Raw genomic sequence first — 57,671 nt, forward strand, 5'->3', positions numbered from 1 at the left:
CACCGGCAATTCCCCGGTGTCGGGATTTAGCGTGCCCAGCGTCGGCTTCATCAGCGGCAGGGTGAGTGCTACGGAAGGATCAGACTGAAGGCCATTCTCCGTCTGAGTCGTGGTAATAGTTTGATGACTGGCGCTTGAAGGTAGCTCGACCTGCACACGGCCATCATTACCCAGCGTGCCGGAGGCAAGTACCTGACCACCCTCCCCCTTGACCTCAAATGCAGCGCCAGGGCGGCCCTGGATAGCGAGCTTGTTGGCCTGGGTATCGAAACTGATCACGGGCGCAGACGGTTTGGTAGCGCTGACAGCAGCATCTGCGTTTGCGCCACCACCGCCACCACTGCCGCCACTGTGAGTCGCCAACGCCACCACGCCGCCGAGCCCAAGTGCACCAATGAGCCACATGAAGGTGTTGTCACCGTCCTCCACAAGCAGCTCATCTACATTGGAAATCTCTTTTAAAGAAAGTGATGCCTGGCTTGGCTCATAAGTCGCGTGCCAGAATTTCCCTTCGTTTTCCAACACCAACTCATTGTGCAGACCGTCAGCCGCCACAACAAAAAAGCCCTTGAGCACAACCTGCTCACCGGACTTCAACACGATGACCAAATCGTCGCCAGCCCGGGAAGCAGACTTCAGCGTTTCAGGATTCAACGAAATCTTTACGATACTGGGGCTGCCAACGGTGGTGGAATTACCCGTTGCCTGCTCTACCAGTTTTCCAGATTTGATATCTATCAAACTAACCTGCGCCATACGTGCTTTCGCTCCAAATATGAGAAATCCGACTGAGCGCCCTTCAAACAACGTCGAGGGCTAGTCAGCCAAACCAATAACGTCCGGTCACACATGCGGTGTTCGGACATTTACCGGCGCACATACTCGTGAGAAATTTCCCACCAATATGTAGGACATTTCCCAGCAGCATCACCACTGACTCGAGCAGGCGTTTCAGAAAAAAGGAGAGAAAACTCATGACGATCGTTGACGAGCCAGCCAACGCTGGCCCGTTTTTTTGACGTGACTATCGAGCGGAACTGATCAGTTGAGAGGGCTCCCAACCTCCGCCTAGCGCCTTGTATAGCTGGACTTGACTGTCCAGCTTAAGCAGTTGATCGCTCAACAGCCTTTGCTCGGCCGTGAATAACAGTCGCTGGGCATCAAGGAGGGTCAAATGACTGTCAACACCCGTTTCATAGCGCTGCTGCGCCAAATCGAAATAGGCGCGACTATCCATCACCAGATCACGCTGTGCCTGCAACTGCTTGCCAAAGGTGCCCTGCGCCGCCAAGCCATCGGCCACCTCGCGAAACGCGGTCTGGATGCTCTTTTCGTATTGGGCAACGCTGATGTCTTTCTGGATCTCGGCGTAATCCAGGCTAGCGCGCAACCGTCCTCCATTGAAAATCGGCACGTTGATCTGCGGGGCAAAACTCCAACTGCCCTGGCCACCATTGAGCAGGTCACCCAATTCACTGCTGGCCGCCCCAGCCGTCGCAGTTAAGCGGATCGAGGGAAAGAATGCCGCCCGAGCCGCGCCGATGTTGGCATTCGCAGCCAATAACTGGTGCTCGGCCTGCAGGATATCCGGACGGTGGCGCAGCAGATCGGACGGCAGGCCTACGGGAATATCCGCCAGGACGGCGCCGTCCAGCGGCACGCCATTGGGCAGGTCATTCGGCAGGTTGGCACCCAGCAGCAGCCGCAGGGCATTGACGTCCTGGGCAACTTGCCGGGTGTACTGCAGCATTTGCGCCTTGGCCGTGTCGACTTGAGTGCGCGCTTGACGCACATCGAGCTCGGAAGACGTACCTGCCTGATGTGCCTGGCTGGTCAGCGCCAGGCTCGCGCTGTAGCTGTCCAAGGTTTTGGTGGTCAGCTCAAGCAACGCCTGGTCGGTACGCCACGCCAGATACGCACTCGCCACATCGGCGATCAAGCCGATACGGATGCTGTTCTGCGCCTGTGCGGTGGCCAGGTAATTTTCCAGGGCCGCCGCGTTGAGGCTGCTGACGCGTCCAAATACATCCAGCTCATAAGAGGTGATGCCGACATTCAGCCCATATTGACTCTGAATACCGGCGCTCCCCGTACTCGACAGATCAGCCGGCAACCGCTGCCGATTGCCGCTGCCATTCACATCCACAGAGGGAAACAGTGCCGAGCGCTGGATCCGGTATTGCGCACGATAAGCCTGGACATTCAGGGCCGCGACCCGCAGGTCACGATTGTTCTCCAGGGCCACGGCAATCATCCGTCGCAGCCCGTCATCGCGGAAAAAGTCATTCCACAGTACCCGGGGTGCATTGGCCTCGATCAAACCAGGCTGGGCATAGGCAGCGCCTTGCGGCCAGGTGTTCTCGGCAGGCACCTGCAGCCAGGATTTTTTCGGAATCAGGCTGCACCCCGGCACGCCAATTCCGAGGCACACACAGAGCGTCAACGTTTTAAGTCTCATGCTTGCTCTCCCGACGGGGCGTTATCCGGTTGTTTCTTTTTGCTCAACAGGCCGGTGACGAACGTGTAGAACAGGGGCACGAAAAAGATCGCCAGGAAGGTCGCCGCGAGCGTACCGCCCACCACGCCGGTGCCGATGGAGTGCTGGCTGCCGCTGCTCGCGCCGACAGCCCGGGCTAAGGGCAACACGCCCATAATGAATGCAATCGAGGTCATGATGATCGGCCGCAAACGCAGGCGGGCAGCCTCCACGGCGGCTTCGACCAGCGTGCGTCCCTGGTGCTCATAAAGGTCTTTGGCAAACTCCACGATCAAGATCGCGTTCTTCGCTGCCAACCCCATGGTGGTGAGCATCCCGACCTGAAAGAACACGTCGTTGGACAGCCCGCGCAGCAAGGTGGCGCACACAGCGCCAAGAATACCCAGCGGCACCACCAACAGCACCGACACCGGAATCGTCCAGCTCTCATACAGCGCGGCCAGGCACAGGAACACAATCAGCAATGAGAGGACATACAGCATTGGCCCCTGCGCACCCGCGTGTCGCTCCTCATAGGACAAACCGGTGTAGGACATCCCGATGCCCGCAGGCATTTGTGCGGCAATACGTTCAACTGCCAGCATGGCATCACCGGTGCTGTAGCCAGGTGCCGGCGTCCCCAGGAGTTCGATGGCAGAGATACCCCCGTAGCGCTCCAGCTTCGGCGAACCATACACCCACTTGCCCGTGGCGAACGCCGAAAACGGCACCATTTCGCCCTGTGCGTTGCGTACATACCACTTGTCGAAGTCTTCAGGCGCGATGCGTGAGTCCTGGTCGCCCTGCACATACACCCGCTTGACGCGGCCGCCGTCGATGAAGTCATTGACATAGGCCGAGCCCCAGGCGACCGACATCGTCTGGTTGATGTCGGCGATGGACACCTGCAGCGCCCGCGCCTGCTCATCATTGATGATGACCTGGTACTGCGCTTCATCATCCAGGCCGTTAGGCCGGGTCAGCATCAACGTCGGATCTTGTGCCGCCAACCCCAGGAACTGATTACGGGCAGCCATCAGGCCGGCATGCCCGACATTGCCGTTGTCCTGCAGGAACACGTTGAACCCGGTCGAGTTACCCATCTCCAGAATCGCAGGTGGCACCAGTGCAATCACGTTGGCGTCTTTGATTGCGCCGAACTTCGCGTTCAAACGCTTGGCGATAGCAAATACCGATAGCTCAGGCGATGTACGCTCGGCAAACGGCCGCAAGGCCACGAACACGATCCCGCTGCTCTGGCCGCGACCGGCAAAGTTGAAACCGTTCACGGTGAAGGCCGATGAAATACCAACGCCTTCGTCTTCCAACAGGAATTTACGCACCTGCCCCAGGACGTCTTCGGTCCGTTCTGCGCTGGCGTTCTGTGGCAGTTGCACCTGAACCGCCATGATGCCCTGGTCTTCGTCAGGCAAAAATGCCATTGGGATCTTGGTAAACAGCAACCCAGCGCCCACGGTCAATAACAGGTAAATACCCATGAAGCGCCAGCGCCGCGTGAGGATGCCTTTGACGCTGCGCTCATAGCGCAGCGTGTTTTTTTCGAACGTACGGTTGAACCAGCCAAAGAAGCCTTTTTTCTCTTGCGCGCCGGCTTTGTGCGGCTTGAGCAAGGTGGCACACAGCGCAGGGGTAAATATCAGGGCAACCAGCACCGAAAAGCTCATCGCGGCGATGATGGTGATCGAGAATTGCCGATAGATCACGCCCGCCGAACCGCTGAAGAACGCCATCGGCATGAACACCGCCGAGATCACCAGGCCGATACCCACCAGGGCTCCGGAAATCTGGTCCATGGATTTGCGTGTCGCCTCTTTAGGCGACAGCCCCTCCTCGGCCATGATCCGCTCGACGTTCTCCACCACCACGATGGCATCGTCCACCAGCAAACCAATGGCCAGCACCATAGCAAACATGGTCATCACGTTGACGGTGAAACCAAAGGCGAACAACACGCCGAATGTGGCCAGCAGCACCACGGGTACCGCCAACGAAGGAATCAGCGTGGCCCGAACGTTCTGCAAGAACAGGAACATCACCAGAAACACCAGCACGATCGCTTCAAACAGGGTGTAGATCACCGACTTGATCGAGGCTGCCACCACGGGCGAGGTGTCGTAGGGGAATACAATCTCGACCCCTTCCGGCAGGTAAGGCTTGAGCTCATCCGCGGTTTTCTTGACCGCCGCGACCGCATCCAACAGGTTGGCACCGGTGGCAAGGCGCAACGCAAGCCCCGAGGCAGGCTTACCGTTGAACTGGCTGGAAATGGAAAAGTTTTCCGCTTGAAGCCCCACTTCGGCCACATCTTTGATACGCACCTGCGAGCCGTCGGGATTGACCTTGAGCAGGATCTCGCGGAACTCGTCCACGGTGGTCATGCGCGTCTTGCCAATGATCGTGGCCGACAGCTCAATACCTTTACGTGCCGGCAAACCACCGAGCATCCCGGATGACACCTGGACGTTCTGCGCCGAAATCGCGCTCATGACGTCCTGGGGCACCAACTGATAGCTGTTCAACTTGCCGGGGTCGAGCCAGATACGCATGGCGTTCTGTGAACCCAAGACTAAAAAGTCACCGACCCCCTTGGTCCGTGAAATAGGGTCCTGCAGATTGGCGACAATCAGGTTGCCCATGTCGAAGTCCGACATTCGGCCATCGGTCGAGACCAGCCCCAGAATCAACATGAAGTTGACCTGATACTTCACCACCCGAATGCCTTGGCGCTGGACTTCTTCGGGCAACATGGGGGTAGCCAGTTGCAGCTTGTTCTGCACCTGCACCTGTGCGATGTCCGGGTCGGTACCCTGATCGAAGGTGACGATGATCTGCATGCTGCCATCGGTGTTGCTGGATGAGGAGATGTAGCGCAGGCCATCCAAACCATTGAGCTGCTGCTCGATCACCTGCACCACCGTGTCCTGCACGGTCTGTGCCGACGCCCCCGGGTAGGTCACGGTGATCTGCACGGCGGGTGGCGCAATATTCGGGTATTGGTTGACCGGCAGCGAAATTACCGCCAACGCGCCCCCCAACATGAGCATCAAGGCGATAACCCAGGCAAAAATCGGCCTGTCGATAAAGAAACGGGACATGGGTATCAGCTCCCTTCGCCGGTCGTGGCGCTGAAGTCGCTGATCAACTCAACGTTAGTGGCCGGACTGGCCTTGACCTTTGCTCCCGCGCGCAAGCGTTGCACCCCTTCGGTGACCACTTGCTCTCCAGGTTCGATCCCCTTGCCGACCAACCAGGCATTGCCCACGGTGCGCAAGGTTTGCAGCTCACGCAGCTCGACGGTCTCATCCGGCTTGATCACCCAAGCCGTGGCGACGCCCCGGCTGTCGCGAATAATGCCTTGCTGCGGCACCAGTTTGGCCGCCTCGCGCACGCCTTCCTTAAGTTGTGCATGGACGAACATGCCGGGCAGTAATTTACCGTTGGGGTTAGGAAACACCGCGCGCATAGTCACAGAGCCTGTGCCGGGATCAACGCTGACTTCGGAGAACTTCAACGCACCCGGCAATGGGTATGCACTGCCATCATCCAGGGTCAGGGTGACATGTGCCTGCCCCGCGCCCGTGCTCTGCAAGCTGCCGGACTCCAGCGCACGCTCCAGCGCCAACATGCGGGTAATGGGTTGGGTCACATCGACATAGATGGGGTCCAGCTGGTTGACCGTCGCCAGTTCCGTGCCCTGGCCGTTCGTCACCAGTGCACCTTCAGTGATGTTGGAGCGCCCGATCCGCCCGCTGATCGGCGACAGCACCTTGGTGTACTGGACGTTGATGCTGGCGACCTGAACATCGGCCTTGGCCTGCTTCCACGCCGCTTGCGCGTCGTCATGCTGCTGGCGGCTGATGGCTTTGGTTTCCAGCAGGCTCGCGTAGCGTTTGGCCAGGTTTTGCGCGGTGTCCAGGTTGGCCTGCGCGCGGGCCAGGGTGGCCTGATAGGTCGCCGGATCAATCTGGTAGAGCTGCTGCCCTTCCTTGACCTGAGCACCTTCTTCAAACAGACGCTTTTGCAGAATGCCACTGACTTGCGGGCGTACCTGCGCAACGCGATAAGCCGAGGTTCGCCCAGGCAGATCAGTGGTCATGACCAAGGACTCGGCCTTGACCGTATAGACCCCAACCTCCACCGGAGCACTGGCGGTCGAAACCTGTTCGGATTGATTACAGCCCACCAGTAACGCGGTGGTGAGCGGAAGAATATGTACAGCACGCGACGGCCATCTGAGCTTCACCAGAAGTACTCCCCAGGAAGATGAAAAAAAAGATACGTGAACCACGATAAGGTTCAGTGTATCACTATACGATTCACCAAAATCAATCTGTACTTTTCAAAAACCCTTGGCGAACGCTCAAACATCACGCAATCACGTGCGCCAAATGTGGTGATCACCAGGACCAGAGGGCGCTATCGGGTAAGATGGGCGTTCGGCAAAAAGGCGAGCGAATACGACATGAGCGACGAGACACTCAAGCAGGAAAAAAATGGTGGCATTCAGGTCATTGCGCGGGCGGCCGCCATCATGCGTGCACTGGGAAACAACCCGAAGGGCTTGAGCCATGCGGCGATTGCGCAAGCCGTCGACCTGCCGCGCTCAACGGTGCAACGGATCATCACCGCCCTGGAAGAAGAACGCCTGGTTGAGTCGATCGGCCCGCAGGGCGGCTTTCGGCTGGGGACCGCACTGGGCTTGCTAATCAACCAGACCCAGACCGACATCATTTCGTCGGTTCAACCCTATCTGATCGAGCTTGGCCAGTTGTTGAACGAGTCGGTTACGTTGTCGTCCTTGATCGGCGACAAGGTGTATGTGATCGATCGAGTGGTGGCTGAACGGGAATTGCGCATTGTCTTTCCAATCGGTATCAACCCCCCCTCATTTGCAACGTCCAGCGGCAAGATACTCCTGGCCGAACTGTCACCTCAGGACCTCGAAGCGATCCTGCCAAAACAGCTGCCGGCGCTGACAAGCACCACGCTGAACAAAAAGGCCCTGCTGGCAGAATTGGAACAGATCCGTGTCAGCGGCATCGCCCAGGAAACGGAAGAGTACATCGAAGGTATTTGCTCCTACGCGACCATCATCCGCACCTACCTGGGCAATTTCTCAATCACTGTCGTGGCACCCGCCTCGCGGGCAAAGGTTCATGCCGAACGTTTTCAGGCCGCGTTGCTCGAGACCAAAGACGCCATAGAACGTGTGATTGGCCGCCAACACGATTGAGCTACAACACCCGACTTGCCAGCCCGGGCTATCACGGCCGAGCGCTGGAAAAGGCGTTCCGATAAGCAACCGGGCTTGTGCCCAGCAGCCGTCGGAAATGCTCTCGCAACGACGTCGAGGAGCCAAACCCGGTGCGCAGTGCCACCTGCTCCACGGACAAATGGGTGATGCAGGCATAAATCCAGGCCGACGGATGCGCCGGCAGAAGTCAGCACCTAGCCGTTATCGATGAACAGAACGTTGGGGTCGACGGTGACGCGTGGATATCGGCTGGCCAACACCAGCGCTGCGAACCTATGCGTGAATACCCGACGGCAGTGCAAGTCGTCGGGCCATTGCATGGCTTGGCATTCTTGGCTTATTGCTGGCTGGCGATCAGCGTCGCCGCCAGCGAAAAATGGAAACCCACCAAACTGCTGGGCGCCCTTGCATTGGCCTTTATTCCGCTCGGTGGCTTTTTTGCAGCCCGCTTTCTATGGCGGCGCATTGACCAACTCCAACTTGAGCAAAGCCCTAGGAAATTTCCTACATAAGTTGGCTCATCCCCCCATGTATTTTCGCGGTTCCTCCTTTGAGTTATCTCATGGCCGCTCGCATCGATGTGCTCCACTTCGCGAAGCGGCTTTTTTACGCCTCTAACCTGCCTGCAGGAGATCATAGAAAGCCTTGTCAGTTACACCGACGCAATAACCGCATCCCGGTATCGCCGAGAGTCGAATCAATAGCCGGCGATGAGCAGGGGAATTCCCTATTCAACCTGGCCCATTTCTCTCTTAGCGTTACAGCGTTCGCCCCGCCAGCGTTTTCCAAGCAGCCTTACCGGGGGACTTGCTGCTGGTATGGGTGAACTCCATCCATGGTGAAGCACCGTCCCTCAACGCGCAGCAGCAAGATGCCGCTGGCTTGGAGTGATGCGACCCGCCCGAGGACAGGAGACCGCAATGAGCACGCCAATTCCTTGCTACCACTGCACCCTGCCCGTGCCTGCCGGCAGCCCCTATACCGCTGTCGTTCTGGGCACAACCCGCGCGTTCTGTTGCGCGAGTTGTCAGGCCGTGGCCCAAGCCATTGCTGCCAATAATCTGGAGGGTTACTACGGCCACCGTAGTGAAGCCTCGACCAACCCCGAAACGTTGCCAAAGCAGTTGCCGGATGAGCAAGGGCTATACGACCGGGTAGATGTACAGCAACACTTCGTCCAGCATGAGGGCGAGCTGGCCACAACCCTCCTGATGATCGAAGGCATCAACTGCGCCGCTTGCGGCTGGCTGATCGAAAAACACCTGCGCGCTCTGCCGGCGGTGGCTGAAGCACGACTGAACTTGTCCAACCATCGCTTGAATGTGCGTTGGGATGACCAGCAGCTACCCCTGAGCCAGGTGCTTAACGAGATCAGACAGATCGGCTACGCCGCGTACCCCTATCAGGCCGATCATGCGTCCGAACAACTGGCCAGCGAAAATCGCCTGGCCCTGCGTCAGTTGGGGGTTGCCGGGCTGCTATGGTTCCAGGCAATGATGGCGACCATGGCGACCTGGCCGGAATTCAATTTGGATTTGAGCCCCGAGTTGCACACCATCTTGCGCTGGGTAGCGTTGTTTCTCACCACACCCATCGTCTTCTACAGCTGCGCGCCATTCTTCAAAGGCGCCCTGCGTGACCTGCGCACCCGCCACCTGACCATGGACGTCTCGGTGTCCCTGGCGATAGGCATCGCCTATATCGCCGGGATCTGGACCGCGATTACCGGAGTCGGCGAATTGTACTTCGATGCCGTGGGCATGTTCGCCTTGTTCTTGCTCGCCGGACGCTACCTGGAACGCCGAGCCCGCGAGCGTACGGCGGCCGCCACCGCGCGACTGGTGAATCTGCTGCCGGCCTCGTGCCTGCGCCTGGACGCCGACGGCCAGAGCCAACGCATCCTGCTCAGCGAATTGCGCCTGGGCGATAAGGTACTGGTGCATCCCGGCGCCATCCTCCCGGCGGACGGCAAGATCCTCGAAGGCCAGTCGAGCATCGACGAATCCCTGCTCACCGGCGAATACCTGCCGCAACCGCGCAGCCCGGGCGACGTGGTTACCGCCGGCACCCTCAACGTCGATGGCACGCTGACCTTGCAAGTCCTGGCCCTGGGCCAGGACACTCGCCTGTCCGCGATCGTCCACCTGCTGGAGCGAGCCCAGACAGAAAAACCACGCCTGGCCGAAATCGCCGATCGCGCCGCCCAATGGTTCCTGCTGTTCTCGCTGATCGCTGCGGCTGCCATTGGCTTGCTCTGGTGGCAACTGGACGCCTCACGGGCCTTCTGGATCGTCCTGGCAATGCTCGTCGCCACCTGCCCCTGTGCGCTGTCCCTGGCCACACCGACCGCATTGACTGCCGCCACCGGCACCCTGCACAAACTCGGCCTGCTGCTGACTCGCGGCCATGTACTCGAAGGCTTGAATCAGATCGACACGGTGATTTTCGACAAGACCGGCACACTCACCGAGGGCCGCTTGACCTTGCGTGCGATTCACCCCTTGGGCGATCTCGACAGTCAGCAATGCCTGAGCCTGGCCGCAGCCCTGGAGAACCGCTCCGAACACCCCATCGCCCGAGCCTTCGGCCGTGCGGCGCTGGCTGCCGAACACGTGCTGAACATACCTGGGTTGGGTCTGGAGGGCCGGGTGGGCGAGCAACACCTGCGCATCGGCCAGCCAGCGTTCGTGTGTGACCTGAGCGCCTGTGCAGTCCCGCCAATGCCGGATGAAGCCGGCCAATGGCTGCTGCTGGGCGATAGCCAAGGGCCGCTGGCCTGGTTGGTCCTTGACGACCACCTGCGCAGCGACGCCCCCGCGCTGCTTGCCGCCTGCAAGGCGCGTGGCTGGACCACGCTGCTGCTGTCGGGCGACAGCTCGCCAATGGTTGCCAGCGTCGCCACCGAACTGGGTATTGACGAGGCCCGCGGCGGCCTGAGCCCGAATGACAAACTGCAAGTGCTGCAACAATTGCATCGCCAAGGCCGCAAAGTGCTGATGCTCGGCGACGGGGTCAACGATGTTCCGGTGCTGGCCGCTGCGGATATCAGCGTGGCCATGGGCTCGGCCACCGACCTGGCCAAGACCAGCGCCGACGCGGTGCTGCTGTCCAACCGCCTGGATGCGTTGGTGCAAGCCTTCAGCCTGGCACGGCGCACACGTCGGATAATCATTGAGAACCTGCTGTGGGGGGCGCTGTATAACGGCCTCATGCTACCGTTCGCCGCCCTGGGTTGGATCACGCCCATTTGGGCCGCAATCGGCATGTCCATCAGCTCGTTGACGGTAGTACTCAACGCCTTGCGCCTGACCCGGATGCCGCGCCAACGCTCCGCCTCAAACCCATGAAAAGGGCATGGAGCGAGCCTCCCTGCCCTACAGATAATGTGACCTTGATCTGGCTATATTTTTCATGCGTTGAAACGTCGATAGCGCCAGAACTTTTCGATGTGACATTTATAAGAAGACGCAACATCTTCTCTTGCTGCCGTGAGCGTCATTGATGAACAGCTACTTCCAGACACTCGATTTATCCCCCATGTACCGCAACCTGGTCTTTCAGTCGCGCAGTGCGGCGGACTTTCAGGCGTACCTGCGTCAGGCACTCAGCAATCACGTAATGCGCTGGGGGCCTGGTGAAGTGGACTCCGCGCTGTACAGCATCGATACCCGGCACCTGAGGCTGATGATTCTTCGCTATGGGCCGGCCGTTGAGATCCGGCCCGATCCGTGCGATGGTTTCATTCTGGTCCAGGTACCCTTGCGGGGACGCTCGGTCATCAAAAGTGACGGGGCAACCACCTCCATAGGCCCTGGTCAGGTCGCCGTTCTTGCACCGCGACGGGAAATCAGCTTTCGCTGGAGCGAAAACTGCGAGCAACTCATTCTGCGGGTGCCGTCCGCTTTTGCCAGAGATGCTGCTTCGCGGCTTCATACACCGCTTACGGAACTGAACGAGGGGGTAGATCTGGAGCCCGTGGTACTGCTGGACAGTCACGTGGCTGCGCAATGGTGCAGCCTTGTTCAGTCGCTCGTCGACCAGATAAACCCAGGGCACGGCGACGGTTTCGGCCATTGCCACCCCGCCTGGCTGGAGTATCTGGAGATTGGGTTGGCCCTGCTCCTTTTAACCCATACACACAAACAGCCTGACACGCCGGCGAGCCATGCGTCACAGCCTCCGTCAACGAAGCGCTCGGCACTCGACGCGGCGCGCCAGTACAGCCTTGCTCATTTGTGGGCGCCAATCTCACTGCAAGACCTGGCTCGCGCAGCCGGAATCAGTTCACGCACACTGCACACCTTCTGCAAAAAGGAGTTCGGCGTAGGCCCCATGGCCTGGCTACGCAATATCCGCCTGGACGAAGCCCGCCGCAAAATTATCGCCCACTCGCCCAACAGCATTACCGACATCGCGCTGGCGGTTGGTTTCGGGCATCTGGGTCGGTTTTCGGCGTACTACAAGGATAGGTTCGGCGAGCTGCCAAGCACCACGTCGGCATTGCACAAGTGTGCAACGCCTTAGCTTCCACACAAACCACGCCGGAACTTATCAGGCAACGACTGCGACGGCCTCGATCTCGAACAACATGCCATCGAGTGCCAGACGCGGCCCCCCCTCCTCACTATTTATTAATAGGGGATCTGAGCCAAATAAAGCACTTGATGCTGGCTCGCACTCGTATTCAGATGGCGTGGAGCAGTCGCTTGTTTCTACGGCATACTTCATTCGTCGCAGCCGCAATCCCATCCGTGATTGGCGCGAGATGAGGCAGCAGCATGGAGAGTATCTCGTCGTCGGCCTGCTCCGGTGTACCCGATGTAAAAGGTGGGGCTGGATCGTACTCAAGAAACAGCGTCATGCCCTTGGCAACATCTTCGCCAATCAATGTCGCCACGACCTTCAGGCCGAAATCGATACCCGAAGTAATCCCGCCGCCCGTGATCCGATTACCGTCAAAGACGACACGTTCCTTGACCACTATTGCACCCAGCCTGCCAAGCTCATCACGCGCTGACCAATGAGTCGTCGCCTTGACGCCCGTCAGAAGTCCGGCTGCGGCCAGGATCAGTGACCCGGTACACACCGATGTGATGTAGCGGCTGGAACGGCCTTTTTCCCGGATGAAAGACAGTATCTCGGCGTCCCGCATCATGCGACCGGTACCCGCGCCACCCGGTACAAACACGATATCGAGATCGCTGGGGCAGTCGGCCAGTGTGCAATTGGGGTTGATCGACAGGTTTGTGTCGGTTTGTACGGGCTCTAGTGTCTTCCAGACGAGATAGATGTCGGCAAACTTGCTAAATACCGTTTCCGGTCCCAGCAAGTCCAGCAATGTCATATCTGGATAGCACAGCATTGCGATCTTTAGCTTGGTATTCATGAGCCAGCTTTCCTTTAGGTTGGATGTCTTTCGTCATCGATCCAATAGGTAACATCGCCGGTCCTTTGGCACATGGATGATCTGTAAGGGACTTACTTGGTCGTCGATTTGCTTATTTTACGAAGGAGCATGAACACGCCCATGAAGGCACTGATCAAACCGCTTATAAGTCCGGTAATGGCATGCCCTATCGAGTTCTCCAGGGAAGAGAGAGGCAGCGGTGAATTCTGATTCACCAAAAAAGATATGACGGCCGAAATGATTCCGCCGATCAAACCTGCAATAAGCGATTCTTTCAGAATGACGTTCATGAAGGCGTTCCCTTTTACGATTTTCAAGAAGGTAATCATTCACGGGGGCGAGAGGTTCTAAACGTTCGGAACTACTCCTGGCGTGAACAGGCGAACCGTCGCAAAGGGTGACGATCGAACTCGCCGCGCCTCCCAACCATCACCCTCGGCAACCAGGTTCGCTCCGCGATGCGGGCAGCGGTTATAGAGCCCGCTGATCTTCTGGTCATTGACCCGCACCATGATGACTTTGTGGTCGCCAAGCTGGGTGGCGTGATAGTCGCCGGCCTTCGGCACCTGGCTTTCACGGCCCACATGGACCCGGGCCTGTCCGTAGGCTCTCTGCATTTCCAGGGACAAGATCTCGGGGTCGGTATAGACACGCTTGTGAACGTCATCTGGACGTACAAGCTGCCTCAATTCATCCGTGCTGATCATGGAGGGAACCTCTAGTGACTGGCTGATCGAAAGACCGCTTGAAGCACATTGCGGGCTACGATTTTGCCGCCTCCCATAACGATCAAATAGCCAGGAATCGCAAAGCACTATCCGTATTTCGCTGCTGAACAGTAAGGGGCCGGCGAACACACCTTCCGAACTCCAGCATTAAGGACTTTTTTGCCAGCAATCTTAAATCTTCAATGCAAGTGATCGGTGTCGTCATTACGTGTTTTCTCACTTAAGGAGCCTTCGCCGTTGACGCTGACAAATCAAGCGTCACATTCGCACCGTCAGAGCGCTCCGAATCTGCCGAGGGCACTGGCGCTGGCAGATGCACCTGAATGACCAACCAGGCGGCAATGACTGCAGGAATCGCGCAGTAGAAGAAAATCTGCGGCACTGGAATATGCATCGCCAACAACATGGCGCCGAACAGCGGACCCAAGATTGAACCAAAGCGACCAATACCCAGCGCCCAGCCTGCTCCGGTGGCACGTACGTGGGACGGATAGAAGTTGTTGGTAAAAGCGTTGAGCGCCAGTTGACCGCCAATGATGAAAAAACCAGCGACGAAAGCCAAGCCCCACAGGTAACGCGGGTTTTCATGGTGCAGGCCGAGCATAATGGTGCATACCGCACCACTGACAAACACGGCCGAGAACAGACGCACCTTGTGTTGCAAGCGGTCGGCGAGCCAAGCCAGACAGACCGCCCCGAAGGTACCGGCGAACAGGAATACCGAAGTCACCAGGTTTGCCTCACTCAACTTCATGCCACTCTCAAGCAACAGTGAAGGTAACCAACTGATCATGAAATACACCAGAATCAGGCTAACGAAAAACGTCGACCAGATCAGCAGAGTCGGACGCGCATAACCATGCCGAAACAACTCAATCACCGTGAGCCTACTGCCTTGTTCTGGCTCATTTTGCGCAACTGATGCGACAGGAGGCTGCCAGTCCGGCACTAAACGCGCAGTGATTTTGCGTAGACGTATATAAGGTGGCTGGTCACGCAACAGACGTGGCAGCGACTCGGGGAGGTATTTGAGCAGAAAAGGTAACAGCAACACAGGCGCTAACGCTCCGGCAATAAACACCGAATGCCAACCAAAGCTGCTAATGAAGCCAGCGGCGACAAAACCACCCGCCGCACCACCAAAGGAGAACCCACAGGCTGCCATCGTCACCATCATGGTGCGCAGGCGAGGCGGAGAATAATCAGACATCAACGCCATCGCGCAGGGCATCGCCCCGCCCATGCCGATACCACAGATAAAACGTGCGACCATCAGGCTGCTCAGCGAATTGACGAATACCGTCAACGCCGTGAGGGTCGCGTAGATCACCACGCTGGCCAGCAGAATTCGCCGCACGCCAAACCGATCTGCCAGTGGCGTTATCGCTAGCGCCCCCACGGTCAGTCCCAACAAGTTGGCACTGAACACTGGCCCGAACGCCGCTTTCTCCACCCCCCACTCCTGAGCCAACGCCGGTACCACATAAGCCAGCACGTGGGCGTCGTAGCCGTCAGTCACCATCAACAATGTGAGAAGTAAAAGAATCCACCACTGGTAAGACGACACGGGACGGGCGTCGAGCGCCACGCGAAAACTGTCAATCTGATTATGCATTGCCGGTACTCATTTGTTTTTATGGTTATGAGGACAAATCACCAGTCTTGTGCACGTTTTTATCGGGCGTTTTAAACCCAGGCTCTTAGAATGGTCCTCTGATGAACGGTAAGGGGCGACCAAGCGGAATCATGTAGGAAATTTCCGAGCCGACTTCTAGGTGACCCGCATTTACAAGCAGTCCTGGCGCATGGACTGGCGCGATCAAGAAGACGTGGAATACCGAGGTAGCTTGCTGCCAGAGGATATGCCGCGAAAGCCCAGCCCGCAGCGCAGCCCGGGCAACGCCCAGGTTCTGGGAGCTCTGAGCTGTTTGTGGCATCCCGCGTGCTGGTTACTTCCAGTCACCCGGGATGAGCAGTACAGCGCCGTTGAACGCGAGAAAATTTCCTACATGATCTCGCCATTACATTTCATGTTTTTTAAATCTGCGTCACATACCCGCTGAAAGAGTTGAAAAATACGATTCTTCAGCGATGGAAGGTAACGCTGTCGGTGATTGGCGCACGATCAGTAGGTGCCTGATTGCCGGGTGCACTCTCATCCGGGTAACCAAACGACATTCCAAACAGCATTTTCATTTCGTCAGAAATACCGAGCACCTCCCTGATCGCCTTTGCGAAAAAACCGAGGGAGGTTTGCGGGATACCACTTAAGCCCCGAGCAGTAAGCGATAAGAGAAAGGTTTGACCATACATACCAATATCTCCAGCCGTCCGGACACTGTCACCAAAAACCGGCATAAATAAAAAGACCGCCTGGGGTGCGTTGAAAAAGGAAAAATTCAAGGCTGTTGCTTGACGGCGCCCCGCCTCATCCTCGCGCATGATGTTCATCGCCTCGTAATAGGCTTTGCCCTGCGCGTTCTTACGATCCGCATAAATGCTGTAGAAAGCGTCCATATCGAATGAAAAGTCAGGAGTGAATTCGCCAGCTGCATTTTTCGCGTGAAGAACCTGCGACAGCTCTACTAATTTCTGGCCACTGACTATATGCACGTTCCACGGCTGGGTATTGCAGTTGGAAGGCGCACACTGGGCGTCTTTCAGAACTTCTTGAAGGATGTGATCAGGTACAGGGGTGTTTAAAAAACCACGGAAAGACCGTCGGCTACGTGCTGTTTTTTGAAATGCTAAAGTGTCATCCATCAGCGTTGCATCATCCAAACCAGCCATTGCAAGCGTCATAACTTCCTCTTGATCAAATATAAGAATTTCAGGTACCCAGTGGTAAATTGAGCAATGAGCCATTGCGACCACATCCTATCAACGCATAAAGCTCCAACGGACGCAGAGGTGTTTGCAGAACCCCTCGAAGGGGAATGTCATGAGCTTTCGCCCAGAGAATCAGGTTTTGACGCTGTTGAGAATTTACGTCGGCAATCGCAACAACCGATAAGATCGCGCGGTATCGGGTAAACAATTTCAAATTCTCTGCGTCGTTAGGCAGGTCAAATGCGTCATACACCAAGTATTCAAAGTGCTTGCCCGCTTCCAGAGCATCGACCACCTCACTGACGTTGTTGCACAAGCAGAGCAAGAAATACCCCAGATGATTGAGCGTGCGGGCATAGGCAAAAAGCGTGCTGGGATTCTTGCTGACGATAAGAATTCTCCCCGATCCGGTGTGCACTGCTCGCTCCTCGAAAAACGCCAAAGTATCCCGTTGTCGTCGATGGGCCTACAGGATAAATCTCGGCATTTCCTTGGTTTTTCTTGGATTTCAAAAAAGCGTACTACTCACAACAGAAGCAAGATCTTTCTCGATTTCCAGCAAGAAATTTCGCCCCTCTGTTGAGCGCAAAACCTGGAGCTGAGCGCGTACCGGGTCTGCAATAATGGCTCACTACGATAAACAGACTGTTGACGTGAAAAATTCAACCATACTCAACCAGGTCAGTACCGAGTCGCATGGAAATAGCGCGGTGTACTCCTGAATCCCCCTTCTGCATTCCATAAGGCTAAGCAACTGAAAAATGAGAAAAAAAGTACTGATCGTCGATGATCACCCAATGGTCCGTCACGGTATTCGCGTAGCCCTTGAGTCCATCGGATTCGAAATAATAGGCGAGACCTCCGACGGAGCCGACGCCGTCCAACTGATCGAGTCGTTGAAGCCAAACGTGGTAATTCTCGACATTGGCCTCGAAAAAGTGGACGGCCTGACGGTCTTGAAACGTATCGTGCGGGAAAAACTTGAAACCCGCGTGCTCGTCTACACATCACAGACCAAAGACACCTTTGCCAGTCGCTGCTTTCAAGCCGGCGCCAGTGGGTTTGTCAGCAAAAGCGAACCCACAGCCCAATTGCTCAAGGCGATCGAAACAGTCGCCGACGGCTACGTGCTCTTCCCAAGGGATGTCATGCCGTTTTTCTCGGGAACCTCTGCAACAGGGGAAGCTGGGGCCCTGGAAAATCTAACAGATCGAGAAATGCATGTGATGCGGTTGCTGGCTGAAGGGTTTTCCAACCGCGATATTGCGCAGAAACTCAACCTCAGTACCAAAACGATCAGCGGCCATAAAATCAACATTCTCATGAAGTTAAACGTCACCTCGGTAGTGGAGTTGGCTAACATCGCCAAACAACATAACCTCATCTGAGCCTGAGTTCGTGAAGACGATATTTCCCCAAATTAGTGCCCTCCTCTTTGTGCTGATATTCGGGATTTGCAGTCAGGTTCTTGCCGAAACCGGTGACCTTCAGCCTAAGGCGCGACAAGCGCTTAACGCCGTGAAAATCCAGCTCAACGAGCAAGAGCGGGCCTGGCTCAAGCGCAAGCATGCATTGATCGTCGGCGTGAGCATTGAATCCTTGCCGCCCTACCGGATCATCAACGACCACTCGAGTTTTGAAGGACTTACAGCGGATTATCTCGTGGCACTGCAGCGTGAGTTGGGAGTGTCTATCGAGGTCAGGCCGTTCGACTCGAGTGAGGAACTCTTTTGCGCGCTGCGCGAGGGGAAAATCGACCTGGTTGCGTACGCGACAATCCTGAATACCAAGCGTACCGATGCACTTTTGACGCCGCCCTATGCAGTGACACGCCTGACCCTTTTTACCGAAAGTGGCGACCGTAGCGAAAACAACACCCTTGGTTCCGACCTGAAGATCGCTGTGGCCAATGATATTGCTCTTGCACTGTACAAAAGCAGCGGAGGTCAAGGCACATTCACTTCCTACCCTTCATCGTTGGCGGCAATGACGTCAGTGTTGACGGGCACTAATGACGCCTACCTTGGAGATCCTGCCTCCACCTACTCTCTATCCAGCCAGTTGTTCAGCACGAGAGTAGGCGTCAGCCAGCGCACACCGCAGCCAGAGATCAATGTCGGCTTTGCGATTGCCCCAGATAACCAGATGCTGGCTGACCTGTTCGAACGCGCACTAGGCGGGTTAACGCGCTGCCAACTGGCTGACGCCCAATATTTCTGGGGTGATAACCTGCGATGTGATGGGTACGATTTTCGCGCCCGTCTTACCGATTCCGAGCGCACTTGGCTGGACACCTCCCAGACTGTGAAATTGGTAGTAAGCGAGGATTTGGCCCCCTACGCCTTTTTCGACAGCGATGGTCGCTTGAACGGAATTGCCTCTGACTTGCTGGAAATTATTCGCCGCAAGTCAGGCATTCAGTTCCAGATCATCCGTGTGAGCTCATTGGGTGAGGTTGATACCCTGCTGGCGAATGGCAAGGCAGACCTCGGCATTCTCACAGAGGCCAGTCACGCACCTTTGCGGTACCTGCGCAGCCGCCCGGCGGGGGCTAATGCTTACCTTTTTGCCACGCGCAAGGACCACCAGACAGTCCTGAATGACCAAAGCACGGCAACAGTGGCTGTGGCGAAAGGCTATCTTTTGTCCCCGATCCTCGCCCGACAATACCCCCATGTACGTATCCAGGAAACCGACACATTGGGTGAAGCCTTCAAGCTTGCTCGGGATGGCGACGTGGATATCGTCCTCGCTCCCGCGAGCGTCATACGCTACTACCTTTCGTACAAATTCGAGAGCAGCCTGAAAGTTGGAGGCATCGTTAATATCCCCAACGCTAGCGTTGTGTTTGCTACTTCCGAGCATCATCCACAGCTGATCTCTATAGTCGATAGAGTGATGGCTGAAATCCCCCCGCGGGAGTTCGTGCAGATTCACGGTCGCTGGCGTGCCAACTCGGCAACTGATGAAAAATACTGGGAGGGGATAGCTGCCTACATCTGGCGATCGTTTGAAATTCTGGGCGCACTGCTACTGATCGCCGGGTTGTGGATCGTGACGCAGCGCCGCCGCATTCTGCACAAACGCCAGGACTTGAAGCAACGGCAGATATTGCTGGATGAACTGCAGGTAGCCAAGGAAGCGGCTGAGACGGCCAGCCGAAGTAAATCAGTGTTCCTGGCCACCATGAGCCATGAAATTCGCACGCCTCTCAATGCGATCATTGGCATGCTGGAACTGGTGCTTACTCGCAAAAACAAAGCCGAGTTAAACACACAGTCCGTACACATCGCGTACGAGTCAGCTACCGGTTTGCTGGCCCTCATTGGTGACATTCTCGACATATCGCGGATTGAATCTGGAAAAATCAGCTTAGTTCCAGAGCCTAACCGGATCAAAACGCTTCTGGAGTCGACAAGCCATGTGTTCTCAGGCTTGGCGCGGCAGAAGCAGTTACATCTGCGGCTGGATATCGCCCCGCTGTCGGCGGAATTGGTTTGGGTCGACGGGCTAAAAATCAAACAAATCCTGTCCAATCTTTTAAGCAACGCAATCAAATTCACGGAGCGTGGAAGTGTCGAGGTTCGCTGCCAGGTAAAACCGACGAGCGATACACGCCTGCACTTTCAGATCAGCGTTACCGATACCGGCGCAGGCATTCCTGCCGAGCAAATCGATCAAATTTTCAAACCATTCTTTGTGACGAACGCGGCCGTCAGCGACCCTAATGCCGGCGCAGGCCTGGGCCTGGCAATTTGCAAGGAAATCAGCGAATTAATGGGTGCAAGCCTGGAAGCCCAAAGCACCCCGGGGGCCGGGACCCGCATAACGTTCAGTGTCGAACTCGAGCGCGTCAGCTCAGAGCGCGCAGTCTGTGAAGACAATGCCTGCAAGCCCGTGAAAGCCGACAGTGATGAGCCACTGACCGTGTTGATCATCGAAGATCATCTACCTAGCCAGTATTTGCTCTACCAGCAGATCTCCTATCTGGGGCACCACGCGCTGACCGCCAGTAACGGCCTGGAAGGCTTGGCAATGTGGCAAGAGCACGCTGTCGATGTTGTGATCACCGACAGTAACATGCCAGAGCTGAGCGGCCACGAGATGACCAGAAACATCCGCGCAATGGAGCAAGCTCAAGGTATCCGCCCATGTTTGATCATTGGGCTGACGGCCGACGCCCAGCCCGAAGCGCATGAGCGCGCTCTGGCCTCGGGTATGGATCACTCACTGGCCAAGCCGATCACGCTGGCTGTGCTGAACCGCTGGATTCCCATGCTCGACATCGACGCCGAGAACCTCAACCAAGCCTCCTCAGCGATGAACAACATCCGCCAAGACTTGTCCGAGCAGGTGGCCGCGAGTAATACCGATGAATCCCTGGCCTTGAAGCAGGCCCTTGATACAGGGGACCTGGCTCAAATCAAACGCATCTCACACAAGCTCAAGGGCACGGCATACATGCTCAATCACGCAAGGCTGCTCGACCACTGCAATGAGGTCGAAGACATCTGCGCTGAAGGCGTGATATCCGATGAAACCGTCGAGGCTGTGACGGAGCTGATCCAGCTACTGGAAACAATCAGTCAGTCGCTGCGACCGGAATGACCACCCGTCAACCACCAAGAAACATCTCGGTAAAACTCAAGAAAAAGCGCGCCCACACCACAGATGCTTCCTTAGCAATGCCAAAGAGAATTCCCATAAGCTTTGAGGGTATTAACACCAGGCTTGGCCCTCATGCACTACAGCGCTTCAAGCTCGTTTCTATCGAGCTTGCTTCCCCGAACAAAGGAGATTTTACCCAGGCAATCGGACTGCCCTGACGAATTAGCACCACCCGCTCAACTGTCCAGCGCGAAAGATGTGCAACTGGGCCTTTGGCTGCGAGAGTTTCGTGCATATCTACAACCCAAATTCGACCTTTGCACCGGAGAGGTCAATGCCGCGGAAGTGCTGGCGCGCTGGCACCATCCACTGCACGGCGTGCTTGGGCCTGCCCACTTCCTCCCGCTTATCAAGCAGGAGCGCTGGCTCGACGATTTGTTATTTGTACTCCTGGAGCAAGGGCTGGCTTACCAGCTCCAGCTTCACCGCATGGGGCGGTCTCTCAAACTTGCGTTTAACCTGTCACTCAGCCAATTAAATAGCAGCACGTTTGTCGACCGATTGGAAACATGGTTACTCGATCATCCCGTAAGACGTTCGTCACTGACCTTTGAGATTACCGAAGACGGCCCGGTCGACCTTTCCGATGCGCACATCAAGCAGCTCAATCGCCTGAGTCGCCTGGGCGTTCGCCTGTCAATCGATGACTTCGGGACGGGTTATTCATCACTGCTGAGACTGTGCAAGGTGGTGTTCCATGAAATCAAACTGGCCAGAGAATTCATTGGGGCGGTTGATAGTTCAGAGCGCTATCGGGTGGTTGTTCGCAATGCGCTGGCATTAGCTAATGCGTTAGGTATGGAGGCAGTGGTGGAAGGTATTGAGACACCCTCACAACGCAATTGCCTGGTCGAAATGGGCGCTCGGGTGGGCCAGGGTTACTTGTGTGCCAAGCCTATGTCGCTTGAAGAATTTGATAGCTGGAAGATAAAACCGTATCAGCGCTTCCAGAGGCTGATCTGCGACTTGAAGTGATAAATACGAGGGGCGCAGGCAAGTAATCTCCTTCAAACGCCCCTTCCTTCCCATCATGATCCAGCGCCTCCTCAGCTGCGCGAACACACGCAAACTTCCTATTGATCTCACCAATGACTTGGCTGGACTCATCAGCGCAAGAGTAGACCCGGCTGATCTTAATACAAGGATTCTCTATCGAGCGCCCAACCCAAGAACCCCCCCAGTCAAAAGACAAGAAATTTCCGGGCGAAACGCAAGAATAGAGCTCTGACCTCCGCTTTTTAATAAGAAGTATAGTTTGTCCGTGAACTCAACTCATGCGTCACTGCAGATGAGTCACTAACAGTTATTTTTTAAAATATAGAAGAGCCAAAGATGAAATTCAGTAAACTCGTCCTCGCCATTGGCATTGCAACCTCACTCATCAGCGCCGCTCATGCTGCCGCCCCTAAGGATTCAGTATCCAAGAAGATCACGCTGACTGCGCAGATCAATGATGCGATTTTCGTGTCCAAGCCTGATGGTTCGACATGGTATAGCACAGAAGAACTGGATGCAGATGACTACCAGCAGAAAAAATTCAGCAAAACTCTACCAGTACGTGTATGGAGCAAGAACTCCGAATTCAATGTTTCTTTGGCTCAACCACTAAAAATGAGCAACGGAAACTATGAGATGACTAATCCAGAAGTCACCATCGGTAGTGGTCAAGGCGAAGTCCCCGTTTCCTTCGGGAACTCGCAAAAAATCACTCAAATCACCGCTGGCAACGGCGGGTTTGATGAAGTTCACGACCTTAACATTAAAGTCGACGCCCCCGTCCAAAATGGCCAGTTGAGCACCAACGGTAGTTACAGTGGTGATCTGGTAATGGTATTCGAACCCGTTGCAGCCACAGGCCCATAATCCTCTAATTATAACTTACCGCTAGAAAGCCTTGAGATACTCGAGGCTTTCCTTTCCTTGGTGTTCTATTAAGAAATGAAAGGCCTATCTGCTTGTAGGCGCCAGCATTTGGTCACAACATTATTGCTAAGTGCGCTACTTTTAAAATCCGGCTCATCGAGTGCCGAAGTTAAATTCTCCTATGGCATACCTGAAGGCTTCAGCGAAGTCGAAATGGACACTAGCGCAAGCTATGTTGCGACTTACAATGGTCGAACGCTTCCTGGGGTGATGGCCTTTGAACCTTCAGAAAAGACATTAATATTTGACGCGGAAAAATATCATGAGAACGGCATTTCACTACAAGACATCGCTACTATACGACACGTATTGAGCAAACTTGACTACCGCCAGTGCAAAAGTGGCTGTGACCTAAAACTCATGGGCCATTACATCACCGTAGACAAAATCAAGCGTACCGTTGCCATCCGAGATACCCAAGAGGACGTTATTGTTCCACATACTGCGTGGGGATTAGTAAACAACCAATCCGTCGACTTGCGAGCCTCTACCGAAGGCTACCGTGCCATGAATATAAATGGCAATACCTTTTTGGGCATGCCCGGCCAGAGTTTCGGTTATATGAGTTGGTATGCTGGCCGCCAAAGCACCCGAAACTACAGTCGTAGCAGCCAGGACATTTCATCCTTTTATTTTCAGAAAAACTTATCAAATACTTATTTGCGTGCTGGCAAACAGAACAGCCTCGACTACACGTCGGGGTCAGTCAACACTTTATTATCTCCAAGTTTCGATAAATTCATAACCCTGGGTAGCCAAAACCATCTACAAACGAATCGAAATATTAATACGCTGTTGCTTTACTCGACGACAGAGGGCAACTATGAATTCTATCGAAACGGGCGTCTGATCCTCAAACGACCCGCGACTTTAGGACGAAATCAGATAAACCTGGCTGACTTGCCGGGTGGGTACTATTCAGTACAGCTAAAACTGGTGGACCGGAACGGAAATCAGATCAGTGAGGTTACTCAAGAGATAAACAACCTTGATTTTATCGGTAGTGGTGGAAATGCCTGGCATCTGACGGTCGGAGAAGACATGACTGAAGGTGGCAGCTTACTCGAAGGTGGAGTGAGCCGAAACTTGCGTCAGTTTTTTTTGAATGCCTCTGTGATAAGCGGAAACCGACACCGCAATGCCGGCGAAATTAATATCACTCGGCCAAGCCAAGTCGGGGAAACTCAGTTCACGCCAACGGTGGGCCTGCTCAGCGGTGAGCGCGCAACAGGCGGCTACGCCAGTGTTTTCGTCAGTCATGAGAAACTAGGTAATCTTATGGTAAGCCGATACCAGAACAACAATATTTCTCAATTCTATCAAGGGTCCCCAAGCTCGAGTATTAGTTACAGCAATATCCTGGGAGGCATCACGCTGGCTTATAATTACCAGAAATATCTGAGCGGCGAGTCACAACAACTTGAAGCACGGTGGAACTACCGTCCCAATGGCTTATGGTCTACCTTTTCAGTGGGCCTACAAAAAGGTGGTTACCAGCAAAGTAGCAATGACTTCGGCATATACATTAATACGACTTGGGCCCTGGACAACTCCCAAGCCTCCATCAGTTCGACATATTCTGGAGGAAAAACTCAATTAAGTGGAGACTATCGCAAGGACTTTCAAGACACCTATGGCATTACAACTGCCGGCGTGACAGCCAATCACATCAACGATCGCAACAGTATGAATATCTATGGCAGCCGTTCTGGTACCCGTGGCGAAGCCTCTGTCAATATTGGGCACGACAACGACAACAGCAACATTGATGCTAACTACAGGGGTATGTTTGCTGCCAATTCTCAAGGACTCGCTTTTGGCCGTTATAGCGACAGCGGGGCTGCCATGCTGCTTAAAACCCCGGAAGTAAACAATACCGACTATGGCTTTCAAGTTGAGGGCTACCCCGTGGCCGGAAACAGCCTGTATGCGATCCCTCTCGGCAGCTACAGCGACCTTCCGTTTGCCCGAGTCATCAGCGAAAGCCTCGAGATGGACATGAACATCGAAGTGCCGGCGAATATTACTCGCTCACACCCCGGCCAAGTCTACAGTTCAGAGGCGAATGTAAAAATCAGCATGATCTATAGTGGTTTTTTGATTGATGCTGGAGGGAAGCCAATTAGCGGCACAATATTAGAGACCGGCGATACCGTCTACCAGAATGGTTTATTTTCCATTTTCAGCAAGTCGTTGCTGACCAAAATCAGTGTGACGCAGATGGGTCGCCGCTATACCTGCGACCTCACTAAAACCACCGGCAGTTATTACCACTGCCTCTAAATGCAAGCTTTTACTTACAGGTCTTCCCTTGAAAATTCGAACATTACTGACACCATTTTTTGTATTTTTCTATTTCTCCTCAAACCTTGCCTTGGCTGAAGGGGAGTTAATGGTTATGCCTGCCAGCACCAAGGTCTTCAACAGTCACGAGCAGAAAGTCAAACTTCGCAACATGGGTGACAGCACGCTGTATCTTTCCATCAATCTCCAAAAAGTCATAAACCCCGGATTGGTTCCTGAAAAAAAAGTGGCGTTAGCCGAGTTGGCTCATCCTGAACTGATTTCCAGCCCGGACAAATTATCCTTAGGCCCAAATCAAACTCGCGTGGTCACACTGAAATCTCTCGCAGAACCCGATCAAGAGTCGCTCTATCGCCTTTACATCGTGCCAGTACGCTCATTGCGAGTTGACGACGCGCCACAGGACAAGATTACCGCACCGATGTCAGTCTCTATCGGTTACGGGGTGCTTATTCGCCATATGCCCTCCCCCAAAAATCAACACGTGGCCTGGACATACCGTTGCGAAAAGGGTGGCCTTACGCTGGTTAATAGCGGAAATGTACGGCAATTATTCACCCATGTTGTTGTAGGAGAGAGCGCATCAGAGCAAACCATAGCGGTATTTCCTGGTGTACCACGGCACTTCAAAAGCTCTCGAATAAAACTGAGCGTTGAAGATCAGCCACAATCGTTGGTATGCCCATGAAAAAACGTTCACACCTGCAGATACTTGGATTTTTTGCAGCCATATATTCGGCCTCAAGCACGGCCACCGGGATACTTAAACTTTCAAGCAACGAACTGTCTCTGCTGCCTGGACATCCCGCCGGAGAGCTGTTTGCAGAAAACATTGGGGACACACCATTATATTTGCAGGTGGATCAAGCTTTGCTGACTAACCCTGGCGAATCACCTGAACACTTAGTGCCTATTTCACAGGTTGAAAAGCCGAGTTTATTGGTGACTCCGAACCGCCTAGCCATTGCTCCAGGGCAAAGATATAGATTAGATATTAGAATTATCCAACAGGTTGAGCAAGACCATATCTGGCGCATTACCTTTCGACCACGCGAGCATCTGGTTTTAGAAGGCGAGCCCACTAAGAAAGCCACTCCAGTTTTTGTTAAAGTTGGATACGGAGTAGTTATATACCAAAAAAAACAACCAAGGGAGCAAGCAACCATCATGTAAAACATAGAAACCACAGACTAAAATTACGTCGACACATATTAACTTTCTTCTGTAGAAAACTCATTATACCACTCACCAGGAAATGCTAACCATTGAATACCACACCACACAAAGCAATCAACTTAAAGCTGTCAACAACCTTATCTTTATATGCTATGTTTTTTTCTTGCTCTAACGTAAGCGCAATGGATGAACCGACAGGAAATGTCTCGGGAGAATACAGCAATTGTCGGTATCAAGACCACGGGAATGGCTTGGCAAGTTATTATGTCACTGTTCCATTCAATAAACTCATGCCTGGTAAAAATACGTCCTCGCGTCATGCCTTCGCAAGTAGAGCAATAATTTTATACACTTATAACAGCAATGGAACCCCTTCAAACTCAACTGATGGCTCCGCCTACATTAACGATGCCAGATATGGCACTAAGTACCCATCTGGTAACCTCATAATGTACACCAACACTTATGACTGGTACAAAAAAGATGCATTCACTGCTGAGATCAAAGTACTCTTTAGAGTAAGCGACCTCTCAAAATGGCCAGGAATCGCAATTAGAACAGGTAATTTTTCATTTACACCCCAAGTAAATCAAGAAACTTATTTTGATGCAAAAGGCGCAGTTTATATTTCCAAAACCGATGAATTCAACGGCTCCTGCAGGATAATTAACCCAGAAACCCCACCCCCTCAAGACATCACCCTGAACGTCAGTGTCCCAGATTGGGATTTTGGTGATTTACAACCAGGCATTGTCGAGAAAACACTTGGCAGCACTAAAGATCAACTTTGCTTTACTTATAATAGTGGCGAGGTCATAGGTCAAAAATTCATTATAAATACTTACAACACACATGGAGGCACTGACGACACTTACCGTTTAAGACATTTTTCAGATTCTAGCTACCTTCCTTATAGTCTAACGCTCAACGACGGAAAAAATAAACCATTAAAAATCCCTAACAATACGAGAAATACTATCACCCTCGACGCTAGCGGACGTACTTGCTTCTCCCCGACTATCAGGGCAAATATTTCAAAGACTCAAGTCGAGGGCAACTACTACGACATTCTTAACTTTAACGTGACGACCAAACCATAACGATCATGAAAAAAAAATTTATCGCCAGCATCGCACTAGCAGTCCTCCTAACGTCAAACCAAATACTTGCCGAGGTTGTACTAAATGGCAAGACACGTACTTTTATTACTGTTGGCGTAACTATCCCAAACTTATTAGTTATTACAGATGACAAAGGTTCCTGGTTCAACCAAGGCCTGGAGCTACAACAAATAGGAGGCCCGGATGCTCCCTATCAAGTCGACGCACGCATACGTGTGTTGTCCAGCAGTGGTGATTTTCAAGTTCATCTAGATGAACCCGTGCGCATTCAGCATACAAAAAACTCAATGCTCGCTTTTAGAAACCCTACCGTAACATTGGGTAACGAAGGGGGTATCACCAAGCCGTTGATGATTGAGCAAGGCACAGTGTTTCATAACCCTGCTTCGACTGGACAGGGAGAAGACTCTCTCGGCTACTATAATTTGTCTGTTTCAGCCTATCCGCCTGAAGGCGCGCTCACAGGCACTATCGGAGTATATACAGGAGTGCTCTCCCTTACCTTTGAACCCGTGGTCAAGACCCCGTGAATCGCTTACCACATACGCGTTTTATTCCGGCACTACTTCTTTGCTTGGCCGGTTCATTTGCCTCCCAACGCGCTGATGCCACAATCGATATTTCCCCCAAGGGAATTCAGATACGCAACGCCCCTTTGAGTGTTCATATTATTAATAGCGGGGACCGCGCTGAGTACGTGTCCATTTCCTTACGTCTGTTAAAGAACCCTGGCGTGCGCATAGAGGAAGAAACGCTTGAGGCGGTTGCTGACATAGCGCAACCCGCACTTTACGCATTCCCCTTCCAGGTTACATTGGCCCCTGGGCAGAGTAAAAAAATCGTACTCAAACCTGTCAGAGCAGTTGATGCAGAAACGGTATATCGGTTGGATATCAAACCAGTCATACGACCCCGGACAGAGGACGGGCCAGAAAAATTCAAAGGTGTGATCATTAACCTTAGCTTCAGTGCGCTCGTTCGCCAGTTACCAGCCACTGAAACTGACACCCTGAAGGTAGTCTGTGTTTCGGACGGTGCTGAACTGATTGCAAGCGGGACGGTGCGCCATTCAATAACCAGCTTGCACGTCGATGGAAAGTCGGAGTCCGGTTTTAATATTTATCCCGGCGTTCCTCGCAAAGTGATCGGCCATTTAGTTGAGGTTCCTGGCCATCCTCCGTGTAAATCTGGACGTTGATAAAGCTGATGATGCTGCCGCCGTTAGCACGTTGGGAATCAAATCGGCCCTCGGCCTGCGAGCGGAAATAACTTGAACTGTGGTTTATTGGCGGCGAGTGTGGCGGCGGCCTATTTGAGTCCGAGCCGCAGCCGATCACTTCATAAACCCTGCGGCCATCAGCTAACCGCAGGGCCCTGTGGCCTGATTGTTCCTAGAACGTCCATGAAGCCATGGCAGAGGTGCTCTGATCGTGAAAGCGCTGGCCTATTTCGCCTGTGTACCTCAACCCCACGGAAAAGGCCGGCGTCAAATCCAAGGTAGCGCTGAACGCCAACTGAGCCGTGTCCTGCTGCACGGGCAAGCCGGAAATATTCACGAAGTCTCCTTGGGACTGCAACTTCAAACGAGTGTCGGTGGTTTTCTCCGTGAATGCGTGTTGCAGCCCGGCGCTACCGTTCAGACGCACGGCCATGCCATTGGCCAGAGGATGAACAGCGTTCACGCGCGCACCGAGTCGGGCCGAGGTCACGTCCATGCGGCTTTTTTTGCCACTGAGGGCGAAGAGGTTTTCCTTCTCTGAAAATGCTTTGGTTTCAACGTGGACGTAGTTGAGCCCGATAAAGGGTTCCAGCGTCACTGTGTTGAAGTGAATGTTGTGGGATAGCTCGGCAAAGGCCTGGCGGGTGCTGCCGTCATAATTGCCTTTGAGTCGCGTGGAGCCATTCTTGTGGGCTACATCGCGTTTGCTGTCGATCTCATGCCAGGCATAAGCCGCACCGACGCGCAGGGTGAGACTGTCGAATTGTTTGCTCGCATAGGCAGCAAGGCTGTAGGTTTCGACGTCGGCCGAAGCACTCTGCGTGGACAGCGAGGCGGAACTGTTTTGATAGCTGGCGGCAAGACCGGCTTTCAAGCCGCTTTCTTCGTCCTGTCGATCAATCCCTCCGATGACGCCTTGAATCGAACGATTGAGTTTGGCTGCATCACCCTCCCGGTTTTGTGTCCCTCTGGAATCAAAGGCATACCCCCAGACGCCAAGGGCACGTGGGTTGTGCTCTGTCTCGTCGAGACGATTGAGCGTGGCGTTGCGCACGTAGCTTGAGTCTTGCAGCAGCGCATTCTTGAGTGAAGCATGCAGCTCGCCCGTCATGGGTTTCATGATGTTCTTGAACTCGTCCCTGGAAAGTCCGATCAAGGCGTCGTTTTCTTTCTGGGCCCAGGTAAGAGACGGTGCCGGCGCAGCGTTCAGTGGCGCAGCCACGTCCAACAGGGCAGCGGATGGGGCCTGCTCTGGTGTGGTCATAGTTGACGATGCCGTGCTAGCGACTGGCAATGTCGCGAGCGGTGGGTTGACCGGCTCTTCGTTCAGTAGTTGGGTGGCCACGGCTTTCTCGTTCGCGCTGCTCAGCAGTTCTTCGGGGCGAATATCATTGCGCAACAGGTTCAGGGTCACCTGGTTGGGTTCGTAAGCGAGGCTGGGCGTGAGAAACGCCAGGTTGGAGGTCACTTGGGCAAATTGACCACTGACACCTTTCTGCGCCTGGATAATGGCCAGCGTGGTGTTGGGCCTGTAATCACCGGCTTGTGCCTGGACGTCCACCAGACCACCTTGCAGTTCCGCGCGCCCGGCCACTTCCAGTTTGTCGGTACGCCCAGCCGCATCGACCTCCACCCGGTAAATCGACTCGGGGTTGAAGGTCAGGTCTTGGGCAACACGCAAGGTGCCGATCGAGTTGCCCGGGGCGATGATCCCGCCCTTCTTGACGGTGACTGCGCCGACTTCGCCGATACCTTGCAACTGAGCACCGGATTCGACGTAAAGCATCGCGTTGCTCAATGTGCCATTGGCGCTCAGCGTGCCTTTGTTGATATCGATGCGCCCGGCCATATCGCCGCCGCCCGTCAACCTAAGCTGACCTGCGCCGGTTTTAACCAGATTGGCGTGGCCACTGAGGCTGCCGCCAAAGACTTTATCCTCGTCGCTACCAAAGAGTACGGGGAGCTCGTCGCTCATTGTGATGCTCGGCACCGGTGGCGTGATCGCTTGAGCAATGGCAGCAAGAGAGGAACTCGGTGCAACGGGCTGGGTTGGAAGGGGTTGAGTGATAACAGGCTGGGGTGCGTCAGGCACAGTAACAACAACAGGTTCGGAGGTTGTTGGAACAGTGGGTTCAGAGGTCACCGGGGAAGGCTGTACGTCGGTGGCCGCCAAGCCATCGCCTGGCAACGTTGCCACCGGGCCGGCCGGTATCGTGGTGAGCAATTGCGTGGCCAGGGCTTTTTCGTTCTCGTTTTGCAGCAACTCTGCGGGGCGAATATCATTGCGCAACAGGTTCAGGTTTACCTGGTTGGGTTCGTAAGCAAGGCTGGGCGTGAGAAACGCCAGGTTGGAGGTGACGCTGGCAAATTGACCCTTGATACCTTTTTGCGCCTGGATAATGGCCAGGGTGGTACTAGGACGATAATCGCCGGACTGCGCCTGAACATCGACCCGGCCACCCTGCAGGTCAACAGGCCCGGTCACATCCAGCTTGTCTGCACGCCCAGTGGCATCAACCTCGACGCGGTAGACCGACTCGGGCCTGAAGACCAGATCTTGAGTGATGCGTAGCGTTCCGATCGAATTGCCGGGCGCGAGTACCCCGCCTTCCTTGACGACAACCTGACCGATTTCGCCGCTGCCCTGCAATTGGCCGCCGGACTCGACGTATACCAATGCATGGTTCAGCGTGCCATTGACCTTCAGTACACCCTTGTCGATATAGGTGTAACCCATGGAACGGTTACTGCCCGTAAGCTCGAGGGTGCCTGCCCCGTCTTTTATGATGTTGCCGTAACCGCTGATGTCGCCGCTAAAAACCACGTCATCGCTGCGATTAAAGGTCAGCGTGCCCTTGTTGTTGATATTGCCCAGCACTGAGCCTTGTGCACCGCCGTTACCAATTTGCAAGGTGCCCTGGTTCAGATCGATGCCACCACCAAAGGTGTTATTGCCCGTGAGAATGAGCGTTCCACTGCCCTCTTTGATCAAACCGCCAGGGCCGCCAATATTTTCCTTCCAGGTATCGACCTGAGAAAAACCGGCCAGGTCCAGATCCGAATCCGGGTTTTGGTTGACCGTGAAGTTTTCATAGAAATAGGTGGGGCCGCCAAAAGCCCGAGGCAGGTTGATCAGACCCCAATTGGCATTCGGGTTGTTGGCATCGAAGGTCCAGCCCGCCAGCGAATTGCTGGGATAAGCCGTGCTGGCCAGAATCTGCCGCCATTCGGGTGATTTCAAATAGGGGAAGCGAAAACGCAGCAAGGCGCCGGCCTGTTGCGGGATATGCTCAGGCGCGAGCACAACGGCGTCACGCGCGAGCATTTGATTGTAGTAACCGAGGCTGTAGTTTTCTTTGGCTTGGGTATCGGTCAAGGGCGAGTCTTGAGCCTCAAGACAGCTGCGCAAGGTGCCCGAGCACAGTTTCGATGCTTCTACCTGCTTGCGGATATCCCCGCTCAACTCAAAAAAAGTCGTTGCCAGCGTGTCGTCTTCCAGCATTTTGGATAGGTAGTAATAGTTACCGATACGGGACGCGATGGTGTCGGTAGGAAAGTGCGCTCGCAATACGACCCGGCTTTCGCCGTACTGCAAGGCGCGGGAAATGATCTCACTGCCACGCTCTGGAAATACCAGGCTCATGCCCATGGCCGTTTCATAGCCATCCCACGTATGGCCGCTGGGGAAGGATGAACCTTTTATGGACTGGTAGTTTTTTATGTATTGTGAGTTCTCAAGCACGTCCTTGGGGCGACCACGAAGGAACTGGTCTTTTAATATGAAATCTGCGGTTCGTTCTCTTTTTTCATTAGCGTCATATGAGTAGCTTGCCAGGTTGTATAGATCTACCAAGTGACTGTATGAATCGAAGGTTGAGAGGTCCAGCGGTGCGCTGGGTGTTTTTTCAGGGGTGAGGGAGCCTAGCGCTGACTGCGTCATGATCGCCCTCTTATAGACAGATTTCTGGGATGCATCGCTGATGGCGAGTCGATATCTGTCGCCGCTGTCCTGCGCGTAGGCGATAGACCCTAGTCGGTCAAGGTTTGCCGCTTCTGACCCTGGTTGTGGGTAGCCAGTGATGACATGGCTTTGCAGTTCTTTGAACCAGGCTGTTCTTTTGGAGTCAATCAACCCGTTAGCGGTGTCGATATCAATGTCGGCTAATGCAGATGCTGGTGAAGCCAACCAGACAAAAAATGCATATTTCAAAGCAGTGTATTGGCCAAGTAGGCGCACATCTGAAATTTTGATTGTTGACGGCATGATTCTTCCTGAGTCATTTGGCTTAGTTGGAAGATACCGTTATGCAGTTTTTTCTTTTCGGTTTTGTTACTGCATTATTAGAAACACCAAAAAATATTATTCAGACACCGCACAGTTAAATATTCTACCCTTTAGGAAATTTCCTATTGATTAATTTTTAGTTCTGATCCAGGCAACTTCATACCTGTAAATCCAGGTGTTAGTCATAATAACGCTCAGCGAACGTTGAGCACGTAAAGCGCACTTTATTTTTAGCCGTATGCTCAGCAACGGAGCGACATGCCGGAGTTGCTCGCGGCATTTGACTATACGTCGGGCTACATCTTCTAAATAACGACGTGACGCTGATCATCGTCAGGATGGTTTTTCGGCGCTTGCCAGTTTGAAACGCTTTTGTTGGTAGGTAAGGCCCACACCATCCCAAGTAGCCGATGGCAGCGCAAATAGTAGGTGACCTTAATCTTCGTTTTGGTTCTAACGCTGCTGGCCTCGAAGGGGAACTGCTCTCCCGGCTGAGCCATACGTTGGCCCTTGAAGGGCCCATCGATAACTAGCAATCTAATTTCGACGTTACGCTCGATCATTGTATACACCTATAATTAATGGATCACATCGCTCAGATGTATCCTTCCCCATGCGCGGTACGACCGAGGACGGAAGAGATTCCCAACATCTTGGTGGAATTAGATATATAGCTGGGAGACGATAGAAACAACAGGTCGAAAAACATGCGTCAGAAACAGACTTGATAAGCGCTGCACCATTCTGACTTTCCATTTTTTTAATTTTGCATTTCAAAGAGAAACCAAAAAAGCCTAGAGCAAATCCCCAGTCAATGCGATAGGCGGCTCGCTGAAGGCTTTTAGAAAGAGACTTAGCGAAGCGGATAGATAGACCCACCCTTTTTCTTTTTCTTACGTTTGAACAGGTTCAAGATTTTTCGAATGATGCTCATGCTTTTGCTCCAGATAGAGGCCGAGTTCGGCGCTGATAAGTTTTGCAAGCTGTTCGTTGCCCAGATCATTGAAATGGACACGGTCTACAAATAGGGTTTCGTTGAATACAGGTGATTGTTTAAGCATGGCATTCATGTCCAGGCAACGGATATCGCTGGCTTTCGCTTGAACATGCTTGAAAAACGGCGCGTGCACTTCCTTACCCAATACACCGCTGAACAGCCGGTAGAAGTTGTTCGGGCAACTGTCGATGGCACGAAAGACGGCCTCTTCAGCAGGCGTTAGCTGGTCCCGGCACCAATGGGACAAAGGCTGAAGAATAAAGCTAAGGGTGGCATTGCTACCGGACAGCAGCAGCTTCCACTGACTCAACGCCCCAGTGATAGATTCAGCTGCGCGCTCAAGACGGGCATCCAACGAAATTCCATCGTCGGTGATTATTTCATCTGCCGGATTCTGATAGAACACTGCATTCTTGCAGCGCTGCAGCCAGGATTGTCGCCCCTTGGACCCGAACGAGCTTTTCTTGCGTTGCATGTCTTCGTTGAACTTATTCATGTAATGCTGAAATTCGAAGGAATAGTAGTAACGACCATGCTCACTAGCGAATTCGTCCGGGATACCTTCCAGTGCTAAGGTGTTGATACCACTGAACACCACTACATGGCCGATTTCCCCAAAGCGTTTTTGATGCATCAGGAACATCAATAATTCCTGGGTAGAGTTGTAGCCACGCCCGGCAAAATTCAGCCACACCTCGCCGGTCAGTTCGCTGAGCCTGGAGGCCACGGTGGATGCATCGCATGTGGCCCCAACACCCAAAGCAGTTGAGCCGCCTACCAGCAAGTTGACCTTGCCATTCGCTGGAAGCTCGGTAACTGAGAAACGCTGGCCGTCGAACTCGCTGTAGCGAAATCCGAAAGCGTCAGTATTGATCGTCGGCGATCGAAAGTTCTTCTCATGGAAGTACATGGTGTAGGGCACCCAGCGCGCCCCAATGTGCATGAAACGGTCGTAGTCGCGGATTTGCGGGGTCCACTTATAGACCTCCTGCACGGCCTGGTGGTGATCCAGTACGGGTTTCTCAGTCGAGGGCATAGTGCGTTCTCCAGTCGGTATCTTCATTCCATTGAGGTTGTTCGGGCTTGGTCAGCAGAAACTGGCCAATCACGAGGCAGTCCATTTCCGTGCGCATAAAACACCGGTAAGCGTCTTCCGGACTCTCAACGATGGGCTCGCCTCGGACGTTGAACGAGGTGTTGATGAGTACCGGACAACCCGTCCGCCTGGCAAATGAGGTGAGCAACTGACGAAACAGAGGATTGTGCTTCCCATCTACCGTCTGCACCCTGGCGGAGAAATCCACATGAGTGACCGCCGGTATCTGCGAGCGCTTGAGTTTGAGCTTCTCGATACCCACGTAACCCACTTCGTCAACGGTCTGCTCACGCTTGTCGGGCTGTACCGGGGCGACGATCAACATGTAAGGCGACGGCTGATCCAGATCGAACCAATGATGTGCCTCCTCGGCTAACACAACTGGTGCGAAGGGGCGAAACGACTCGCGGTTCTTTATCTTGAGGTTCATTACGCTCTGCATATGCTCAGAGCGCGGGTTACCCAGAATCGATCGCGCGCCGAGAGACCGAGGGCCAAACTCCATGCGCCCCTGAAACCATCCGATCACTTTGTCATCGGCAAGCTGGGCCGCTGTCGCCTCAACCAATGCCGAAGGGTCGAGCTTTCGATAGTTGGCTTTCAGCTGACGCAGATTCTGTTCGATGTGGGCGTTACTGTAGTCATTGCCTAGGTAAGCGCCTTGCATGCTGTCTTCGACACCATCTGCTTCGCGATGCAGGCCAGAATTTTCGTAATGGCATTGCAAGGCGGCGCCCAATGAACCACCGGAATCCCCTGAGGCTGGCTGGATGAAAAGGCTTTTGAACAGTCCAGAGCGCACCAGTTTGCCATTGGCCACACAGTTCAGAGCTACACCGCCTGAGAGGCATAGGTGCTCTGCTTGAGTCATTGCCTTCACCTTGCGGGCCAGACCCAGCATGACCTGCTCGGTGACCACCTGGATTGAGGCGGCCAAGTCCATTTCCCGCTGAGTGATGCGGGCCTCAGGTTCGCGACGCGGGCCGGCGAACAAGGCCTCAAAGGCATCGCTGATCATCCGCTCGCCGACCTCGTAATCGAAGTACTGACGGTTCAGGGTAAAACTGCCGTCGTCTTCAACCTGGATAAGGTGCTCAAGAATGGTATCGACGTACTTCGGTTCGCCGTAAGGCGCCAATCCCATGAGTTTGTATTCACCGGAGTCGACTTTGAATCCGCAGTAATACGTAAACGCCGAATACAACAGGCCAAGGGAATGGGGAAAACGGATCTCGAACACCGGTTTAAGCTGGTTACCGGTGCCATGCCAAGCGGTAGTGGTCGACCACTCCCCTACACCGTCGACGCACAACACGGCGGCGTCTTGGAACGGTGACGGGTAGAACGCCGAAGCTGCATGACTCAAATGGTGTTGGCACAGGTATAACGGCGGCATCACAACACTGGGGAAAAGTGCCTCCAGCTCGCTGGCGAGAATGCCGCTGACATTCTTTCGTGCGACAAACTTGGTGTAGTTTTTTGCGAACGCCAGCGCACCTCGTGGGAAATTAATTTTGTAGGTTTGGCAGATCCGCTCAAACTTGATGGCCGGGTCTTCGTAGTAGGCCAGCCAACTGATATCAGTCAGACTGATACCCGCCTGATCAAGGCAAGCGAGCAAGGCCTTAGCCGGAAAGCGCTTGTCCTGTTTGATCCTCGAGAAACGTTCCTCCTGCAAAGCACAGACGATTTGTCCATCCTTGAGCAGGGTCACCGCGCTGTCATGGTAGAAGGCTGAAATTCCAATGATGTAGGTCATGCGATCCCCTGTACAAAGGCGAATAGCGCAATGGCGAAAAACAGCACAGGGGGCAGATAGTCAAACCAGGTAGCACGCTGGATGGTGGCCCTCAAAGAGTGAGCGGTGAGCCCGACTGTCATGTTCACAAGGATCCCACCAATATTGAAAATGAGCCCGTAGAGCAAAAAATGCAGCCAGGCGGGACTTGCGTCGGAAGGCACGAATTGCGGCAGCAGGCTAATAAAAAACAGGCCGATCTTGGGATTCGACAAATTGATAAGCATGCCTTTGCTGAAGGCATAGCGGGCAGGGGCAGGCGGATTTTCGCCAACCACAGCGGCATCGGCAGCAGCTCGACGAGGCCAGGAAATATAAGCCAGATACATTAGATAAAAAGCCCCCGCGATCTGCACGGCGCGATACAGCAGCGGCACTTCCTTGAAGATCAGCACCAAGCCGAACGCTGCAAGCAATACGTAGAAAAACACCCCGAACTCAACGCCCGCCGCAGCCCGAAGGCCGGTTCGCACACCGTGCTTCAGAGACTGGTTCATCACATAAAGCATTGCCGGTCCAGGGGAGAGGTTGATGACCAGTACTGCCAATATGAAAGTCAAGAATCCGTAATTCATAATGCATCCTGCCGTTGAGTGATTTTGGTGAGACTGCGCTGGGCAAAGGCTCGCAGAGTGGATAGCAATGACTTAGTGGGAGGGCTTAGCGCTCGATATCCGACCCAGATGCGCCGCCAATGGTGGGAGAGTTCTTTGTGCCCGCCGCTCTGCGCCACATCATCCAGATGCTGTTTGATGGCCTCTATCGCCCAAGCCGTATGACCGCTGACCACGTTGTCGATGGTGTTGTGCAGGTCGGTGAACATCGAGCTAAAACCGTAGTGCCGCAACACATCGGCTGAGCGGCGATACTCGCCCCCCACGCCCGAAAGCTCCATTGCGAGATTCAGTCCCAGTATTTCCGGTTGGAAACTTTTCGGAAACAGTGAGATGGCCAGCCAGAAAACGGGAACCTGCAAGCACTCACTGTCGAAATGTGGGGATGATGCAAAGGACTGCGCGGTGAAGTCCCCCAACTCAACGCCCATGCTGGCCAGCAAATCTTGATAAATATTGCCGTGATGGATTGTGGTGTCGCCTTGCCCGAGCTCATCAAGCAGAGTCCGATACAGCAACGCACCGATGGGACTAGTGGCGCTGGTAGGCGTGACGATATTTCGCAGCCAAGCCCCGTCGATTAAGGTCAATGGCGCAAGTTTGATTGCATCGGCAATGATCTCCTCACGCGTTTCTTCCGGAGCGTCCGTCAACGGCCGATAGCTTTCAACTTGTCGTTTATGCTGTGCAGCCAGCCACAGATCCAATTGATGATGACTGTATGGGCTGAACGGCAGTCCTTCTTTCTGCACTGTCTCGCAATGCCGGGCCAGCCAGCGCTCTGCAAAGTGCCTGGCCATCGGAAGTGCATCCAGTGCTTTATCAATATGAAGGAACAGGGGATAAAGTTTTTGTAGAGGGTATCTAGAGTATTTCGCCAGCGCTTTCTGCCTGGCCTCTGCGAACGCTGTATCACATGGCCCAGCAGGGTATTCAATATGTAACCCGGTAGGCGGCAGCCTGGCATCAGTCCCCTTTTTCTCGGTATTAAGTGTTGCAATCCAAGTATCAACGACGTGGATATCCCTCGTGGAAAAGACACCGAACATTCTGCCTTTCGGATTGCTGATGAGATTCATCAAAGCGCTTTTTCCTGGCTGGCCAGCCTTGACGTAGCGAGAGTTCGCTAGCGCCTGAATCGTTGCATGTGCATTGAACGTTTGCGGATTCAGCCAATGGTCAATGGGCTGATCCGCCAGCGCTCCACGCTTGTGATAACCACAGCCATGAGGGCCTAGTTTCTCAATTAACGCGGCCATGTCTGCCGCATTGCTGAAACGCACATCATCCATTAGTTCGCTGGCCAGACGGCTTTCATTTTTGTGAATAAACCCCATTGCGCAAGCATGACCTGTGGCTATCTGCGCATGAGATTTCGGGTCGACCTCAGCCAAGTAATGGTCAATGGCCGCCAGAGCCAGCGGACGATAGCTACCACCTGAAGCTTGTCCGAAGAGTAGGTTTCCGCGCTCGTCATAAAGGGCATTGAGTTGATCGAGATAGCTACATAACGCAAGGTTAACGCCCAAGGTTTCTGGGAACCGTGTTGCTGGAAACCATGCCAAGCCAAGCAAAAAAACCGGGAGCTCGAAAGCAGCGTCCTGAATGCTGGGGTGTTGGCTGAAGCTGTTTGCGAACACGTCACCCAAATTCACCCCAGCCTGCCGTGCGATTTGGCCGAATTGATAACTCTGGCTAAGTGTAGCGTGCCCGCCCCCCACGATTTTTGCGTGGGTCTGAAGCAATAGCCCAGCGTCCCTACGCCACGCGTAGGGGATAGAAATTACTCCGGAGAGCCAACAGCCAAGGGTTTTAAAAAGTGGAGCATGCTGATAATAAAAATGCTGTCGCTGCCGCTCGCTTTCCAACTGATTAAAAACATCTCGCCTAACCCTTTCACCAAGAGTGTCTGCCGCACTTTTTTCTACAATAATCAGCTCAGCGAAGTTTGAGGCGTCTGCGGAACAACGATAGGCCTCCAAACAATGATTGACGTTATTCCAGACCACTTCGAGCAACCCGTGACATTCCTCTTGATTGATCAGCCTGAAAAACCACTGGCGAGAACCTTGCTGAAACTTGTCGAGTTCTATTGGCGAAATCTCGAGAAAGCTCGGCACATCGTCAGGCAAAAGAGGAAAAATACCAACCATCGCTCAATCCTTTGATTACATTAATGAGTTCGTCGCCAGAAATCTTTCCGACCTGCTGCAAAAACCAATCAAGCCCGCCTCCTCGCTTGACTCGATATTTATCCCCCTCAACGTCAATAAATGTAGGAAATTTCCCAAGCATCTAAGCGACGATACCGTTGCTTGAATAGGCCCTCCAGTTCGACTGGCGCCGGGAGAATGCCTGAAGGCTTGGCCATCGCTCTAAAGCTCTACCGGCTCGCGATTGAAAACGCAGGGGTGGAAACGCAACTGAAAATCTGCAGGACCAGAATGTCACGGGGCATGCGCGGTGCGTAGAACAAACGGCGCCAATGCCCTTGCGCACTTCGGCACCGCTCCGATCCGTCCGGGCGGTTTCACTGAGACACCCAACCAACCGCAGCACAGGAAATTTCCTACATGAATTTCGGACAACGCATGGAATTAATGGCCCGAACATTCCCCCAAATTTGAAAGGTGCTGCCATTGCTACTTATCACTAGGAGGCCCGGCGAACGCTTACGTATCGACGACGAAATTCAGATCAGGGTGATTGACGTTATAGGCAGTCATGTCTCTTTAGGCATCGAGGCACCCAAGCACATCCCGATCGCTCGATCCGAACTGCATGAAAGGGCTATAGATGCCGAGGACAAAGACAAAAAGCCAGGCTCGCCATCCGGACCTGAATCACCATTGCCGAAAATTCGGTCATGAGAGACCGTCCCGCGATTGGTAAGCACAGTCAAACTGCGAACTTATTATTTTGCGTCGCTCTGAATCATATCGAGTACGCAAATGATCGAGGCATACGACATGGCTCTACATTTTCCCTCCCGCAACATCTGTCGGTTTGATACTGCGGGCGAGCGCCGTCTGGCTGAACGCCTGGAAAAGAAACTGTCGGACGATTGGCTGTGCTGGTTCAATGTACCTGTGGGCCCTAAAGGCTTGCGGCCAGACTTCGTGCTGATGCATCCGCAACGAGGGATTCTGGTGCTGGAGGTAAAGGACTGGAAGGTGGAGACCATCGAAAGCCTGACCGGTGAGCACGCCAGGATCCGTGTCGAAGGTCAATTGAAAACCGTAGCCAACCCGTTAGCACAGGCTCGGATCAACACCCTGGAGGCCGTGAAGCTGCTGCAAAATGACCCGGCATTGCAACAGCCAGCCGGTTCTATTCGCGAGCGTAGCTTACTGATGCCCTACAGCTGGGGCGTGGTACTGGCAGAGATCACCCGTAAGCAGTTCGAGAGCGCCGGGCTTGCCAATGTGCTGGCTGAACAGCGAGTCATCTGCCGAGATGAAATGACTGAGGCGGTAGAAAGCGAGGGCTTTGAGGCGCGCCTGATCAGGATGTTTGCTCAGGTGTTCGCCTGCCACCTCACAGATGAGCAAATTGACCGAGTGCGCTACCACTTGTTTCCGGAGGTACGAGTAAACCTCTCACCGGGTCAGTTTGGTCTGTTCAGCGCCCACGAAGCGCCGGTGCCGAGTTTGATCAAGGTGATGGACCTACAGCAGGAGCAGTTGGCACGGTCCATGGGCGAAGGCCATCGCGTGATCCATGGTGTGGCGGGTAGTGGCAAAACCATGATTTTGGGATATCGCTGCGTATACCTGGCGCAAACCAGCAACAAACCCGTCCTGGTACTTTGCTACAACAAGTCTCTGGCAGGGCGTTTAAAACAGGTACTGGCAGCGCGAGACCTGGGTCATAAAGTATCGGTGCGTAATTTTCATAGCTGGTGTCGGGACCTTCTAAAGGCTTCGGGCGGCGAACTGCCAAGTCGTACATTGAACCTCAAGGACGCCAATGCACTGCTTGTGCGAAACGTGATTCTGGGTGTTGCCAGGGGGCAGATCACCAAAGCGAAATATGCCGGCATCTTGATCGATGAAGGCCAGGACTTCCAGCCAGAGTGGTTCAAATTGGCGGTTGATTTACTCGACCCTGCCAGCAACTCGCTGTTGGTGCTCTACGATGATGCGCAATCTATCTACCGAGGTAAGGCAGCTAAAGGCGGCATGGAGTTCAGCTTCGCCAGCGTCGGCATCCAGGCATCGGGGCGTACGACCATTTTGCGGCTCAATTACCGCAATACTCTGGAAGTATTGTCTGTTGCCCAGGCCTTCTCCCTGGAGATGTTGAATGCCCGTGAAGCTCAGGAAGATAATATCCCGGTAGTCGCGCCACAAAGCGCCGGTAGACGCGGCCTCCTCCCGGAACTTCTGCACTGTGCAACACCATGGCAGGAGCACAATTGCATCGTCGAGCGCATTCGCGACGAACAGCGCAAAGGGCGTGCACTGGAAGACATGGCCATTATCTGCCGATATTGGGCTCAGGCCATCCATATTGAAAAAGTCCTGAAGGACGCCGGCATCCCCTTTGTCTCCGGGCGCTTCGATCAAGACCGCAGCAAACTCTACGATGGTGCAGACGCAGTCAAAATCGTCAGCATGCACTCCAGCAAAGGTCTGGAGTTCGGCTTGGTTATCCTCCCCTATTTGCACAACATGCCCAAAAAAGACGCAGATGGCATAGATGAAGCGCGCCTGCTATATGTGGCCATGACCAGGGCCATCGATCGCTTGGTGATGATGCACCGTGATCACTCCAGCTTTACCCGGCGGGTCCAGGAGGCGATCAGGGTGGTCAGTGAGCATTTGGCGGGGAACGATGCGCAGAACACTGAACTATAAAAAGGACCTCAAACTGAGCAGCAGTGAGGTCGATCATTGAAGGTCACGTCGCGCGGAGTCTCATTGCTCCTAGGCTTCAGGCATTGCCGAAGAATGGTGATTGAGAATCTTCCACTGGCCGTCCACCTGTTCATAGACAAAGGTATAGCGCGCCTGCACCCGACGCGTCTTGCCCGTCGCCTCGGTCAGGGTAAAAGTGTAAACGCCGCTGTCCACGGCCACGTTGCTGCCCAGCAGACTGATGTCGCGGTAGTTGATTTGGCCAACAGGCTTGAGCGCTATGAAGTGATCGAAGTACTCCTTGATCTGAGCCGACGTGGTGCGCAGCTGATTGGACATGGTTGGCTGCAGCACCGCGTCCGGCGCGTACAGGTCGACCACCGATTGAGCGTTACCGGTCTGTAACATGCTGTTCCAACGGTCAAACAAACTGGCAATCTCACGATCCTTCACGTTGGCAGGCGCTTGGGCCACAGTGCTGTAGACATACGGGGGCGTCTGCGCTGCTTGAACAAACGGTGCGCTCAAGGCAAAAAGCAAGGCGATGGTCGGGGTTTTGAATTTCATTGCGATACTCCAGTGCAGGGTGGTCGAGCACACTTTGCCAACCCGCCAGCCCCCCGACATCGGCCAACCGGAATCATTTAGCTATGCCATTTGGCAGATGGCACCCCGTACCGTTAACAAGGTTTAATGACCCCTCCTGCGCCCGTGGCGCTTGCCCCAACGCGAGAGCCCAAGCATGCAAAACCTGCCACATGACCCCGGTAGTGCCTTGGCCATCCGCACCCAATATCGGCAATCCGAGAGTCGCGCGGCGCGCCTGCGGCTGTTGGTGCATACCGGGCAGGAGTTGACCCGCCTGGCCCCGGACGCCATGCGCGAGCAAGTGTTGGCGCGGGCTTGCGCCTTCCTCGCGATGGACCACGGGATGCTGCTGGAGTGGGACGCCGACGGGCGCGTTAGCACCACCGCCCGGCATGGCAGCCGTGATCGACTGAACAGTCTGGAGATCTCCGCCGACCGTACAATGCGCACGCCGAACTGGCAGGATCGTCCGGGGGAATCCTTGCCCAATGTGCTGCGGGTGCCGTTACGCGGTGGCGACGGGAATGCCTTTGGCGCCCTGGTGCTGGCCAACAGCGTGAGCCTGCGGGCGCCGGACAACGAAGACAGCGAATCCATGCAACTGCTCGCTACCCTGCTGGCTGCGCACCTTGAAAATGACCGATTACTGACGACGCTCAAAGCCCGGGATCGCACTCTGTCGGATCTGGTCAAACGGCTGTTTTGTGCGCAAGAAGACGAACGTAAGCACGTCGCCTATGACCTGCACGACGGCCTGGCGCAAACCCTCGCTGGCTTGCACCAGCGGCTGCAAGGTTTTGCCGGCAGCTGCCCGACACTGCCGGGCACCCTCGGGGCAGACTTGCAGGCGATTCTGGCACTGGCCCGGCATTGCGTGGTTGAAGGCCGGCAACTGATCAGCGGCCTGCGCCCGACGGTGCTCGACGATTTCGGATTGCTCAAGGCGGTCGATAAAGAGGCTGATCGGCTGCGCGAAGCCGGAATCAGCGTGCATTGGTTAACGCGTTGCGAGGTGCGCTTTCCCAGTCAGGTGGAGATCGGTTTGTTCAGGATCGCCCAGGAAGCGATCAACAATATCCTCAAACATGCGCACGCCAAACAGGTGCAACTGGGGTTGGAACTGCACGACGGTCAGGCCTGGCTGCGGGTAAAAGATAACGGCAACGGCTTTGCTGCCCCCGAACTCCAACTCGATACCGACAAAACTCGACATCTGGGCCTGGCCACCATGCAGGAACGCGCCAGCCTGTTGGGTGGACGCCTCACCTGCACCAGCGCAATCAACGGCGGCACCCAACTGCACGTCGGCGTGCCCTTGAACCTGGATGGAACACCCCAATGACTCACCTCCTACGTCTCGTGCTCGCTGATGATCATGAAGTCACGCGCACCGGTTTTGTCGCCTTGCTGGCCGGTCATCCGCAATTCGAAGTGGTCGGTCAGGCCCGCGATGGTCAGGAGGCCGTCGAGCTGTGCGAACGGTTGCTGCCGGATATAGTGATCCTCGACATCCGCATGCCGTTGCTCAACGGCCTGGGCGCCGCACGTCTGCTTCAGCAACGCCTGCCGACCCTGAAAGTGGTGATTTTCACCATGGACGATAGCCCCGACCATCTGGAGGCGGCCATGAGTGCCGGCGCCGTCGGTTATCTGCTCAAAGACGCCAGCCGCGACGAAGTGATCGACGCCCTGCAGCGCGTCGCTGCCGGTGAAGAAGCCCTCAATCGTTCCGTCAGCGCCCGCCTGCTAAGACGCATGACCGAACGTAATGCGAGTGGCGGTACACCCACCGAAAACCTCACTGCACGAGAACGCCAGGTACTTGGGCTGGTGGCCAACGGCATGAGCAATCGCCTGATCGGTGAGAAGCTGGGGATTACTACCGGCACGGCAAAAGCCCACGTCGAACGGGTCATCGGCAAACTCGGGGCGGCTGACCGAACCCAGGCTGCGGTGCGTGGCATTGCTCTGGGCCTGGTGACTCAACCATGAAGGTGTTTTATGCCGGACGCTGGGCCGACCTGCCGCTACGGGGCAAGGCCCTGGTGGTGATTTCCCTGCCATTGGTGATCCTGCTGCTGTCACTGGTGTTGATCTACATCACCGAGCGCCAGACCGCCCGTGCCGAAGAAGACGTGCGCCGGGTATTGCTGGTGCAAGGCGATATCCAGACTGTGCACACCTTGCTCGCCGAAGCGGCCGCCAGCGTGCGCGGTTATCTGCTTACACATCGAGAAGATTTCCTGCCGGGCTATCTGAAAGCCAAGCCCCTGATCGAATCGGCCCTGCGCCGCCTCGACAGCCATGTGCGTGATGAACGGGTGCGTGTGCAACTTACCGCCATTGCACCGCTGATCAACAGCAAAATCGATGGGCTGGAGCAAATGCTTCGCGATCGAGAGGCTAAACCGGAGTCGCTCACCACCATCCTGGTCAATAACAAATACATCCTCGATGAATTGCGCGAGCATATCGGCACCATGCTCACCCTTGAGGACACGTTGCTGGCCGAGCGGACTGCGGCGGCATACGCGACCCGTCAGCGGCTGTTGTTCTCAACCTTACTGGCCGCCCTCTGCGGACTATTTGGTGCCATCGTGGCGGTACTGTTTTTGTCCAAAGGGATCGTAGCCAGGGTGCAGCAGGTCCAGGGTAATGCCCAACGCCTGGCCCTGGGGCAACCTTTGCAGCCACAACCGCCGGAGAACGATGAGATTGGCCAGTTGGGTACTCGCCTGGTGGAAGCCGGCCTACTGCTGGCTGAACGTGAACGCGCGTTGCGCGACAACGAAGAACGCTTGCGGCTGATCATCGACGGCGTGAAGGACTACGGGATCTTCGCCCTCGACACCCAGGGTTATGTCACCAGTTGGAACGCAGGCGCCGAGCGGATCAAGGGCTATACGGAGCAGGAAATCATTGGCCAGCATTTCTCGATGTTTTACCTGACACAAGAGTGTCCGCAGCATCCCGATATGGCCTTGCGTGAGGCCACTCGCGACGGGCATTACATGGAGGAAGCCTGGCGTTGCCGCAAGAATGGCAGCCGCTTCTGGGCCAGCGTGGTAATCACTGCGCAATACGACAGCAGCGGCACGTTGCGTGGGTTCTCTAAAATCACCCGGGACATTACCGATCGCCGCGCGGCCGAGATTGCGTTGCGCACTGCCCGCGAAGAGGCCGAGCGCGCCAGCCTGGCTAAAAGTGAATTCCTGTCGCGCATGAGCCACGAACTGCGCACCCCGCTCAACTCGATCCTGGGCTTTGCGCAACTGCTGGACATGGACGCGCCCCCTGGGCAAAAGGCGCAGATCGGTCACATACTGCGTGCCGGCCAGCACCTGCTGATCCTGATCAATGAAGTGCTGGACATTGCCAAGATCGAAGCCGGACGCCTGCCGCTGAACATCGAATCCGTGCCCTTGGCAATCGCCTTGCAAGAAGCCTTGACGCTGGTCTCGCCAATGGCCGCCGATGCCGGCATCCAGCTGGCACCGCTGCCAATCCTGGCCGCTGACAGTGGGATCGTCGCCGATCGACAACGCCTGACTCAGGTGTTGCTGAACCTGCTGTCAAACGCCATCAAATATAACCGGCCTGAGGGTCAGGTCAGCATTGAGGTCAAGATTGATCAACAACGAATTGCCGTGTCAGTCAGCGATACCGGCAAAGGCATTGCGGCTGATCGCCTGGTTCGCCTGTTCAAGCCGTTTGAACGCCTGGAGACCGACCCGAATGTGGAAGGCAGCGGCCTTGGTCTGGCACTGAGCAAGAGCCTGCTGGAAATGATGAACGGTAGCCTGACCGTGCAAAGTCAACCCGGCGTCGGTTCCCGATTTACCCTGGAGCTGGCGTTTGTACACTTGCAGGACGCCTTCGGGGCAGCCGCTGCCGCGCTCGATAATCGACCGCTGATCCCTGCACTTGCAGACTCCGAAGTTCAGGGCAAGGTGTTGTGCATCGAAGACAACCTCTCCAGCCTGGCACTCATCGAAACCGTGCTGCAACGGCGACCTGGGATAAAACTGCTCTCGAGCATGCAGGGGCAATTGGGGTTGGATCTGGCCGTCCAGCATGCGCCACAGCTCATCCTGCTGGATGTCACGCTGCCCGACATCGACGGGCTGAACGTTCTGCAGCGCTTGCGCCAGTGCGAAATCACCCGATCCACCCCGGTGCTGATGATCACCGCCGACGCCAGCGACCTCACCCGCCTGGCCTTGAGCGACGCGGGCGCGACCGCCGTGCTGACCAAACCGATTCACATTCCTTCGTTCCTTGCCCACCTCGACCAGTACTTTCCGGAGCCCGTGTGAACCCCGACCTGCGCATTCTGATCATCGACGACAAACGCCCCAACCTCGACCTAGTGGAGCAACTGCTGGTGCGTGAGGGGCTGACCAACGTGCTGAGCAGCACCCAACCGTTGCGGACCCTGGAGCTGTTTAACAGCTTCGAGCCGGACCTGGTGATTCTCGACCTGCACATGCCTGAGTTCGACGGTTTTGCCGTGCTGGAACAACTCAACCGACGTATCCCAAGCATTGAATACTTGCCGATCCTGGTGCTCACCGCCGACGCCACCCGCGACACACGCTTGCGCGCCCTCGCCCTGGGAGCCAAGGACTTCATCAGCAAACCACTGGATGCGCTGGAGACCATGCTGCGCGTTTGGAACCTGCTGGAAACCCGTGTGCTTTACAAGACGTTGCGCACCTTGGTACCAGCCGATCAAATTGATCTGCTGCAAAGGCGAGGATCAAAGCCATTACACTGAATAGCCCGGATTGCTGAGTGTTCCGGCGGGCCAGCCAAAAAAGGAAAGTTCCTACATGATGTAGCCGCATTACCTTATAGCGTTAGAACTCAGTGCACACTCGATGCACGACAAAGCCCCTTGGAAATAAAACGATGAAACATACCGTTTTTCTTGCTGCGGCGTGCGTTCGATTGCGTATGTTGCTTGGAGCAGCCCTACTCCCGCTTGCAGGTTGCCAAAGCCATACGCCGGCAGAGGCCGCAGCTATTGCAGCAGCAACTCAACAACAGGAAGACGGCAAATTTACGAGTGATTTTCAAACAGTGCTCTACCGTAACAGCTTGGCCGCCAATGCACTCGGATTGCAGGGAGCTGTGGATATGCAGATGACTGTCGACTCTCAAAACAACGTAGTGGGCTGTTCAGCGCGTAGTAGTCGGTATGAGCAGAGAATAGCTAGTGGACAGGATGACCTCCGAATCGGTCGTTTGATTACCGACATTTGCTGGAACGCTTTATTCCCCGAGGTTCGGCCAGAAGTATTTGTTGATTCGAAAGACACCCAAACAATTATTGCCCCTGTCGTACTCGTGTCTTTGAGGGGCTTGTCGGACAAGCAGAAAGAACACCAGAAAAACAACATCGAGATGTATAAACAAATACGCTTTTTTCGCGAGAACTTAATGACTAAACAAGACATCGACAGTGTCGGTGTCGCCACGTTCCACTTTGTCTCGACTGCCGAGGGGCTAGTACGCGAATGTCTAGTCAACCTTGACCCAAGCGCCTACCGCCCGAAGAAATTCAAGATTGATAACGCCCTACAGCAGCGTCTCAGCACACAGTGCAAGCATTTGAATTTCCAGCAAATGCCCGGATTCAATCCGAATAAAGACGGGTTATTTCAAGGCTATGTCTCCGTTGAGTACAGTCCCTGGATGAACCGCCAGAAGAAACCCTGAACTGTATAAAGATCTTCGGTAACCTACCGGGAGTCAAGGGCGCTCCCCTCGACTCCCAGGCGATAAACCATGACAGATAACCAAAACTCGACTTTTAATTTTTTCCTGAAGTGCTACAAGTTACTCTTTACAAGCTTGCTGATTTTGTCGATCACGATGGCGATTTATTTCACGTTTACCGACCAACTTAAAGATGCAGCTAAAATGGCGCGTAGCGCCTTAATATTTGCAGCCCTGCTTTGGGTTGCAGTAAATTTACGCTGGATTGAAGAACGCATCGGCCCATAACCATTGCATCTCGACTTTTTTGAAGGTGGATTTCTGCTAAAGCCGCACCACCTTAAAAAATCAATATAAATTTTTCACAAGCACCATTTTATTTTGTGAATAGAAGATTTCTGCTTACTGCTCCCAGCCCGCCTGAATCGCATGGGTAATTTGATCGACAAACACCCTTGTCTTCGTCGGAACCAACCGCACCGGGGGCATCACGGCTCTGATCATTTCTGCCTTTCACAGCCCCTGGAGACTCATCCACTTCCATTCGATGGCGTGTGCACCGAGACGTCTTGGAAGCAGTTGATCGCGCCTTGGATTTCTCCATGTCGGGGGAGCTAACGCACTGGATCGCTTTTTGTTGCACCCGTTCAGTAAACCGTCAACCGCAGGGCTTTCTACCGCACAACCCCATCATACGCTGGGTGTCTTGAGGCACGAAGACCAGCGGCGCCACGATCTCTTGCACGCCCGAACTGTCGGTCAGCGGTGCGGCGTTGCCCATTGTGATTCGCGACGCGGCCTTCATGACCCACGCGTCGACATTCGCGTCGCCCGAACCTGTGAGCATCGTTACTTTCGGCGTACCGCTGTCTGACGTGAAGCGATAGGACAGCCGCACGCTCTTCTTCTCGCCCGTGGCATTGACCGCTTCGAACACTTCCCGGACAGCAAGCCTGCGAGTCTGCAGCTTGAGAAAACCCGTCAGCCAGATTTGCTGATAACGTTGCATTTGGTCTTCAGTCAGCGGTTGTCCCGCCAGGCGCAGGCGATTCATGGCCTGCCACACTTCGTCGCCACAGTACTGGATTGCGCCCAAATAGAGTGCCAAGGCACCAGGCAAATCCTGCGGGCCACCCTTGCCTTCTTCCATTAAACGCCCCAGCGCCAGCACGGCATTGTTGCCAGACAGGCGATAGAACTGGCGTGCCTTGGCATAGTCCACGGGTTCGCCCTCGCCGCGTTCGGCCATCTGACCCAGCAGCACATTGGTGGCCGGTTTGATCTTGGCGGACTCTACGAACAAGGCACGGGCCTTGCGCAAATCTTGATCGACGCCGTGCCCGCCTTCCTGATACAGCTTGCCCAGCATGGCCATGCAGGTGGCGTTGCCGTAACCGGCGAAGCGTTCGATATAACGCAAGTTGTCTTGGTTGAAGGGCTCTATACCGGCAAGCCCCATGCAGCGAAAGCCAACGTGGAGGGAATCGTAATCAGCAGGTCGAAGCAGGCTCTGACAGCCCGCGAGGGTGAAGAAAAACAAAAGAAGGTAGGCTGGTTTTAGCATGGCGTCCGTGCGTCCTTGCGGTAAAAGCAGGCATTATGCCAGCCATTGACCCCATGCCCAATTCACCGCTCCCCCAGGTCAAGGCGTTTTTGCAGAGCAAAGCGGGCTCCTTTGGCGACCCGATAGCCTCTAAGCGTCGAAAGTCGGGCATGCGTGCGGCGTTATGTCGGTAACCCACGCTTGAATCCAGACCCGCGCAGGCCTACCCTGCACGCGTCGAACAATCACCCAACACGTCAAGGAAGACTTCAAATGTGGGATGGCAGCGTTACTTTTGGCGACTCATGGGCCGGTTACATTGGCCGTGCGGATCAAAACACTGCTCACTCCCATGTCGCCATCCAACTGTGCATCGGCGTAGGCCAACCCGCCACTCTGGAGCTGCCAGGGAAGGTGATCCGTGCGGCAGGCGTGATCATTGGTCCCAACGTCGAACACCGTGCCGTAGCCGAGAGTCACCCGGTGGCATTTTTGTATGTCAGCCCGGACACGGTGTTGGGCCGTGCGCTCAATGCGTTGCTGCAAGACGATGGCATCGCCCTGGCCAGTGATGAATTGCTGGAGTGTTTCCGCCGTAGCACGTCCCTGGCGCACTTTGTCGACGCCCTCTCGCGGCTGCTGGCAATTACCCCCCCGATCGACCATAGGCTCCACAAAGCCTTGAATATTCTGCGTCTGGACCGCGACGGCCCAGGTTGTGTCAGTCGCGCTGCCCAGGCGGTGGGGTTGTCCAGCCCGCGCTTGCGCTGCGTCGCCACCCACCAGATGGGTGTTTCCCTCTCCCAGTGGATCATCTGGAACAAATTGGAACGCGCCTCCAAATCCCTGGCCGGTGGGTCGACATTGTCGGACGCCGCTGCCGACGGCGGTTTCTCCGACCAGGCGCATCTGGCTCGCATGATGCGCCGCATGATTGGCATGACGCCGCGCACCGCCGCCGAGGTTTTGCGCAAGACAAGCGTTTCGTTCAAGACGCGCTGATATCAAAACGCCAATATCAATCGCATCTTATTCGCGACCACGTTAAGCGCTGAGTACCGGCTCCCAGAGCACCTCAGCGCCACCGAAAGTGAATAGAAGAGTGTTCGCCCGGGGCACCTGTGCCTGCGATTCGGCGAAACGCACCATGAATTCTTTCGATGAATCCGCAGGATGCGCCCTACATGTCAGCACAGCAAAAATTAACCGTCCTTCTCACTGGAGGCTCAGGGGTGCTCGGTGAGTCACTGATCGACTGCCTGGCAGAGGACTTTCACTTGGTCTGCCTGGCGCGCAAAAGCCGTATCCGCCATCCCCGAGTAGAAGTGCTCAAGGGTGATATTTGCAGCGCTGACCTAGGCTTGGCCAGCGACGTTTATGCTGAGTTGCTTGAGCGTGTCGACTGGGTGATCCACGCCGCGGCGGTGACGCGACTGGACGGTGATATCGACCAGATTTTTTCGGTGAACTACCTCGGCACCGAAAACGTCGTGGCCTTTGTGCAGCAAGCCAAGGTGCCGCTGTATCACATCAGCACCGCCTTTACCCACCCTTGCGACTATTACGAAGGCGTGCAAGCAGAAACCCCTTATGAAGTCGCCAAGCGCCAGGCCGAAACGCTGGTGCGCTCGGCCGGCATCGACGTGTCGATCTTTCGTCCGTCCATCATCATCGGCGACGCCAGCACCGGGCATATGCCCAACTTCCAGGGTTTCCATATGACCATGGGGCTGATGATGTCTGGCGTACTGCCTATCGTGCCCTGCCCGCCTGCCGGCTATGTCGACCTGATCGCCCGTGACGTCGCGGCGCGAGCGATTGCCAATGCACTGCACCAGCGTTTGATCGGCGACGACTATTTTCTCACCAGCGGCCCGCAGGCCCTGGATCTGACGGGGCTCCTGGACCTGATGTGCCAGTCCATGGACACCCAGAGACAACCCTTCACACGGCCACGCTGCATGGCGCCGGACATTTATGAACGGTTGATCCGCCCGGTATTTCTACCGGCGCTGAGCGGCAATATCCAGGCCGCCCTGACCCGTGCCACCCAGTTGTGCCGCTATGCCTGCCTGCGCACGCCACTGCCCACCTCATTGCCGCAGTTACTCGGCGAGCCGGCGTTCAGCCAACGCGATGTTGGCCGTGAGTTACTGCTCTCGCTCAACCACCTGGCGCCCAAGCTCGGGGCTCTGACGCGCATGCTCAAGCAGCCGGTGACAACGTCCACAGAAGCGAGCGTGGCATGAACCACACGGTTATCGAACCTACTCTCGACGCCGCACAGGTCGACCAATACCTGCGCCAGCACGTCAACTCCGGCTACGCACGCCTTGCGTCACTGATGAACCTGCCGATCGAGCAATCCAGCCGTGGCGTCTACATCTACGACGAGCAAGGCCGCCAATACCTGGATGCAGGCGGCTATGGCGTGTTTTTCCTCGGGCACGGCCACCCGGTCGTCGTGGAAGCGGTTACTCGGCAACTGCAGCAAAACGCTTTGGCCAGCAAGTTGTTGCTCAACCCACAACAGGCCTTTGCTGCCCACGCTCTGGCGGCACTGTGCCCGGGTGACCTGGACTATGTGTTCTTTTGCAACTCGGGCGCCGAGGCCACCGAAGCCGGCTTGAAACTCGCCCGCCTCAACGGTTGCCGCCGCACGCTGTCGACGTTCGGAGGCTTCCACGGCAAGACCCTCGGCGCCCTCGCCGTCACTGGCCGCGAGAGCTACCGAGAGCCTTTCAGCGGGTTGCTCAGCAACAGCGAGTTCGTGCCGTTTGGCGACAGCGTCGCGCTGGAGCAGCAACTGCGCGCATCGCCGGACAAGGCCTGTGTGATCCTCGAACCGATCCAGGCCGAAGCGGGGGTGATCCTGCCGCCATCCGGCTACCTCAGGCGCGTGCGCGAACTGTGCGATCAATATGGCGCCGTGCTGATTATCGACGAGATCCAGTCTGGCCTGGGTCGCACCGGCTATTGGTGGGGCTGCGATCAAGAACAGGTGGTGCCCGACATTATGCTGGTGGGTAAAAGCCTGTCCGGCGGCTGCGTACCGGTGAGCGCCATGGTGGCCCGTGCCGAGATCTACGCGCCGTTCAATCGCAACCCTACGGTCCATACCTCGACCTTCGGCGCCAACCCGCTGGCCATGGCGGCTGTGCAGGCCACGTTGCAAGTGATGGTGCAAGAAGACCTGGTCACGCGTGCCCGGCTGCTCGGCCAGGACCTGCACGCCCGCTTCAGCGCGCTGTTGCAGCAACAGGGCTTGGCCGAACGCGTGCAACTGCGCAGCGCCGGTTTGCTGTTGGGCTTTGAATTCGCTGAGGCCTCAATCGCCGCCAACATGGTCATGGCCCTGATCGAGCAACGCATCATTGTGTGCCACTCGCTCAATGACCATCGGGTGCTAAGGCTCACGCCTTCGCCACTGCTGACGGCCCAGGATTGCAACTGGCTGATCGAAGGCTTCGCCCAGGCGCTGACCACTTCGATGCCATCCCTTTAAATGGAGTTTTCCCCCATGCAAGAAGTCAACGTGCAGGCCCATATTCCCCATGCCTGCGCTGATGAAGTATTTGCGGTGATCAGCGATTTCAGCAACTACGTCGAGCTCTGCGAATCGGTGCGCAATATCAGCATCAACAAGGTCAGCGACCAGGTGTCGTTCACGTCCTGGGAGGTCAACTTCCACAGCGGCATTCTCAAGTGGCAGGAGCGTGACACCTTCAATGCCGACACCCGAGAGATTCATTTCGAGCAGATGGCCGGCGACGTCGATCACTTCTCCGGCACCTGGCACGTCTTGCCGGACGGCAAGGACGCGATCATCACCTTTAAATCACGCTTCGACCTGGGCCTGCCAATGCTCGCGGACATGCTCGACCCTGTGGCCAAACAAGCTATCCGGGACAACATCCACTCGATCATCACCGGCCTGTTTCCGGCGAGCTACTTGAAGGCCTGAACCATGTCACTGTCGTTACTCAATCGCTCACGCGATTTGCTTCAACGCTACGCCCCGGGTTTTGACGAGCGTTTGGCGGCCATTCCGAGTGCCCAGCGTGAAACGCCACAGAGCGAGGTCATCGCCCTGTTCAAGCAACATGGTCCGGTGGGGTTGCTGGTCAACCGCGAAGCCGGCGGGCTGGGCGCGAACATCCTCGACGCGGTGCATGTGCAGATCGCCCTGGGCGCCCGCTCGCCCTCGTTGGCGGTGGCCAGCACCATGCACCAATTTTCCGTAGCGAGCTTATTGGCACTCACGCAAAACGGCGGCGGCGCCGAAGGCCTGTTGCTGGCCGCCGTCGCGCAAAACCGCTTGCTGCTGTCTTCGGGGTTTGCCGAGGGCACCTCCGGAGCGGGGATTCTCGACTCGGCCATGCAGGCAGTGCAAACCCCAGAGGGGGTTTTACTCAGCGGCAGCAAGAAGCCCTGCTGCCTCGGGCAGTCGATGGACTTGCTCACCGCCAGCTATATCCGCCAAACCCCTGGCGGCGAAGAGCTGATGGTCGCATTGATTCCGGCCACGGCGCCGGGCATCAGCCGCAACCCCTTCTGGCAGAACAGCGCCCTGGCCGGCGCAGAAAGCATCGAAGTACGCCTCAATGAAGTGCTGGTGCCCGAGCGCATGGTGTTTTCCGCCGGTTACACGCACCAGCTGGGCGACGTGCAAACCGTGGGTTTCATCTGGTTCGAACTGTTGATTTGCGCATCTTATGTGGGTGCCTGCGCCGGCCTGATCGAATCGGTCACAGACGCCGCTCGCTGGACCGCGCATCACCGCGTGGACCTGGCAGCCGACCTGCAACTGGCGATCAGTGCCCTGGAAGGCGCGGCCCTGGATATCGAGCGCAACCCGCAGGACTTGCCTAACGTGTTGGCCCGTCTGCTGCTGGTGCGTTACGGCATTGAGCAACGGCTTGCCCAGCTCTCCGACCAGGCCCACGCCATGTTGGGCGGGATGGCATTCATCACCAGCAACCTGAGTTCCAACGGGCTGATGGCCTGCCGCGGCTTGCAATTTCATCCACCGGCCAGGATCTCGATGGCGACCAACCTTGATACCTACCTGTCCGCATCAACCTTCAGCATGACCGGAGCGCACTCATGAACCTGCTCGGAAAAACCATTGTTATCACCGGTACCGCGCGCGGCCTGGGTTTCGCGGCGGCCAGCAAGCTCAAGCGACTGGGCGCCACCGTGATTGGCCTCGATATCCTCGCACCGCAAGACAGCGGCCTGCTGGACGCGTTTTATCAAGTCGACCTGTGTGACCGCCACGCCGTGGCCAACGTGATCAGCGCTATTAGCACCGATTTCGGCGACATCGACATTCTGGTCAATAACGCCGGCACCCTGACACTGGAACGCGGCGAAACCGGCGTCACCGATGAGGTGACCCGCGCAGTGGACGTCAACCTGTTCGCGCCTTGGCAACTGACTTCGGGGTTCCTGCCGGGGCTACTGCGAAAGCGCGGCAAAGTGGTCAACGTGTCCTCATTGTTCGCGCTGGTGAATGCGCCCTACGTCGCGGCCTATGCCGCGAGCAAACGCGCACTGAGCGCTTATTCGGATGTGCTGCGCATGCAGTATCGCGGGGAGCTTGATGTGGTCACGGTGTACCCGGGGTTCATCGACACAGCGATCCACTTGCCCGCGCAGCGTGTGGGCCTGTCGGTCAAACGCCTGGTGACCTTCAAGTGGGGTGACAAGACCCTGCTGTCCCTGGAAGAAAAACTGGATGCCGCCGCGAACGGCCTGGTGCGCGCCTGCCAGAAAAATGGCCTGCGCAACCGTGGACTGACGTTCATGGGCACGCTGGCCATGTACACCGCGCGCAGCGTGCCGAGCGTGGTCGATGCCTTTATCGCCATGCGCCTGCGTACGCTAACGCGTGGCGGTCATCTGGTGCTCAACCCTGAACTGATCGAGTAAGCCCTCGCTAATGGCCAGCCATCTGCACCCCAAGCCCCAGGTCCGCCTCGACCGTGCTTTGTTCAAGGCTCGATCGAGGGAATCCTTGCTGATCATCGCCTACGCCTTGAGCCTGTACCTGCTGCCACTCGCGCTGTTTGTGTGGGTGGCAACCACAGCCTCCACCCTGTGGGTGCTGGTGTGTTTGCCATTGGTGGTATTGGCGGGATACGGGTTATTTCTGCAAGCGATCCTTGGGCATGAAGGTTTCCACTTCAACCTGAGTGCGAACCCCATGCGCAGTTGCTACCTGGGCATTGCTACCAGTTCGCTGCTGCCGGGGTTCTGTGTGACCGGTTACTTCGTCGACCATTGGCAACACCACCGTTACAGCAACAGCGCGAAAGACCCGGACTACCGGCTTTTTTCGCGTTATCACACACTGGCGAGCCGCATCACCCTGTCGCGCTTGATTGCCACCCTGCGTTATCTGCAGACCACCTGGCGCCTGGCGTTCGGGCCATTGGGTAATCCTTCGGCGCTGCCATTGAGTTCGGTGCAGGTGCAACGGCTGGCCCGCTGCAATATCGCCTGCCAGGTGGTATGGCTCAGCCTGTATGGGCTGGCTATCTGGCTTGTCGACGGACTGTTGTTGGGGTTTTCCTTGAGCCTGGCGGTGGCGTTCCTGCTGTCGGCGGTCAACGCCTATCAGGAGCATGCTTTCGACGCAGGCCATCAGCTGCCGCCGGCGCGTTCACGCACTTCGCGCCTCAACACCTGGTTGCACGCGGGCTCGAACTTTCACCTGGAACATCATTTTTACCCCGCGGTGCCTTGCTGGCGACTGCCCAAGGTACACCGTCAACTGCTGGAAGCGGGATGGTATGAAGGCCGGCAATACCTGCTGGAAAAGCACTTTGTGCGGTCCTTCCGGTACGCCACCGGTCGCCATCCTTATCGTACAAACACGGTAAACGACACACACCCTTAATTTCCGATGGATTTTGGGCCTGACCCTTCAGGCCGCAGGAGCACGCATGCCTTTTGATATCGATAGCCACATTGAAACCGAGCGCGAACAGCTGTTCAGCCACCCATTGTTCGCCAATATCCGCAGCGTAGAAGATGTGC

General features: G+C 55.4%; 49 protein-coding genes (1 of these 49 running past the window's edge). 30 read left to right on the plus strand and 19 right to left on the minus strand.

Going from position 1 to position 57,671, the window contains the following annotated elements; genetic code table 11:
• The 4 genes from ODQ19_RS18325 to ODQ19_RS18340 form a co-directional block, all read right to left on the minus strand.
• A partial coding sequence (locus tag ODQ19_RS18325) for a BapA/Bap/LapF family prefix-like domain-containing protein (RefSeq protein WP_330210835.1) occupies positions 1–756 on the minus strand: 756 nt, incomplete at its 3' end.
• A 268-nt stretch (positions 757–1,024) separates the two neighbouring features.
• A complete protein-coding gene (locus ODQ19_RS18330) occupies positions 1,025–2,458 on the minus strand; it encodes an efflux transporter outer membrane subunit (protein ID WP_330210836.1) in 1,434 nt (477 codons plus the stop codon).
• Entirely contained in the window at positions 2,455–5,592 is a 3,138-nt protein-coding gene (locus ODQ19_RS18335; protein WP_330210837.1) for an efflux RND transporter permease subunit, read from the minus strand. The genes ODQ19_RS18330 and ODQ19_RS18335 overlap by 4 nt, the downstream gene beginning before the upstream one ends.
• Positions 5,593–5,597: 5 nt before the next feature.
• A complete protein-coding gene (locus tag ODQ19_RS18340) occupies positions 5,598–6,740 on the minus strand; it encodes an efflux RND transporter periplasmic adaptor subunit (RefSeq protein WP_442962764.1) in 1,143 nt (380 codons plus the stop codon).
• A gap of 219 nt (positions 6,741–6,959) precedes the next feature.
• On the opposite strand from ODQ19_RS18340, the gene ODQ19_RS18345 reads away from it, so the two are divergent.
• Positions 6,960–7,730, plus strand: coding sequence for an IclR family transcriptional regulator (locus ODQ19_RS18345; protein ID WP_330210929.1), 771 nt, complete (start codon positions 6,960–6,962; stop codon positions 7,728–7,730).
• A gap of 31 nt (positions 7,731–7,761) precedes the next feature.
• Here the strand turns inward: ODQ19_RS18345 and ODQ19_RS28200 are convergent, their stop codons facing one another.
• Entirely contained in the window at positions 7,762–7,884 is a 123-nt protein-coding gene (locus ODQ19_RS28200; protein ID WP_442962765.1) for a hypothetical protein, read from the minus strand.
• A gap of 142 nt (positions 7,885–8,026) precedes the next feature.
• Between ODQ19_RS28200 and ODQ19_RS18350 the strand changes: the two genes are divergently transcribed.
• The 3 genes from ODQ19_RS18350 (at position 8,027) to ODQ19_RS18360 (ending at position 12,275) form a co-directional block, all read left to right on the plus strand.
• Positions 8,027–8,263 carry a DUF3817 domain-containing protein gene (locus ODQ19_RS18350; protein ID WP_330210838.1) on the plus strand — a complete coding sequence of 79 codons (237 nt, stop codon included), beginning with the start codon at positions 8,027–8,029 and terminating at the stop codon, positions 8,261–8,263.
• Between the two features lie 408 nt (positions 8,264–8,671).
• Entirely contained in the window at positions 8,672–11,098 is a 2,427-nt protein-coding gene (locus ODQ19_RS18355; protein WP_330210839.1) for a heavy metal translocating P-type ATPase, read from the plus strand.
• Positions 11,099–11,252: 154 nt separating this feature from the next.
• Positions 11,253–12,275: an AraC family transcriptional regulator gene (locus ODQ19_RS18360; protein WP_330210840.1), complete on the plus strand. Its 1,023-nt coding sequence runs from the start codon at positions 11,253–11,255 to the stop codon at positions 12,273–12,275.
• Between the two features lie 160 nt (positions 12,276–12,435).
• Here the strand turns inward: ODQ19_RS18360 and ODQ19_RS18365 are convergent, their stop codons facing one another.
• From ODQ19_RS18365 to ODQ19_RS18390, 6 genes are all read right to left on the minus strand, one after another.
• Positions 12,436–13,137, minus strand: coding sequence for a DJ-1/PfpI family protein (locus ODQ19_RS18365; protein WP_116668754.1), 702 nt, complete (start codon positions 13,135–13,137; stop codon positions 12,436–12,438).
• A 92-nt stretch (positions 13,138–13,229) separates the two neighbouring features.
• A complete protein-coding gene (locus tag ODQ19_RS18370) occupies positions 13,230–13,448 on the minus strand; it encodes a hypothetical protein (RefSeq protein WP_116668793.1) in 219 nt (72 codons plus the stop codon).
• 57 nt (positions 13,449–13,505) lie between these two features.
• The gene (locus tag ODQ19_RS18375; RefSeq protein WP_330210841.1) at positions 13,506–13,865 is read right to left on the minus strand and encodes a Rieske 2Fe-2S domain-containing protein; all 360 of its coding nucleotides are present in this window, start codon (positions 13,863–13,865) and stop codon (positions 13,506–13,508) included.
• 241 nt (positions 13,866–14,106) lie between these two features.
• Positions 14,107–15,501 carry an MFS transporter gene (locus ODQ19_RS18380; RefSeq protein ID WP_330210842.1) on the minus strand — a complete coding sequence of 465 codons (1,395 nt, stop codon included), beginning with the start codon at positions 15,499–15,501 and terminating at the stop codon, positions 14,107–14,109.
• Positions 15,502–15,971: 470 nt separating this feature from the next.
• Positions 15,972–16,688 (minus strand): nitroreductase, encoded by a 717-nt coding sequence (locus tag ODQ19_RS18385; protein WP_330210843.1) that lies wholly within the window; start codon positions 16,686–16,688, stop codon positions 15,972–15,974.
• A 28-nt stretch (positions 16,689–16,716) separates the two neighbouring features.
• Complete coding sequence (locus ODQ19_RS18390) at positions 16,717–17,133, minus strand: hypothetical protein (protein WP_330210844.1); 417 nt, start codon at positions 17,131–17,133, stop codon at positions 16,717–16,719.
• Positions 17,134–17,476: 343 nt separating this feature from the next.
• Between ODQ19_RS18390 and ODQ19_RS18395 the strand changes: the two genes are divergently transcribed.
• The 10 genes from ODQ19_RS18395 to ODQ19_RS18440 all read left to right on the plus strand — a co-directional run bounded on the left by ODQ19_RS18395 (position 17,477) and on the right by ODQ19_RS18440 (position 29,105).
• Entirely contained in the window at positions 17,477–18,103 is a 627-nt protein-coding gene (locus tag ODQ19_RS18395) for a response regulator transcription factor (RefSeq protein WP_138454094.1), read from the plus strand.
• Between the two features lie 10 nt (positions 18,104–18,113).
• Positions 18,114–21,323, plus strand: a complete 3,210-nt coding sequence (locus ODQ19_RS18400; RefSeq protein ID WP_330210845.1) for an ATP-binding protein — start codon at positions 18,114–18,116, stop codon at positions 21,321–21,323.
• 132 nt (positions 21,324–21,455) lie between these two features.
• Entirely contained in the window at positions 21,456–22,358 is a 903-nt protein-coding gene (locus ODQ19_RS18405; protein ID WP_330210846.1) for an EAL domain-containing protein, read from the plus strand.
• Positions 22,359–22,715: 357 nt separating this feature from the next.
• Entirely contained in the window at positions 22,716–23,246 is a 531-nt protein-coding gene (locus ODQ19_RS18410; RefSeq protein ID WP_138451680.1) for a CS1 type fimbrial major subunit, read from the plus strand.
• 75 nt (positions 23,247–23,321) lie between these two features.
• Positions 23,322–25,589 carry a TcfC E-set like domain-containing protein gene (locus ODQ19_RS18415; protein WP_330210847.1) on the plus strand — a complete coding sequence of 756 codons (2,268 nt, stop codon included), beginning with the start codon at positions 23,322–23,324 and terminating at the stop codon, positions 25,587–25,589.
• Positions 25,590–25,617: 28 nt separating this feature from the next.
• On the plus strand, positions 25,618–26,298 hold the full coding sequence (locus ODQ19_RS18420; protein ID WP_330210848.1) for a hypothetical protein: 681 nt from the start codon (positions 25,618–25,620) through the stop codon (positions 26,296–26,298).
• Positions 26,295–26,783: a hypothetical protein gene (locus ODQ19_RS18425; RefSeq protein ID WP_330210849.1), complete on the plus strand. Its 489-nt coding sequence runs from the start codon at positions 26,295–26,297 to the stop codon at positions 26,781–26,783. Before ODQ19_RS18420 ends, ODQ19_RS18425 begins: the two co-directional genes overlap by 4 nt.
• A 185-nt stretch (positions 26,784–26,968) precedes the next feature.
• Entirely contained in the window at positions 26,969–27,886 is a 918-nt protein-coding gene (locus tag ODQ19_RS18430; RefSeq protein ID WP_330210850.1) for a hypothetical protein, read from the plus strand.
• Positions 27,887–27,891: 5 nt separating this feature from the next.
• Entirely contained in the window at positions 27,892–28,437 is a 546-nt protein-coding gene (locus tag ODQ19_RS18435; RefSeq protein ID WP_330210851.1) for a hypothetical protein, read from the plus strand.
• On the plus strand, positions 28,434–29,105 hold the full coding sequence (locus ODQ19_RS18440) for a hypothetical protein (RefSeq protein ID WP_330210852.1): 672 nt from the start codon (positions 28,434–28,436) through the stop codon (positions 29,103–29,105). Before ODQ19_RS18435 ends, ODQ19_RS18440 begins: the two co-directional genes overlap by 4 nt.
• A 193-nt stretch (positions 29,106–29,298) precedes the next feature.
• On the opposite strand, the gene ODQ19_RS18445 is transcribed toward ODQ19_RS18440, so the two are convergent.
• From ODQ19_RS18445 to ODQ19_RS18470, 6 genes are all read right to left on the minus strand, one after another.
• Complete coding sequence (locus ODQ19_RS18445) at positions 29,299–33,390, minus strand: autotransporter domain-containing protein (protein ID WP_330210853.1); 4,092 nt, start codon at positions 33,388–33,390, stop codon at positions 29,299–29,301.
• A 326-nt stretch (positions 33,391–33,716) separates the two neighbouring features.
• Complete coding sequence (locus tag ODQ19_RS18450; RefSeq protein ID WP_330210854.1) at positions 33,717–33,974, minus strand: hypothetical protein; 258 nt, start codon at positions 33,972–33,974, stop codon at positions 33,717–33,719.
• A gap of 330 nt (positions 33,975–34,304) precedes the next feature.
• Positions 34,305–35,444 (minus strand): SGNH/GDSL hydrolase family protein, encoded by a 1,140-nt coding sequence (locus ODQ19_RS18455; protein WP_330210855.1) that lies wholly within the window; start codon positions 35,442–35,444, stop codon positions 34,305–34,307.
• The gene (locus tag ODQ19_RS18460) at positions 35,431–37,263 is read right to left on the minus strand and encodes a carbamoyltransferase family protein (RefSeq protein ID WP_330210856.1); all 1,833 of its coding nucleotides are present in this window, start codon (positions 37,261–37,263) and stop codon (positions 35,431–35,433) included. The genes ODQ19_RS18455 and ODQ19_RS18460 overlap by 14 nt, the downstream gene beginning before the upstream one ends.
• Complete coding sequence (locus ODQ19_RS18465) at positions 37,260–37,877, minus strand: LysE family translocator (protein ID WP_330210857.1); 618 nt, start codon at positions 37,875–37,877, stop codon at positions 37,260–37,262. The genes ODQ19_RS18460 and ODQ19_RS18465 overlap by 4 nt, the downstream gene beginning before the upstream one ends.
• Complete coding sequence (locus ODQ19_RS18470; RefSeq protein ID WP_330210858.1) at positions 37,874–40,069, minus strand: iron-containing redox enzyme family protein; 2,196 nt, start codon at positions 40,067–40,069, stop codon at positions 37,874–37,876. Before ODQ19_RS18470 ends, ODQ19_RS18465 begins: the two co-directional genes overlap by 4 nt.
• Before the next feature lie 477 nt (positions 40,070–40,546).
• Between ODQ19_RS18470 and ODQ19_RS18475 the strand changes: the two genes are divergently transcribed.
• Complete coding sequence (locus tag ODQ19_RS18475; protein WP_256660567.1) at positions 40,547–40,786, plus strand: carbon storage regulator; 240 nt, start codon at positions 40,547–40,549, stop codon at positions 40,784–40,786.
• Positions 40,787–40,867: 81 nt separating this feature from the next.
• Positions 40,868–42,775 carry an NERD domain-containing protein/DEAD/DEAH box helicase gene (locus ODQ19_RS18480; RefSeq protein WP_330210859.1) on the plus strand — a complete coding sequence of 636 codons (1,908 nt, stop codon included), beginning with the start codon at positions 40,868–40,870 and terminating at the stop codon, positions 42,773–42,775.
• A 69-nt stretch (positions 42,776–42,844) separates the two neighbouring features.
• Here ODQ19_RS18480 and ODQ19_RS18485 read toward each other — a convergent pair whose 3' ends face one another.
• Positions 42,845–43,342: an SgcJ/EcaC family oxidoreductase gene (locus ODQ19_RS18485; RefSeq protein ID WP_116668742.1), complete on the minus strand. Its 498-nt coding sequence runs from the start codon at positions 43,340–43,342 to the stop codon at positions 42,845–42,847.
• Positions 43,343–43,517: 175 nt separating this feature from the next.
• On the opposite strand from ODQ19_RS18485, the gene ODQ19_RS18490 reads away from it, so the two are divergent.
• The 6 genes from ODQ19_RS18490 (at position 43,518) to ODQ19_RS18515 (ending at position 49,372) form a co-directional block, all read left to right on the plus strand.
• Entirely contained in the window at positions 43,518–44,705 is a 1,188-nt protein-coding gene (locus tag ODQ19_RS18490) for a sensor histidine kinase (protein WP_116668741.1), read from the plus strand.
• On the plus strand, positions 44,702–45,355 hold the full coding sequence (locus ODQ19_RS18495; RefSeq protein ID WP_065944138.1) for a response regulator: 654 nt from the start codon (positions 44,702–44,704) through the stop codon (positions 45,353–45,355). The genes ODQ19_RS18490 and ODQ19_RS18495 overlap by 4 nt, the downstream gene beginning before the upstream one ends.
• Positions 45,352–47,679 carry an ATP-binding protein gene (locus tag ODQ19_RS18500; RefSeq protein ID WP_330210860.1) on the plus strand — a complete coding sequence of 776 codons (2,328 nt, stop codon included), beginning with the start codon at positions 45,352–45,354 and terminating at the stop codon, positions 47,677–47,679. The genes ODQ19_RS18495 and ODQ19_RS18500 overlap by 4 nt, the downstream gene beginning before the upstream one ends.
• Positions 47,676–48,140: a response regulator gene (locus ODQ19_RS18505; RefSeq protein ID WP_116668738.1), complete on the plus strand. Its 465-nt coding sequence runs from the start codon at positions 47,676–47,678 to the stop codon at positions 48,138–48,140. The genes ODQ19_RS18500 and ODQ19_RS18505 overlap by 4 nt, the downstream gene beginning before the upstream one ends.
• Positions 48,141–48,274: 134 nt before the next feature.
• Complete coding sequence (locus ODQ19_RS18510) at positions 48,275–49,084, plus strand: hypothetical protein (RefSeq protein ID WP_116668737.1); 810 nt, start codon at positions 48,275–48,277, stop codon at positions 49,082–49,084.
• A 69-nt stretch (positions 49,085–49,153) separates the two neighbouring features.
• Complete coding sequence (locus tag ODQ19_RS18515; protein WP_330210861.1) at positions 49,154–49,372, plus strand: hypothetical protein; 219 nt, start codon at positions 49,154–49,156, stop codon at positions 49,370–49,372.
• 370 nt (positions 49,373–49,742) lie between these two features.
• On the opposite strand, the gene ODQ19_RS18520 is transcribed toward ODQ19_RS18515, so the two are convergent.
• Positions 49,743–50,648 (minus strand): tetratricopeptide repeat protein, encoded by a 906-nt coding sequence (locus ODQ19_RS18520; protein WP_330210862.1) that lies wholly within the window; start codon positions 50,646–50,648, stop codon positions 49,743–49,745.
• Between the two features lie 252 nt (positions 50,649–50,900).
• Between ODQ19_RS18520 and ODQ19_RS18525 the strand changes: the two genes are divergently transcribed.
• The 8 genes from ODQ19_RS18525 to ODQ19_RS18560 form a co-directional block, all read left to right on the plus strand.
• Positions 50,901–51,629 carry an AraC family transcriptional regulator gene (locus tag ODQ19_RS18525; RefSeq protein ID WP_116668734.1) on the plus strand — a complete coding sequence of 243 codons (729 nt, stop codon included), beginning with the start codon at positions 50,901–50,903 and terminating at the stop codon, positions 51,627–51,629.
• Between the two features lie 182 nt (positions 51,630–51,811).
• Positions 51,812–52,876, plus strand: coding sequence for an SDR family oxidoreductase (locus ODQ19_RS18530; protein ID WP_116668784.1), 1,065 nt, complete (start codon positions 51,812–51,814; stop codon positions 52,874–52,876).
• Complete coding sequence (locus tag ODQ19_RS18535; protein ID WP_330210863.1) at positions 52,873–54,132, plus strand: aspartate aminotransferase family protein; 1,260 nt, start codon at positions 52,873–52,875, stop codon at positions 54,130–54,132. The genes ODQ19_RS18530 and ODQ19_RS18535 overlap by 4 nt, the downstream gene beginning before the upstream one ends.
• Before the next feature lie 15 nt (positions 54,133–54,147).
• On the plus strand, positions 54,148–54,591 hold the full coding sequence (locus ODQ19_RS18540) for a type II toxin-antitoxin system RatA family toxin (protein WP_019820107.1): 444 nt from the start codon (positions 54,148–54,150) through the stop codon (positions 54,589–54,591).
• 3 nt (positions 54,592–54,594) lie between these two features.
• Complete coding sequence (locus ODQ19_RS18545; protein WP_116668732.1) at positions 54,595–55,737, plus strand: acyl-CoA dehydrogenase family protein; 1,143 nt, start codon at positions 54,595–54,597, stop codon at positions 55,735–55,737.
• The gene (locus tag ODQ19_RS18550) at positions 55,734–56,561 is read left to right on the plus strand and encodes an SDR family NAD(P)-dependent oxidoreductase (protein ID WP_014718383.1); all 828 of its coding nucleotides are present in this window, start codon (positions 55,734–55,736) and stop codon (positions 56,559–56,561) included. Before ODQ19_RS18545 ends, ODQ19_RS18550 begins: the two co-directional genes overlap by 4 nt.
• 10 nt (positions 56,562–56,571) lie before the next feature.
• Positions 56,572–57,531 carry a fatty acid desaturase family protein gene (locus ODQ19_RS18555; RefSeq protein ID WP_330210864.1) on the plus strand — a complete coding sequence of 320 codons (960 nt, stop codon included), beginning with the start codon at positions 56,572–56,574 and terminating at the stop codon, positions 57,529–57,531.
• 46 nt (positions 57,532–57,577) lie between these two features.
• On the plus strand, positions 57,578–57,671 hold the 5' end (the start) of the coding sequence (locus ODQ19_RS18560; RefSeq protein WP_330210865.1) for a DUF3050 domain-containing protein. 722 nt of this gene lie beyond the right edge of the window; only the first 94 of its 816 coding nucleotides appear in the window; it begins with the start codon at positions 57,578–57,580; its stop codon lies beyond the right edge, outside the window.

The sequence above is a fragment of the Pseudomonas sp. AM4(2022) genome (assembly GCF_036346515.1).
Lineage (GTDB): Bacteria > Pseudomonadota > Gammaproteobacteria > Pseudomonadales > Pseudomonadaceae > Aquipseudomonas > Aquipseudomonas paracarnis.

Coding starts and splice junctions, on each gene's coding strand:
- ODQ19_RS18375 (WP_330210841.1), bottom strand. CDS start 13,865: ATGATCAGCACGGATGAATTGAGGCAGCTTGTACGTCCAGATGACGTT.
- ODQ19_RS18490 (WP_116668741.1), top strand. CDS start 43,518: ATGCAAAACCTGCCACATGACCCCGGTAGTGCCTTGGCCATCCGCACC.
- ODQ19_RS18345 (WP_330210929.1), top strand. CDS start 6,960: ATGAGCGACGAGACACTCAAGCAGGAAAAAAATGGTGGCATTCAGGTC.
- ODQ19_RS18540 (WP_019820107.1), top strand. CDS start 54,148: ATGCAAGAAGTCAACGTGCAGGCCCATATTCCCCATGCCTGCGCTGAT.
- ODQ19_RS18380 (WP_330210842.1), bottom strand. CDS start 15,501: ATGCATAATCAGATTGACAGTTTTCGCGTGGCGCTCGACGCCCGTCCC.
- ODQ19_RS18485 (WP_116668742.1), bottom strand. CDS start 43,342: ATGAAATTCAAAACCCCGACCATCGCCTTGCTTTTTGCCTTGAGCGCA.
- ODQ19_RS18480 (WP_330210859.1), top strand. CDS start 40,868: ATGATCGAGGCATACGACATGGCTCTACATTTTCCCTCCCGCAACATC.
- ODQ19_RS18455 (WP_330210855.1), bottom strand. CDS start 35,444: ATGCCCTCGACTGAGAAACCCGTACTGGATCACCACCAGGCCGTGCAG.
- ODQ19_RS18510 (WP_116668737.1), top strand. CDS start 48,275: ATGAAACATACCGTTTTTCTTGCTGCGGCGTGCGTTCGATTGCGTATG.
- ODQ19_RS18395 (WP_138454094.1), top strand. CDS start 17,477: ATGAGAAAAAAAGTACTGATCGTCGATGATCACCCAATGGTCCGTCAC.
- ODQ19_RS18500 (WP_330210860.1), top strand. CDS start 45,352: ATGAAGGTGTTTTATGCCGGACGCTGGGCCGACCTGCCGCTACGGGGC.
- ODQ19_RS18425 (WP_330210849.1), top strand. CDS start 26,295: ATGAAAAAACGTTCACACCTGCAGATACTTGGATTTTTTGCAGCCATA.
- ODQ19_RS18525 (WP_116668734.1), top strand. CDS start 50,901: ATGTGGGATGGCAGCGTTACTTTTGGCGACTCATGGGCCGGTTACATT.
- ODQ19_RS18385 (WP_330210843.1), bottom strand. CDS start 16,688: ATGACGCTTGCAATGGCTGGTTTGGATGATGCAACGCTGATGGATGAC.
- ODQ19_RS18430 (WP_330210850.1), top strand. CDS start 26,969: ATGGATGAACCGACAGGAAATGTCTCGGGAGAATACAGCAATTGTCGG.
- ODQ19_RS18405 (WP_330210846.1), top strand. CDS start 21,456: ATGCACTACAGCGCTTCAAGCTCGTTTCTATCGAGCTTGCTTCCCCGA.
- ODQ19_RS18355 (WP_330210839.1), top strand. CDS start 8,672: ATGAGCACGCCAATTCCTTGCTACCACTGCACCCTGCCCGTGCCTGCC.
- ODQ19_RS18365 (WP_116668754.1), bottom strand. CDS start 13,137: ATGAATACCAAGCTAAAGATCGCAATGCTGTGCTATCCAGATATGACA.
- ODQ19_RS18435 (WP_330210851.1), top strand. CDS start 27,892: ATGAAAAAAAAATTTATCGCCAGCATCGCACTAGCAGTCCTCCTAACG.
- ODQ19_RS18415 (WP_330210847.1), top strand. CDS start 23,322: ATGAAAGGCCTATCTGCTTGTAGGCGCCAGCATTTGGTCACAACATTA.
- ODQ19_RS18460 (WP_330210856.1), bottom strand. CDS start 37,263: ATGACCTACATCATTGGAATTTCAGCCTTCTACCATGACAGCGCGGTG.
- ODQ19_RS18530 (WP_116668784.1), top strand. CDS start 51,812: ATGTCAGCACAGCAAAAATTAACCGTCCTTCTCACTGGAGGCTCAGGG.
- ODQ19_RS18470 (WP_330210858.1), bottom strand. CDS start 40,069: ATGGTTGGTATTTTTCCTCTTTTGCCTGACGATGTGCCGAGCTTTCTC.
- ODQ19_RS18370 (WP_116668793.1), bottom strand. CDS start 13,448: ATGAACGTCATTCTGAAAGAATCGCTTATTGCAGGTTTGATCGGCGGA.
- ODQ19_RS18515 (WP_330210861.1), top strand. CDS start 49,154: ATGACAGATAACCAAAACTCGACTTTTAATTTTTTCCTGAAGTGCTAC.
- ODQ19_RS18330 (WP_330210836.1), bottom strand. CDS start 2,458: ATGAGACTTAAAACGTTGACGCTCTGTGTGTGCCTCGGAATTGGCGTG.
- ODQ19_RS18520 (WP_330210862.1), bottom strand. CDS start 50,648: ATGCTAAAACCAGCCTACCTTCTTTTGTTTTTCTTCACCCTCGCGGGC.
- ODQ19_RS18545 (WP_116668732.1), top strand. CDS start 54,595: ATGTCACTGTCGTTACTCAATCGCTCACGCGATTTGCTTCAACGCTAC.
- ODQ19_RS18360 (WP_330210840.1), top strand. CDS start 11,253: ATGAACAGCTACTTCCAGACACTCGATTTATCCCCCATGTACCGCAAC.
- ODQ19_RS18410 (WP_138451680.1), top strand. CDS start 22,716: ATGAAATTCAGTAAACTCGTCCTCGCCATTGGCATTGCAACCTCACTC.
- ODQ19_RS18335 (WP_330210837.1), bottom strand. CDS start 5,592: ATGTCCCGTTTCTTTATCGACAGGCCGATTTTTGCCTGGGTTATCGCC.
- ODQ19_RS18350 (WP_330210838.1), top strand. CDS start 8,027: ATGCGTGAATACCCGACGGCAGTGCAAGTCGTCGGGCCATTGCATGGC.
- ODQ19_RS18550 (WP_014718383.1), top strand. CDS start 55,734: ATGAACCTGCTCGGAAAAACCATTGTTATCACCGGTACCGCGCGCGGC.
- ODQ19_RS18445 (WP_330210853.1), bottom strand. CDS start 33,390: ATGCCGTCAACAATCAAAATTTCAGATGTGCGCCTACTTGGCCAATAC.
- ODQ19_RS18535 (WP_330210863.1), top strand. CDS start 52,873: ATGAACCACACGGTTATCGAACCTACTCTCGACGCCGCACAGGTCGAC.
- ODQ19_RS18465 (WP_330210857.1), bottom strand. CDS start 37,877: ATGAATTACGGATTCTTGACTTTCATATTGGCAGTACTGGTCATCAAC.
- ODQ19_RS18450 (WP_330210854.1), bottom strand. CDS start 33,974: ATGATCGAGCGTAACGTCGAAATTAGATTGCTAGTTATCGATGGGCCC.
- ODQ19_RS18555 (WP_330210864.1), top strand. CDS start 56,572: ATGGCCAGCCATCTGCACCCCAAGCCCCAGGTCCGCCTCGACCGTGCT.
- ODQ19_RS18495 (WP_065944138.1), top strand. CDS start 44,702: ATGACTCACCTCCTACGTCTCGTGCTCGCTGATGATCATGAAGTCACG.